This window comes from Streptomyces sp. NPDC004539, assembly GCF_040610055.1.
Lineage (GTDB): Bacteria > Actinomycetota > Actinomycetes > Streptomycetales > Streptomycetaceae > Streptomyces.
On record NZ_JBEXLS010000002.1, the window covers coordinates 236765 to 293876 of the forward strand.

General features: G+C 71.3%; 46 protein-coding genes and 2 pseudogenes (1 of these 48 only partly in view). 28 read left to right on the forward strand and 20 right to left on the reverse strand.

What is annotated here, in order from left to right:
* Nucleotides 1-483: 483 nt before the first annotated feature.
* Nucleotides 484-963 (reverse strand): annotated as a pseudogene (locus tag ABZX85_RS04785) (MarR family transcriptional regulator); the annotation flags it as partial.
* A gap of 117 nt (nucleotides 964-1080) precedes the next feature.
* On the opposite strand from ABZX85_RS04785, the gene ABZX85_RS04790 reads away from it, so the two are divergent.
* Nucleotides 1081-1596: a YceI family protein gene (locus ABZX85_RS04790; RefSeq protein WP_355862532.1), complete on the forward strand. Its 516-nt coding sequence runs from the start codon at nucleotides 1081-1083 to the stop codon at nucleotides 1594-1596.
* A 20-nt stretch (nucleotides 1597-1616) separates the two neighbouring features.
* On the opposite strand, the gene ABZX85_RS04795 is transcribed toward ABZX85_RS04790, so the two are convergent.
* A complete protein-coding gene (locus ABZX85_RS04795) occupies nucleotides 1617-3329 on the reverse strand; it encodes a hypothetical protein (RefSeq protein ID WP_355862533.1) in 1713 nt (570 codons plus the stop codon).
* 236 nt (nucleotides 3330-3565) lie between these two features.
* Here ABZX85_RS04795 and ABZX85_RS04800 point away from each other — a divergent pair, with 236 nt between their 5' ends.
* From ABZX85_RS04800 to ABZX85_RS04815, 4 genes are all read left to right on the forward strand, one after another.
* Nucleotides 3566-3946 (forward strand): cell division protein SepF, encoded by a 381-nt coding sequence (locus ABZX85_RS04800; protein ID WP_355862534.1) that lies wholly within the window; start codon nucleotides 3566-3568, stop codon nucleotides 3944-3946.
* A gap of 265 nt (nucleotides 3947-4211) precedes the next feature.
* Nucleotides 4212-5459 (forward strand): ATP-binding protein, encoded by a 1248-nt coding sequence (locus tag ABZX85_RS04805; protein ID WP_355862535.1) that lies wholly within the window; start codon nucleotides 4212-4214, stop codon nucleotides 5457-5459.
* Nucleotides 5456-5812, forward strand: a complete 357-nt coding sequence (locus ABZX85_RS04810; protein WP_355862536.1) for a nucleotide pyrophosphohydrolase — start codon at nucleotides 5456-5458, stop codon at nucleotides 5810-5812. Before ABZX85_RS04805 ends, ABZX85_RS04810 begins: the two co-directional genes overlap by 4 nt.
* 188 nt (nucleotides 5813-6000) lie before the next feature.
* Nucleotides 6001-6462: a DUF6099 family protein gene (locus ABZX85_RS04815; protein ID WP_355862537.1), complete on the forward strand. Its 462-nt coding sequence runs from the start codon at nucleotides 6001-6003 to the stop codon at nucleotides 6460-6462.
* 163 nt (nucleotides 6463-6625) lie between these two features.
* On the opposite strand, the gene ABZX85_RS04820 is transcribed toward ABZX85_RS04815, so the two are convergent.
* Complete coding sequence (locus ABZX85_RS04820; RefSeq protein WP_355862538.1) at nucleotides 6626-6787, reverse strand: hypothetical protein; 162 nt, start codon at nucleotides 6785-6787, stop codon at nucleotides 6626-6628.
* Between the two features lie 248 nt (nucleotides 6788-7035).
* On the opposite strand from ABZX85_RS04820, the gene ABZX85_RS04825 reads away from it, so the two are divergent.
* From ABZX85_RS04825 to argF, 6 genes are all read left to right on the forward strand, one after another.
* Complete coding sequence (locus ABZX85_RS04825) at nucleotides 7036-7959, forward strand: LLM class F420-dependent oxidoreductase (protein WP_355862539.1); 924 nt, start codon at nucleotides 7036-7038, stop codon at nucleotides 7957-7959.
* A gap of 101 nt (nucleotides 7960-8060) precedes the next feature.
* Nucleotides 8061-8975 (forward strand): DUF4232 domain-containing protein, encoded by a 915-nt coding sequence (locus ABZX85_RS04830; RefSeq protein ID WP_355862540.1) that lies wholly within the window; start codon nucleotides 8061-8063, stop codon nucleotides 8973-8975.
* 85 nt (nucleotides 8976-9060) lie between these two features.
* Nucleotides 9061-10551, forward strand: coding sequence for a 3' terminal RNA ribose 2'-O-methyltransferase Hen1 (locus ABZX85_RS04835; protein WP_355862541.1), 1491 nt, complete (start codon nucleotides 9061-9063; stop codon nucleotides 10549-10551).
* Nucleotides 10548-13100, forward strand: a complete 2553-nt coding sequence (locus ABZX85_RS04840) for a polynucleotide kinase-phosphatase (protein ID WP_355862542.1) — start codon at nucleotides 10548-10550, stop codon at nucleotides 13098-13100. The genes ABZX85_RS04835 and ABZX85_RS04840 overlap by 4 nt, the downstream gene beginning before the upstream one ends.
* Nucleotides 13101-13190: 90 nt before the next feature.
* Complete coding sequence (locus tag ABZX85_RS04845) at nucleotides 13191-14414, forward strand: arginine deiminase (protein WP_355862543.1); 1224 nt, start codon at nucleotides 13191-13193, stop codon at nucleotides 14412-14414.
* An 83-nt stretch (nucleotides 14415-14497) separates the two neighbouring features.
* Nucleotides 14498-15505 (forward strand): ornithine carbamoyltransferase, encoded by a 1008-nt coding sequence (gene argF / locus ABZX85_RS04850; RefSeq protein ID WP_355862544.1) that lies wholly within the window; start codon nucleotides 14498-14500, stop codon nucleotides 15503-15505.
* A gap of 63 nt (nucleotides 15506-15568) precedes the next feature.
* Here argF and ABZX85_RS04855 read toward each other — a convergent pair whose 3' ends face one another.
* Nucleotides 15569-16006 carry an ATP-binding protein gene (locus ABZX85_RS04855; RefSeq protein ID WP_355863088.1) on the reverse strand — a complete coding sequence of 146 codons (438 nt, stop codon included), beginning with the start codon at nucleotides 16004-16006 and terminating at the stop codon, nucleotides 15569-15571.
* A gap of 235 nt (nucleotides 16007-16241) precedes the next feature.
* Here ABZX85_RS04855 and ABZX85_RS04860 point away from each other — a divergent pair, with 235 nt between their 5' ends.
* Together ABZX85_RS04860 and ABZX85_RS04865 are read left to right on the forward strand one after the other, a co-directional pair.
* Complete coding sequence (locus ABZX85_RS04860; RefSeq protein ID WP_355862545.1) at nucleotides 16242-17069, forward strand: enoyl-CoA hydratase family protein; 828 nt, start codon at nucleotides 16242-16244, stop codon at nucleotides 17067-17069.
* Nucleotides 17054-19339: a bifunctional salicylyl-CoA 5-hydroxylase/oxidoreductase gene (locus tag ABZX85_RS04865; protein WP_355862546.1), complete on the forward strand. Its 2286-nt coding sequence runs from the start codon at nucleotides 17054-17056 to the stop codon at nucleotides 19337-19339. Before ABZX85_RS04860 ends, ABZX85_RS04865 begins: the two co-directional genes overlap by 16 nt.
* Nucleotides 19340-19415: 76 nt before the next feature.
* On the opposite strand, the pseudogene ABZX85_RS04870 reads toward ABZX85_RS04865, so the two are convergent.
* The 4 genes and pseudogenes from ABZX85_RS04870 to ABZX85_RS04885 form a co-directional block, all read right to left on the reverse strand.
* Nucleotides 19416-19889 (reverse strand): annotated as a pseudogene (locus ABZX85_RS04870) (adenylyl-sulfate kinase); the annotation flags it as partial.
* Complete coding sequence (locus ABZX85_RS04875; protein WP_355862547.1) at nucleotides 19886-20743, reverse strand: sulfotransferase; 858 nt, start codon at nucleotides 20741-20743, stop codon at nucleotides 19886-19888. The pseudogene ABZX85_RS04870 and the gene ABZX85_RS04875, both read right to left, overlap by 4 nt.
* 93 nt (nucleotides 20744-20836) lie before the next feature.
* Complete coding sequence (locus ABZX85_RS04880; protein WP_355862548.1) at nucleotides 20837-21664, reverse strand: PaaX family transcriptional regulator C-terminal domain-containing protein; 828 nt, start codon at nucleotides 21662-21664, stop codon at nucleotides 20837-20839.
* Complete coding sequence (locus ABZX85_RS04885; RefSeq protein ID WP_355862549.1) at nucleotides 21661-23328, reverse strand: AMP-binding protein; 1668 nt, start codon at nucleotides 23326-23328, stop codon at nucleotides 21661-21663. The genes ABZX85_RS04880 and ABZX85_RS04885 overlap by 4 nt, the downstream gene beginning before the upstream one ends.
* Nucleotides 23329-23405: 77 nt before the next feature.
* Here ABZX85_RS04885 and ABZX85_RS04890 point away from each other — a divergent pair, with 77 nt between their 5' ends.
* Nucleotides 23406-24722 (forward strand): acyl-CoA dehydrogenase family protein, encoded by a 1317-nt coding sequence (locus ABZX85_RS04890; protein ID WP_355862550.1) that lies wholly within the window; start codon nucleotides 23406-23408, stop codon nucleotides 24720-24722.
* Nucleotides 24723-24747: 25 nt separating this feature from the next.
* The gene (locus ABZX85_RS04895) at nucleotides 24748-25146 is read left to right on the forward strand and encodes a RidA family protein (protein ID WP_355862551.1); all 399 of its coding nucleotides are present in this window, start codon (nucleotides 24748-24750) and stop codon (nucleotides 25144-25146) included.
* A 44-nt stretch (nucleotides 25147-25190) separates the two neighbouring features.
* Here the strand turns inward: ABZX85_RS04895 and ABZX85_RS04900 are convergent, their stop codons facing one another.
* Nucleotides 25191-25364 carry a DUF5999 family protein gene (locus tag ABZX85_RS04900; RefSeq protein ID WP_355862552.1) on the reverse strand — a complete coding sequence of 58 codons (174 nt, stop codon included), beginning with the start codon at nucleotides 25362-25364 and terminating at the stop codon, nucleotides 25191-25193.
* A 343-nt stretch (nucleotides 25365-25707) separates the two neighbouring features.
* Here ABZX85_RS04900 and ABZX85_RS04905 point away from each other — a divergent pair, with 343 nt between their 5' ends.
* A complete protein-coding gene (locus ABZX85_RS04905; RefSeq protein WP_355862553.1) occupies nucleotides 25708-26139 on the forward strand; it encodes a DUF6299 family protein in 432 nt (143 codons plus the stop codon).
* A 62-nt stretch (nucleotides 26140-26201) separates the two neighbouring features.
* Here ABZX85_RS04905 and ABZX85_RS04910 read toward each other — a convergent pair whose 3' ends face one another.
* Nucleotides 26202-26636: a MarR family transcriptional regulator gene (locus ABZX85_RS04910; protein WP_355862554.1), complete on the reverse strand. Its 435-nt coding sequence runs from the start codon at nucleotides 26634-26636 to the stop codon at nucleotides 26202-26204.
* A gap of 57 nt (nucleotides 26637-26693) precedes the next feature.
* On the opposite strand from ABZX85_RS04910, the gene ABZX85_RS04915 reads away from it, so the two are divergent.
* Complete coding sequence (locus tag ABZX85_RS04915) at nucleotides 26694-27233, forward strand: DUF6790 family protein (RefSeq protein ID WP_355862555.1); 540 nt, start codon at nucleotides 26694-26696, stop codon at nucleotides 27231-27233.
* Here the strand turns inward: ABZX85_RS04915 and ABZX85_RS04920 are convergent.
* Both ABZX85_RS04920 and ABZX85_RS04925 read right to left on the reverse strand, forming a co-directional pair.
* Nucleotides 27230-28759 (reverse strand): UDP-N-acetylglucosamine 1-carboxyvinyltransferase, encoded by a 1530-nt coding sequence (locus ABZX85_RS04920; protein ID WP_355862556.1) that lies wholly within the window; start codon nucleotides 28757-28759, stop codon nucleotides 27230-27232. The two genes, ABZX85_RS04915 and ABZX85_RS04920, sit on opposite strands and share 4 nt — an antisense overlap.
* Nucleotides 28760-28822: 63 nt before the next feature.
* Nucleotides 28823-29707: a virginiamycin B lyase gene (locus ABZX85_RS04925; protein WP_355862557.1), complete on the reverse strand. Its 885-nt coding sequence runs from the start codon at nucleotides 29705-29707 to the stop codon at nucleotides 28823-28825.
* 128 nt (nucleotides 29708-29835) lie between these two features.
* Here ABZX85_RS04925 and ABZX85_RS04930 point away from each other — a divergent pair, with 128 nt between their 5' ends.
* Complete coding sequence (locus ABZX85_RS04930) at nucleotides 29836-30666, forward strand: NAD(P)H-binding protein (protein ID WP_355862558.1); 831 nt, start codon at nucleotides 29836-29838, stop codon at nucleotides 30664-30666.
* Here ABZX85_RS04930 and ABZX85_RS04935 read toward each other — a convergent pair.
* The 3 genes from ABZX85_RS04935 to ABZX85_RS04945 form a co-directional block, all read right to left on the reverse strand.
* A complete protein-coding gene (locus ABZX85_RS04935) occupies nucleotides 30648-31565 on the reverse strand; it encodes a hypothetical protein (protein WP_355862559.1) in 918 nt (305 codons plus the stop codon). The genes ABZX85_RS04930 and ABZX85_RS04935 overlap by 19 nt on opposite strands.
* A 104-nt stretch (nucleotides 31566-31669) precedes the next feature.
* Nucleotides 31670-32518 (reverse strand): alpha/beta hydrolase-fold protein, encoded by an 849-nt coding sequence (locus ABZX85_RS04940; protein ID WP_355862560.1) that lies wholly within the window; start codon nucleotides 32516-32518, stop codon nucleotides 31670-31672.
* A gap of 75 nt (nucleotides 32519-32593) precedes the next feature.
* The gene (locus tag ABZX85_RS04945; protein ID WP_355862561.1) at nucleotides 32594-33943 is read right to left on the reverse strand and encodes a hypothetical protein; all 1350 of its coding nucleotides are present in this window, start codon (nucleotides 33941-33943) and stop codon (nucleotides 32594-32596) included.
* A 240-nt stretch (nucleotides 33944-34183) separates the two neighbouring features.
* Between ABZX85_RS04945 and acnA the strand changes: the two genes are divergently transcribed.
* The 3 genes from acnA to ABZX85_RS04960 all read left to right on the forward strand — a co-directional run bounded on the left by acnA (nucleotide 34184) and on the right by ABZX85_RS04960 (nucleotide 39909).
* Nucleotides 34184-36898: an aconitate hydratase AcnA gene (acnA, locus tag ABZX85_RS04950; protein ID WP_355862562.1), complete on the forward strand. Its 2715-nt coding sequence runs from the start codon at nucleotides 34184-34186 to the stop codon at nucleotides 36896-36898.
* Nucleotides 36899-37314: 416 nt separating this feature from the next.
* The gene (locus ABZX85_RS04955; RefSeq protein ID WP_355863090.1) at nucleotides 37315-38658 is read left to right on the forward strand and encodes a HAMP domain-containing sensor histidine kinase; all 1344 of its coding nucleotides are present in this window, start codon (nucleotides 37315-37317) and stop codon (nucleotides 38656-38658) included.
* Nucleotides 38659-38844: 186 nt separating this feature from the next.
* The gene (locus tag ABZX85_RS04960; RefSeq protein ID WP_355862563.1) at nucleotides 38845-39909 is read left to right on the forward strand and encodes a lytic polysaccharide monooxygenase; all 1065 of its coding nucleotides are present in this window, start codon (nucleotides 38845-38847) and stop codon (nucleotides 39907-39909) included.
* 300 nt (nucleotides 39910-40209) lie between these two features.
* On the opposite strand, the gene ABZX85_RS04965 is transcribed toward ABZX85_RS04960, so the two are convergent.
* From ABZX85_RS04965 to ABZX85_RS04975, 3 genes are all read right to left on the reverse strand, one after another.
* Nucleotides 40210-40917 carry a DUF1775 domain-containing protein gene (locus tag ABZX85_RS04965; RefSeq protein ID WP_355862564.1) on the reverse strand — a complete coding sequence of 236 codons (708 nt, stop codon included), beginning with the start codon at nucleotides 40915-40917 and terminating at the stop codon, nucleotides 40210-40212.
* A 57-nt stretch (nucleotides 40918-40974) separates the two neighbouring features.
* Entirely contained in the window at nucleotides 40975-41505 is a 531-nt protein-coding gene (locus ABZX85_RS04970) for a hypothetical protein (protein ID WP_355862565.1), read from the reverse strand.
* 177 nt (nucleotides 41506-41682) lie between these two features.
* Entirely contained in the window at nucleotides 41683-42681 is a 999-nt protein-coding gene (locus tag ABZX85_RS04975) for an acetylxylan esterase (RefSeq protein ID WP_355862566.1), read from the reverse strand.
* Between the two features lie 228 nt (nucleotides 42682-42909).
* On the opposite strand from ABZX85_RS04975, the gene ABZX85_RS04980 reads away from it, so the two are divergent.
* The 6 genes from ABZX85_RS04980 to ABZX85_RS05005 are packed head-to-tail and all read left to right on the forward strand — an operon-like array spanning nucleotide 42910 to nucleotide 50792.
* Nucleotides 42910-43902, forward strand: coding sequence for an ABC transporter permease subunit (locus tag ABZX85_RS04980; RefSeq protein WP_355862567.1), 993 nt, complete (start codon nucleotides 42910-42912; stop codon nucleotides 43900-43902).
* Entirely contained in the window at nucleotides 43899-44798 is a 900-nt protein-coding gene (locus ABZX85_RS04985) for a carbohydrate ABC transporter permease (protein WP_355862568.1), read from the forward strand. The genes ABZX85_RS04980 and ABZX85_RS04985 overlap by 4 nt, the downstream gene beginning before the upstream one ends.
* 49 nt (nucleotides 44799-44847) lie before the next feature.
* Nucleotides 44848-46518, forward strand: a complete 1671-nt coding sequence (locus ABZX85_RS04990; protein ID WP_355862569.1) for an extracellular solute-binding protein — start codon at nucleotides 44848-44850, stop codon at nucleotides 46516-46518.
* Nucleotides 46515-48026 (forward strand): xylan 1,4-beta-xylosidase, encoded by a 1512-nt coding sequence (locus tag ABZX85_RS04995; RefSeq protein ID WP_355862570.1) that lies wholly within the window; start codon nucleotides 46515-46517, stop codon nucleotides 48024-48026. Before ABZX85_RS04990 ends, ABZX85_RS04995 begins: the two co-directional genes overlap by 4 nt.
* Nucleotides 48016-48753: a hypothetical protein gene (locus ABZX85_RS05000; RefSeq protein ID WP_355862571.1), complete on the forward strand. Its 738-nt coding sequence runs from the start codon at nucleotides 48016-48018 to the stop codon at nucleotides 48751-48753. The genes ABZX85_RS04995 and ABZX85_RS05000 overlap by 11 nt, the downstream gene beginning before the upstream one ends.
* The gene (locus tag ABZX85_RS05005; protein ID WP_355862572.1) at nucleotides 48750-50792 is read left to right on the forward strand and encodes a beta-galactosidase; all 2043 of its coding nucleotides are present in this window, start codon (nucleotides 48750-48752) and stop codon (nucleotides 50790-50792) included. Before ABZX85_RS05000 ends, ABZX85_RS05005 begins: the two co-directional genes overlap by 4 nt.
* Here ABZX85_RS05005 and ABZX85_RS05010 read toward each other — a convergent pair.
* A complete protein-coding gene (locus ABZX85_RS05010) occupies nucleotides 50782-52740 on the reverse strand; it encodes an alpha-glucuronidase (RefSeq protein WP_355862573.1) in 1959 nt (652 codons plus the stop codon). The two genes, ABZX85_RS05005 and ABZX85_RS05010, sit on opposite strands and share 11 nt — an antisense overlap.
* Before the next feature lie 20 nt (nucleotides 52741-52760).
* Nucleotides 52761-56495, reverse strand: coding sequence for a GH92 family glycosyl hydrolase (locus tag ABZX85_RS05015; RefSeq protein ID WP_355863092.1), 3735 nt, complete (start codon nucleotides 56493-56495; stop codon nucleotides 52761-52763).
* A 415-nt stretch (nucleotides 56496-56910) separates the two neighbouring features.
* Here ABZX85_RS05015 and ngcE point away from each other — a divergent pair, with 415 nt between their 5' ends.
* On the forward strand, nucleotides 56911-57112 hold the start of the coding sequence (ngcE, locus tag ABZX85_RS05020; RefSeq protein WP_355862574.1) for an N-acetylglucosamine/diacetylchitobiose ABC transporter substrate-binding protein. It continues 1247 nt past the right edge of the window; the window shows 202 of its 1449 coding nt (coding positions 1-202); its start codon is at nucleotides 56911-56913; the stop codon falls past the right edge of the window.

Below are 57112 nucleotides of genomic sequence, written 5' to 3' on the forward strand. Positions count from 1 at the left end.
ACGCCCCCCAGGGCCTCTTCCGCCGTGCCCGAGCCCCTGCTCGCTGCAACCCTGCGCCTCGACCCGGCTCGCTGCTCCGGGTATCTGCACTCCGCCCCCCAGGGCCTCTTCCGCCGTGCCCGAGCCCCTGCTCGCTGCAACCCTGCGCCTCGACCCGGCTCGCTGCTCCGGGTATCTGCACTCCGCCCTCCACGGCCTCTTCCGCCGTGCCCGAGCCCCTGCTCGCTGCAACCCCGTACCTCGCCCCCTCCGCCGCCCGAGCCCCTTCGGCCTCCGTGTCCTGCCCGCCCCCTAAGCCCTGCTCACCGCCCCCGCGGCCTTGCCCGTCGGCTCCTCCGCCCCGCTCGGGGCGTCCGCGTCCGTGGTGTGTGTCCTCTCGGCGCCGCCCGGTGCTTCAGCGGTGTTGTTCTCGGCCCCCCGGACCCCGTCCGCTGCGCCCGCGCTCTCGCCGCCCCCGTTCGAGCCCTCCGCCCCCTCGCCCCCCGCCAGGTTCGGCAGCAGGCTGCACAGGGCGTTGACCTCGGCCGGGCCCATGACCTCGGCCAGGGCGGCGCGGACGGTTTCCGCGAGGCTGCGGGACGTTTCGTGGAGGAGGGTGCGGGCCTTGTCCGTGAGCAGGACGGTGATGCCTCGCTTGTCGCCGCAGACGGAGCCCCGGGTGACGAGACCGGAGTGCTGGAGGCAGGCGATCTGGTAGGTGAGGCGGGTCTTGGGGCGGCCGAGGAGTTCGGCGATACGGGTCATACGGAGGCCGTCCGGCTGGTCCGCGAGCAGGCACAGGACCAGGAACTCGTCGTGCGAGACGTCCAGCCGCTCCTTCACCAGCGTGTGCAGCCGCTGCTCCACCGCCCCGGTCGCCGCCAGCAGCAGCATCCAGCCCCGCAGCTCACGCGGGAGCGTCCCGTCCCCGCCCGACGCGGGGCATTGGGGCTGGTGGGCGGGGGGTGCGTCGCGGTCGGCCATGACTTCGAGTGTATCGGCGGGCCGCATTTTCCCCGAGGGGGTTGTTCAGATTTGGATTACTGGGTAGCGTGGCCTCGTCCAAATTTGGATGACTTGGCCTACCTGGAGTTGTGAACCATGACCGTCGCCGTCGAAACAGGGCTCTGGCAGCTCGACCGGACCGCTTCCACCGTCGCCCTGAAGCACAAGACGATGTGGGGTCTGGTCACCGTGAAGGGCGTCTTCTCCGGCGTCGCCGGCAGCGGCGAGGTCGGCGAGGGCGGCACCGCCACCGGCGTCCTCTCCGTGGACGCCTCCTCCATCGACACGAAGAACGCCAAGCGGGACGTCCACCTCCGCTCGGCCGACTTCTTCGACACCGACAACCACCCGGAGATCACCTACGCGGTCCGCACGGCGGAACTCCGCGGCGCCGACTCCGTACACGTCACCGGCCAGCTCACCGTCCGCGGCATCAGCCGCCCGCACTCCTTCACCGCGGGCCTGGCCGACGCGAGCGCCGACGCGGCCACCCTGAACGCCGAATTCACCATCGACCGCAAGGACTTCGGCCTCGACTGGAACCAGCTGGGCATGATGAAGGACATCACGACGATCACGGCCGTCCTGCGCTTCGTCCGCTCCAAGGGCTGACCCCACGGCCTGACGGCCCGTCAACTCCGGCGCGGCAGCGGCAACTTCGCCTGGATGTCCTGACTGGACAGCGTCTGCGGATCACCCGTGAACGCCCGCAGCCGAATCCGCGGCTCCGCACTCCTCGGGGGAAGCGTGAACTCCCCCCGAGGAGGCCGCAGTTCGTACCGCCCCGCCCCGCCCCCGGCCAGCCGCGCGGGCCCGGCCAGCACCGTCCAGTACTCCGGCATCCCCTGCCCCGTCGAGACGGTGAAGTGCGGTACGAGGGCGGCGCGTCCGGTGTTGCGGACGTCCACCGTCAGCCGGCTCAGCGTCCGCGCGGAGGCGAGCCGCACCGACGCGACCGACATCCGCAGCGGAGGCGCCCCGGTCGCCGCCAGGGCCGTACTCACGAGCGCGGGGAGCAGGAGCAGGGCGGCGAGCGGGCGGCGGGCCGGGACCCTCGGCTGCCAGGCGCGCGCGAACTCCGGGAGGGGCGCGGTCAGCGCGGAGAGCAGCCACAGCGGCGTCATCATCAGGTAGTAGCCGTCCTGCGAGCGCGTCGCGACGAAGAACGCGAGCCACGGCAGGACCGTCGCGGCGGGGCCGAGCCGCCGCACGAACAGGACGTACAGCGCGAGCAGACCCGCCGCCAGCAGTACGCTCGCGTGCGAGTACCAGTCCAGCCGGTCACTGCCGTCCGTCAGGTAGAGCGAGATCCCGACGAGACCCTGCCCGTGCACCACCGCCCCCTGCGTCAGCGGCAGCGCGATACCCGCCGCCCAGGTACGGGGCTCGTGGACGACGAAGTAGACGTTGATCACCAGCCAGGTCCCGACGACGACGCCGAGCAGCCGCAGCACCACCCGCCCCGCCTCCCGCGCCCCCAGCTCCCCGCGCCGCACCGCGTACACCCCCGCCAGCAGGAACGGCGTGACGAACCAGGGGAGTTGCTGCGCCGCGCAGGCCGCGCCCAGACAGACCGCGCGGGCGACACCGGGGGCACCGAGCCGTCCGCCCCGGCCGATCCGGGGCCAGCCGAGGACCACCGGCATCAGCAGGGCCAGGGCGAGGATCGCCGGGTAGCCCTGCCGCCCGTACATCGGCAGGAACCCGAAACCGAGGCACAGCATCGTCAGCGCCGGGCGCCAGGGGAGAGGCAGCAGCCGCCGGACCACGACCGTCGAGACGACCAGCGCTGTCGTCGCCATCGCCGTCGCGGGGGCGCCGCCGTGGTGGAGCCACAGGAACGGGACGGTCAGGAGCGGGGCGAGCGGGGGATAGCCGTACGTGTAGTCGTAGCCGCCGTGGACCGTCTGCGTCAGGGCGATGCCCGGCTTGAAGAGCTGTGGCCAGGGCTGCCCGTAGACCGCGTGGCCCGCGAGGAGTTCACGGGCGGCCTTCGTGGTGAGGACGGCCTCGTCGCCGCCCTGATGGGAGACCAGCCAGCCGGCCGTGACCAGGATCACCGCGGTGATCAGGACGGCCAGGTCGACGCGGGCGAGGAGGCGCCGGGTGCGGGCGGTCAGGGCCGTCACGCCGGACAGCAGGATCGCGGCGTAGCAGACCGAGATCGCGGCGGCGAGGGGCGGGTGGTGCGAGGCGGCCTGCGCCCAGACGTCCCGGGTGCCGATGAAGAGGCTCGCGGTGGAGAGGAGGGTGAGGACGCGGTGCCACTGCGCGGGGGGCTCGCCGGGGCCGGGGCTTTCGGGTTCCGGGCTTTCGGGCTCTGGGGTTTCCGGGCCGGTGGACACCGCCGACTGTGTCCACCGGCCCGATGTCACCGGCGGTGTCTCTGCCAAGTGCACGGAACGGGACGTTATGCGCCGGCGTTGAACCGGGGGGTGCCGGCGGTGAAGAGTCCGGTGTGAGCGGGGTGAGAACGGTGTCCGTGCGGTCGCCGTACGTGTCGCTGTTGGGCCGAACGGGTGACATGGCGTAAGAATTGGCTGGTGCAGGATGGAACGCGAGTCATTTCGGGGGGTGTCCGGTGAGCCGATACGACGTCACCGATGAGCAGTGGGAAGGGCTCGCCCAGGTCGTGCCGCTGAGAGGCCGCGACGCGTGGCCCTCCGCGGTCGGCCACCGCGCCCTGCCCGAACCGGACACCGAGGCCCGGCGCCGCTTCGTCGTCCTGCGCGTCAACGTCTTCGCCGACGCCCGCGAGGTCGCCGAGACCTTGATGGCCGGCATCCCCGTCCTCCTCGACCTCACCGGCGCGGAGACGGAGGTCGCCAAACGCGTCCTCGACTTCTCCACCGGCGTCGTCTTCGGCCTGGCCAGCGGCATGCACCGCGTCGACCGCAACGTCTTCCTGCTGACGCCGCCGGGGACCGAGGTCAGCGGGATCATGGAGGGGGCGGGGGTCTAGGGGGGGCGAGGCCGCTCGGCGTTCTGCTCTCGACCGCCGTGTCCGTACCCGTCTTCCCGGTGGTCCGCTTCGACGTGGTGGCGTCGGCTTCCGCCGAGGTGCTCGCCTCGTCGGCGTACGTCCCCGGCCGGACAAGCCGACAGTCGCACCATCGGCGGTTTCGGTCAGACGCGTTGACCGGATTCCGGCGGGACGGTCGCTCGATCGGGGGAACGTCGCTCCGGCGGAACGGTTCGCCCGGCCGCCGTGCTTCTACGGTCCCGACATGACCGTGTCCCGCCCTCCCCGCGATCCGCAGTCGCGGCAGACGGCCGCCCAGCCCCCGCGCGCACCGCGCGTCCCGCCGCCCCGTGGGCGTGGCGCGGCGGAAACCGTGGAGCCCGTCGAGGCATCCGGTGTCCGCCCCCAGCGGCCCTGTCTCACCGAGTTGCGGCTGTCGGCGTTCGCGGGACACCGGCGCGGGATGTACGAACTGGGGCCGGTGACGTTGTTCAGCGGGCGCAGCGGGAGCGGGAAGAGCAGCGCGCTGCGGGCGTACGGGGCGCTGTCGAGGCTCGGCGGCGGGGGCGTGGTGCGGGAGGTGTTCGACGACGTGGGGGCGTGCGTGCCGGTGTGGGCGCGGGCGGACGGGGAGGGGAGGCGGGGGTTTCGGATCGGGTGCACGGCGGACGGCCCCGAGGGGCCGGTCTCCCTCGACGTCGCCGTACAGGCGGAGCCTCGGATGCGGATCGTGGGGGAGCGGCTGAGCGCGGGCGGCGCGGTGCTGCTGGAGACGGCGCTGCGGGACCCGAGCCGGCCGTACGTCGACGCCGCCTGGTACACCGGCGGCTCGCCGACCGTCGTGCGCGCGCCCTTCCCCGACGACCAACTCGGCACCGCCATACTCCCGTTACGCGTCTCGGGCCGTACCGACGGGCAGCGGCGCGTGCTGGGCGCCGCCGAGCAGATGGTCGTCGCGCTGCGCTCCGTGTTCTTCTGCGACCCCCGCCCCGACGCGATGCGCGAACCCGTCCTGCCCGGCTCCGGCCGCCTGCGCACCGGCTGCGACAACGTCGCCGACGTCGTCTTCCGCACCCGCGCCGAGTGCGCCGTCCGCCATGCCGCGCTGGTCGCCGCCGTGGCCGCCGGGTGCGCGGGCCCCGTCGTCGACCTGCGCGCCGAGGCGCTGACGGACGGCCGCCTGCACGCCGTGCTCGACCGGGGCGGCGGTACGACGGCGCTGCTGCGCCTCGGTGACGGCGAACTGCGCCACCTCGCCCTCGCGCTCGTCCTGCTCACCGGGCCCGGCGTCCTCACGGTCGACGCGCCACGTGAAGTCCCCAGCGCCCTGGGCGCGTTGACGGTGCTCGCCGACAACTTCGACTCCCACCTCGACCCGCACCAGCGCCGCGCCCTCCTCGAACTCGCCGTCCTGATGGCCGATCGCGGGCACATCCGCCTCATCGGCACCTCCCCAGACGCCCGTTGGGCGGTCGGGGCGCCCGGTGTCACGGTGGTACACCTTGACCCGTGACAGGACAGACCACCCCGCCCGATCTGCCGGAACTCCAGCGCAGGCTGGCCGAGTTCGCCGCCGCGCGCGACTGGCAGCCGTTCCACACGCCCAAGAACCTCGTCGCCGCGCTCAGCGTGGAGGCGTCCGAACTCGTGGAGATCTTCCAGTGGCTGACCCCTGAGGAGTCGGCCCGGGTGATGTCCGATCCGGACGCCGCCCACCGGGTACGGGACGAGGTCGCCGACGTGCTCGCCTATCTGCTCCAACTCTGCGAGGTCCTCGGTGTCGACCCGCTCGCCGCGCTGGCGGCGAAGATCGAGCGCAACGAGCGGCGGTTCCCGGTGGAGGGGCGCGGGCCGGAAGCGGAATGAGGAACAGGTGGGAATGATCACGTCCGGTATCGCTCTGAGTAATCGTTCAATCGTCCGAAACCGATTTGTTGTCCACAGATTTCCGCCTTCCTCTGGCTTTTCGTCTCACGGTCCCTCACTCTGGGTAGTGGACAAGGGAGTTGAGACGGGCGCGTGAGGAACGGGCCCGGGACGGACGGGGGTGGCGCATGGACGCGGTGCGGCTCATCCTGGCGAGCCGGTGGGCTCTGGCGCAGGGCGGTGACGGCGCCGAGCTGCTCGCGGAGGTGTGGCAGGCGCAGGCGCTCGCGCAGGCGATCGGCAGCCGCCTCGCGGTCTCCGGCCCCCCGGAGTTACGCGGCGAGGCCCTCGGGCTGACGGAGCTGGCGGGCCGGGGCTGCGGGGTCCTCGACGCGCCGGATCTCGCGCCGGAGTCCCTGCGCGCCGCCCAGCTCACCGACCTCGACGACGCCCGCCAGGCCCTCCTGTGCCTCGGCGGCCTCCTCGGCGAGGTCGGCATCGCCCTCGTCGGCCTCGCCTCCACCGCGCCGGACCAGACGACGTACTGGCAGTGCATGGAGGCCATCGACGCCGCCGACGAGTCCAGAGACCGGGTCCTGGAGATGCTGCGCAAGCTGGCGGCCAGGGAGGAGGCGTTGCCGGAGAGGTGAGGGGGGCTCTTGAGCGAAGCCGGCCGGCCTTGCTCACGCCGGTCGCCGATCCCAGCCCGTCCGGCGATCGAGGACGAGGCCCGTTCAGGGCCGGACGGGGGGCTGGGGGCGGGACCCCCAGGGGACGCCGGCGTGTGGCCGGCCTCGGTCGGTTCGGCCGGGCTCAGCCGGCCTCGTGTTCCTCGCCCGCCCCCCGCGAAGAACTCCCGGTCGACTGAAGATCCGCGTCCAGGGCGGACAGATCCGCGTTCAGTGACGCCATCAGCTCCTCCATCTGCTGGAGCAACCCCTTCGGCTGCCCGGCGGAGCCCATTTCCTCGGTCATGACGGCCTCCTCGGCCCCCGGCCTCACAGGGGAGGCCACTCGGGTGACGTCCCGGCGTCGACCTGCCGGGCACGGGTGCCGGGCGGTCCGGCTCCGACGTCCCAACGATCATCGAGGGGGCCGGTCACTGCCCCGCGCGGCTCCCCGCGCCCGGCACCGGCGTTTTTCACCCGACAGGGGACGCGCGGGCCCCGGGGGAGAGGTGAGGTTGACGGTCGTACGGATGTACGGGATGCGAGCATGGCCTCATGGATCTCCGTATCTTCACCGAGCCCCAGCAGGGCGCGAGCTACGACACCCTCCTCACCGTCGCGAAGGCGACCGAAGACCTCGGCTTCGACGCGTTCTTCCGCTCCGATCACTATCTGAAGATGGGTGACGGCGACGGCCTCCCCGGCCCCACCGACGCCTGGCTGACCCTCGCCGGCCTCGCCCGTGAGACGAAGCGCATCCGCCTCGGCACCCTGATGACCGCCGCCACCTTCCGCCTCCCCGGCGTCCTCGCCATCCAGGTCGCGCAGGTCGACCAGATGTCCGGCGGCCGGGTCGAACTCGGCCTCGGCGCGGGCTGGTTCGAGGCGGAGCACCAGGCGTACGGCATCCCCTTCCCGGCGGAGAAGTTCGGCCGCCTGGAGGAGCAGCTGGAGATCGTCACCGGCCTGTGGAGCACCCCGGCCGGCGAGACGTACGACTTCAAGGGCGCCCACTACACGCTGACCGACTCGCCCGCCCTCCCCAAGCCCGCCCAGGCCAAGATCCCGGTCCTGATCGGCGGCGGCGGCCCCAAGCGCACCCCGCGTCTGACGGCCCGCTACGCCGACGAGTTCAACATGCCGTTCGCCTCCGTCGAGGACACGGAGAAGCAGTTCGGCCGGGTCCGCGCGGCCGTCGAGGAGGCGGGCCGCCCGGCGGACGCGCTCACCTACTCCAACGCCCTCGTCGTCTGCGTCGGCAAGGACGACGCGGAGGTGGCCCGCCGCGCCGCCGCGATCGGCCGTGAGGTGGACGAGCTGAAGGAGAACGGCCTCGCGGGTTCCCCGGCGGAGGTCGTCGAGAAGATCGGCCGGTACGCGGAGATCGGCGCCACCCGCTTCTACCTCCAGATCCTCGACCTCGCGGACCTCGACCACCTGGAGCTGATCTCCGGCCAGGTGCAGTCGCAGCTCGCGTGACCCGGCAGCACCTCTGACCCGGCGGTACCTGTGACAGCTCTGTGACCGGAGCTGTGGCCTCCGCCACAGCCCGTGATCACGCCGCCTGATGGGGTGGCCCGATGCGCAGACACCTCCTCCTGGCCCCGGCGGTCGCCGCCCTCCTCACCGTCACCGCGTGCGGCACCGAGGGGACGGCGGACGCCGGGGCCGGAGGCGGCAGCACCCCCGCGCCGTCCGCCTCCCCGGTCACCGACCCCGGCATCGACGGCGCCCGCGTCACCTCCGTGACCCTCCCGGCCGCCCCGTCCCCCCGTGCCGACGACGACTACGTGGTCAGGCCGGACAGCCTGGCCCGGCTCACCGCCGCCTACGAGATCGTCAACAAGGACACCGAGGCGATGACGTACACCGTCACGATCTCCTTCCGGTCCTCCTCGGGCGGCGCGATGAGCAACCAGAAGGTGCCCGCGCGCTCGGTCCCGCCGGGGAAGACGGTCACCGGGAACCTGGAACTCCTCGCCGGGCCCGGCTCCGGCGGGGCGACCACGGCGAAGGTCGTCAAGGTCGACAAGATCCCCACCGCCGAGGCCCCCTCGGAAGGCGGCGCCTGTCCGCCGTCCGGTGTCCGCGTGTACGCCGACGAGGGTGACGCGGCGATGGGCCTCAGGGTCGTCGGCATCCATCTGGTGAACTGCGGCACCACCCCCTACTCCCTGGACGGATTCCCGGAGTTGACCCTCCTGGACGAGGAGCGCGAACCCGTCGACGGCGTCCAGATCCTCAAGGGGACGAGCGGGATCTCCAGCGCCGTCGGCGGCGGCGACACCCCCGAACCGCTCACCCTGAAGCCGGGCGCGAAGGCACGGGCCACGCTCGCCTGGCGCAACACCACCGAGTTCGGCACGGCGGTGAACGTCCCGTACGTCCGCGTCCGCGCCAAGTCCGGCGCCGCCCCCGTGACGATCTCCCCCGGCCTCGACCTCGGCACCACCGGGAAACTCGGCGTCAGCCCCTGGCGCACGGCCGCGGAATGACCGGAGCCGGATATCCAAAGGCGCCGGTCACAGCTGGTGTGCGAGAGTTGCGCGATTACCCGTACCGACCCGGCCGGAGAGGCCCATGTTCCTGACCATCACCACCACCGGCACCCCCGAACGCCCTGCGACCGACCTCGGCTACCTGCTGCACAAGCATCCCGACAAATCGCAGACGTTCTCCACCTCCTACGGCACGGCGCACGTCCTCTACCCCGAGGCCGGCCCCGATCGCTGCACGGCGGCGCTCCTGCTGGAGGTGGACGCGGTGGCACTGGTCCGGCGCGGCAAGGGCAAGGGCCGGGGCGGCGCCCCGGACGCGGCACTCGCGCAGTACGTCAACGACCGCCCGTACGCGGCCAGTTCACTCCTCGCGGTGGCCATCGGCGCCGTGTTCTCCAGCGCGATGAAGGGCACCTGCCAGGCCCGCCCCGAACTCCCGGGCGAGAAGCGCCCGTTGCGCGTCGAGGTACCGGCACTGCCCGCGCGCGGCGGCCCCGGACTCGTCCGTGAACTGTTCGAGCCGCTCGGCTGGACCGTCACCGCCGAACCCGTCGCACTGGACCCGGAGTTCCCCGAGTGGGGCGACTCGCGGTACGTCCGGCTCGTCCTGGAGTCCGAGGGGTCGACGCTCTCGGAGGCGCTGCGTCACCTGTACGTCCTGCTGCCGGTCCTCGACGACGCGAAGCACTACTGGGTCACCCCCGAAGAGGTCGACAAGCTGCTGCGTGCCGGTGAGGGCTGGCTGGCCGAGCACCCCGAGCAGAAACTCATCACCAGCCGCTATCTGTCCCGCCGTTGGTCGCTGACCCGGCAGGCCCTGGAGCGCCTCGAACTGGTGCGGCTCGCCGAGACGGACGACAGCGAGGTCGAGGAGATCGACAACGCGGTCGAGTCGGAGGCCGAGACGGAGGAGAAGCCGACCCCGCTCGTCGTCCAGCGCCGTGAGGCGATCCTCGCCGCCCTGCGCGGTGCCGGGGCCGCCCGGGTCCTCGACCTCGGCTGCGGCCAGGGCGAGTTGGTGAAGGAGCTGCTCAAGGACGTCCGGTTCACGGAGATCGTCGGCCTCGACGTGTCGGTGCGCGCGCTGACCATCGCCGCCCGCCGCCTCAAGCTGGACCGCATGGGCGAACGCCAGTCCTCCCGGGTCACGTTGCGCCAGGGCTCGCTGGCCTACACCGACAAACAGCTCAAGGGGTACGACGCGGCCGTGCTCAGCGAGGTGATCGAACACCTCGACCTGCCGCGCCTGCCCGCCCTGGAGTACGCGGTGTTCGGCGCGGCCCGCCCCCGCACGGTCGTCGTGACCACCCCGAACGTCGAGTACAACGTCCGCTGGGAGTCCCTCCCCGCCGGACATGTCCGGCACGGCGACCACCGCTTCGAGTGGACCCGCGAGGAGTTCCGCGCCTGGGCCCACAAGGTCGCCGGACTCCACGGCTACGACGTCGAGTTCACCCCCGTCGGACCCGACGACCCCGAGGTCGGACCGCCGACCCAGATGGCGACGTTCACCCAGAGCACCCAGAGCACCCAGAGCACCGAGAAGACCGAGAAGGAGGCGACGGCGGCATGACCGAGCAGCAGCACAGCAAGGGGCGCGAACTCCCCGTCACCGACCTCTCCCTCGTCGTCCTCGTCGGCGCCTCCGGCTCCGGCAAGTCCACCTTCGCGGCACGGCACTTCAAGCCCACCGAGGTCATCTCCTCCGACTTCTGCCGGGGCCTGGTCTCGGACGACGAGAACGACCAGAGCGCCAGCCGGGACGCCTTCGACGTCCTGCACTACATCGCCGGCAAGCGGCTCGCGGCCGGCCGCCGCACGGTCGTCGACGCGACCAGCGTGCAGACCGAGTCCCGCCGTCAACTCGTCCAGCTGGCACGGAAGTACGACGTCCTGCCGATCGCGATCGTCCTCGACGTCCCGGAGGAGGTGTGCGCCGAGCGCAACGCGGCCCGCACCGACCGGGCCGACATGCCGCGCCGGGTCATCAAGCGGCACGTCGGTGAACTCCGGCGCTCCCTCAGGGGGTTGGAGCGCGAGGGCTTCCGCAAGGTGCACGTCCTGCGCGGACCGGCGGAGATCGACGCCGCGACCGTACGCACCGAGAAGCGGTTCAACGACCTCACGCATCTCACCGGGCCGTTCGACATCGTCGGGGACATCCACGGGTGCGGGAGCGAACTGGAGTCGCTGCTCGGGAAGTTGGGGTACGTCGACGGGGTGCACCCCGAGGGGCGTACCGCCGTGTTCGTCGGGGACCTCGTCGACCGGGGGCCGGACAGCCCGGGGGTGCTGCGGCGCGTCATGTCGATGGTGAAGTCCGGGAACGCGCTGTGCGTGCCGGGCAACCACGAGAACAAGTACGGGCGCTACCTGAAGGGCCGCAACGTCCAGCACACGCACGGACTCGCCGAGACCATCGAGCAGATGGACGGCGAGAGCGAGGAATTCGTCGCGGAGGTACGGCAGTTCATCGACGGGCTGGTCAGCCACTACGTCCTGGACGGCGGGAAGCTGGTCGTCTGTCACGCCGGGCTGCCCGAGCACTACCACGGCCGGACGTCCGGGCGGGTCCGCTCGCACGCGCTGTACGGCGACACCACCGGGGAGACCGACGAGTTCGGGCTGCCGGTGCGGTACCCGTGGGCCGAGGAGTACCGGGGGAGCGCGGCCGTCGTCTACGGGCACACGCCGGTGCCGGAGGCGACCTGGCTCAACAACACCATCTGCCTCGACACCGGCGCGGTGTTCGGCGGCAAGCTGACCGCGCTGCGCTGGCCGGAGCGGCAACTGGTCGACGTACCCGCCGAGAAGGTCTGGTACGAGCCGACGAGGCCGCTGCGCTCGGAGGCGCCGGGCGGGCACGACGGGCGCCCGCTGGACCTGGCCGACGTGCACGGGCGGCGGATCGTGACGACCCGGTACGACGGGGCGCTGCGGGTCTCCGTGCGGGAGGAGAACGCCGCCGCCGCGCTGGAGGTCATGAGCCGGTTCGCGATCGACCCCCGGCTGCTGCCGTACCTGCCGCCGACCATGGCGCCCACGGCGACCTCGCGGGCGGAGGGGTATCTGGAGCACCCGGTGGAGGCGTTCGCGCAGTACGCGGCGGACGGGGTCGGGCGGGTCGTGTGCGAGGAGAAGCACATGGGCTCGCGGGCGGTCGTCCTGGTGTGCCGGGACGCGGAGACGGCACGCAGGAAATTCGGGGTGGACGGTCCTACGGGCTCCCTCTACACCCGTACCGGGCGGCCGTTCTTCGACGACCAGGAGGTCACCGAGGCGATCCTCGGGCGGGTGCGGGCGGCTGCCGACGCGGCCGGCCTCTGGGAGTCCCTCGGCACCGAATGGCTGCTGCTGGACGCCGAGTTGATGCCGTGGTCGCTGAAGGCGACCGGGTTGCTGCGGTCCCAGTACGCCGCTGTCGGCGCCGCTTCCGGGGCGGTGTTCCCGGAGGTGCTCGCCGCGCTCCAGGGCGCTGCCGAACGAGGCGTGGACGTGGGCGAGTTGCTGACCCGCCAGCGTGAACGGGCCGACGACGCCGCCGCGTTCACCGACGCGTACCGGCGCTACTGCTGGCCCACCGAGGGCCTCGACGGCATCCGCCTGGCGCCGTTCCAGTTCCTCGCGGTCCAGGGCCGCAGCCTCGCCGCGCTCCCGCACGACGAGCAACTCGCCCTGCTGGACCGGCTGGTGGAGCACGACGGCACGGGCCTCCTCCAGACCACCCGGCGCCTGTACGTCGACACCACCGACCCCGTCTCGGTCCGGGCGGGCGTCGACTGGTGGCTGGAACTGACCGCGCAAGGCGGCGAGGGCATGGTGGTCAAGCCCCTCGGCGCGGTGGTCCGCGACGGCGAGGGCCGCCTCGTCCAGCCCGGCGTCAAGGTCCGGGGCCGTGAGTACCTCCGGATCATCTACGGCCCGGAGTACACCCGCCCCGACCAGCTCGCCCGGCTGCGGGGCCGCTTCCTGAACCACAAGCGTTCCCTGGCGATCCGCGAGTACGTCCTCGGCCTGGAGGCCCTGGACCGCCTGGCCGACGGCGAGCCCCTGTGGCGCGTCCACGAGCCGGTGTTCGGGGTGCTGGCCCTGGAGTCGGAGCCGGTGGACCCGAGGCTGTGAGGTGAAGGGGGGTCTTCCTGACGTGGTCCGCGGGCAGAAAGACCCCCCGGAAACCGGGTGAACCGGGTCCCCGAAGGTCAGGATGGAGACATGGCATTCCACGTGGACTCCGAAGCCGGGCGGCTGCGCCGCGTCATTCTGCACCGGCCCGACCTGGAGCTGAAAAGGCTCACCCCCACCAACAAGGACGCCCTGCTCTTCGACGACCTGCTCTGGGTCCGGCGGGCGCGTGCCGAGCACGACGGGTTCGCGGACGTGCTGCGGGACCGGGGGGTGGCCGTCCACCTCTTCGGCGACCTCCTCACCGAGACGCTCTCGGTGCCGGCCGCGCGGACCCTCGTACTGGACCGGGTCTTCGACGAGAAGGAGTACGGTCCCCTCGCGACCGACCATCTCAGGGCCGCCTTCGAGACGCTTCCGTCCGCCGAGCTGGCCGAGCTGCTGGTCGGCGGGATGACGAAGCGGGAGTTCCTCCAGGCGCACCCCGAGCCGACCTCCGTACGCTTCCACGTGATGGAGCTGGACGACTTCCTGCTGGGCCCGCTGCCCAACCACCTCTTCACCCGCGACACCTCCGCCTGGATCTACGACGGCGTCTCCATCAACGCGATGCGCTGGCCGGCCCGGCAGCGCGAGACCGTGCACTTCGAGGCGATCTACCGGCACCACCCGCTGTTCCGGGACGAGCGGTTCCACGTCTGGTCGGAGGGACAGGCGGACTATCCGTCGACCATCGAGGGCGGGGACGTCCTCGTCATCGGCAACGGCGCCGTCCTGATCGGGATGAGCGAGCGGACCACCCCGCAGGCCGTGGAGATGCTCGCGCACAAGCTGTTCGCGGCGGGCTCGGCGGAGACGATCGTGGCGCTCGACATGCCGAAGGGCCGTGCGTTCATGCACCTCGACACGGTCATGACGATGGTCGACGGCGACACGTTCACCCAGTACGCGGGCCTCGGCATGCTCCGCTCGTACACCATCGAACCCGGCGTCGGCGAGAAGGAGCTGAAGGTCACCGACCATCCGCCGGAGCACATGCACCGCGCGATCGCGGCGGCCCTCGGCCTGAACGAGATCCGGGTGCTGACCGCGACGCAGGACGTGCACGCGGCGGAGCGCGAGCAGTGGGACGACGGCTGCAACGTGCTGTGCGTGGAGCCGGGCGTCGTCGTCGCGTACGAGCGGAACGCGACGACCAACACGCACCTGCGCAAACAGGGCGTCGAGGTGATCGAGATCCCGGGGAGCGAGCTGGGGCGGGGGCGGGGCGGGCCCCGGTGCATGAGCTGTCCGGTGGAGCGGGCGGCCGTATGATCGGACCGGTTTCTGTATAGAAATGCTGAGCGTCGTATAGACTTCCATGGATCAGTCTGTTCACGCACCTCTGGAGCGCCCCCATGGCGACAGTCCCGACCGCCCTCGCCGGCCGCCACTTCCTCAAGGAGGTGGACTTCACCGCCGAGGAGTTCCGCGGTCTGCTCCAGCTCGCCGCCGAGCTGAAGGCCGCCAAGCGGGCCGGGGCGGAGGAGCGGCTCCTGGGCGGCAGGAACCTCGCCCTGATCTTCGAGAAGACCTCGACGCGCACCCGCTGCGCCTTCGAGGTCGCCGCCGCCGACCAGGGCGCCTCGACGACGTACCTCGACCCGTCGGGCTCGCAGATCGGGCACAAGGAGTCCGTGAAGGACACCGCGCGCGTGCTCGGCCGGATGTACGACGGGATCGAGTACCGGGGTGACAGCCAGGCCAAGGTCGAGGAGCTGGCCGCGTACGCCGGTGTGCCCGTCTACAACGGGCTCACGGACGACTGGCACCCCACCCAGATGCTCGCCGACGTCCTCACCATGACCGAGCACAGCGCCAAGGACCTGACCGGCATCGCCTTCGCCTACCTCGGTGACGCCCGCTTCAACATGGGCAACTCCTACCTGGTCACCGGCGCGCTGCTCGGCATGGACGTACGGATCGTCGCGCCGGAGCGGTACTGGCCCGCGCAGGGCGTCGTCGACCGGGCCCGGGAGCTGGCCGCCGGCAGCGGGGCGCGGATCACGCTCACCGAGAGCGTCGAGGAGGGCGTCGCGGGCGCCGACTTCGTCGCCACCGACGTCTGGGTCTCGATGGGGGAGCCCAAGGAGGTCTGGGCGGAGCGGATCACCGCGCTCACGCCGTACGCCGTGACCATGGACGTCCTGCGCGCCACCGGCAACCCCGACGTCCGCTTCCTGCACTGCCTGCCGGCCTTCCACGACCTCGGCACCAAGGTCGGCCAGGAGATCCACGAGACCTACGGCCTCACCTCCCTTGAGGTCACCGACGAGGTCTTCGAATCCCCCCACTCGGTCGTCTTCGACGAGGCGGAGAACCGCATGCACACGATCAAGGCGGTCCTGGTGGCGACACTGGCGTAAGCCTGCCGGCTGGGCCGACGGGCGGATTGGTCGGCTGGGAGTGGGTCGGTGCGCGGCTCCGGGCTACCCCCTCGGGACCACCGTCAGGCGGAACCACACCGCCTTGCCCTTCTCCGTGGGGCGGTGGCCGCAGGAGGAGGAGAGGGAGCGGATCAGGAGGAGGCCGCGGCCGTGTTCCTGCCAGGGGTCGGGGTCGCCGCCCGTGGGGCGGGTCAGTTCGCCGGGGGCGGCCGGGTCCTGGTCGTGCACCTCGACCTGGCAGCCGCTCGGCAGCAGGTGGACGACCAGCTCTATCGGCTCGCTGCCGAGCGTGTGCTCGACCGCGTTCGCCACCAGCTCGGCCGTCAGCAGCTCCGCCGTGTCGCAGTCCGCGCCGTGCTCGACCTCCGCCAGCGCCGTACGGACCAGCGCGCGCGCCACGGGCACGGCGGCGGCGGTGTGCGGCAGCGCGATGCGCCAGGATGCTGAGGCCGGTCGTTCGTGCAAGGCGAGTCCGTTCATGGCGCAGGTTCCCGTGATCGACATCAGGCTGTCCTGCTTTCAACTTTGTGGAATGGTACGACCGCCTCCGGCTCCGGCGCACCAGGGGCGGCTCGCGCGGTTTCACCGGGGGCTTACCCGGGTGAACGGCCCCACCCGTCACACCTATCCCGTTGTTACCGCGTTATTGACGAGCGGTGACACTGCTATATCGCCCTCGTGACGACAGTCACGTACGAGTGATAACTTCGACGGTGTGAGTCCCTTCACCGGAACCGCCGCGCGCACACCCCGTTGGGAACACCTCCGCGTCGACGTCACCGACGCCGTCGCCTCCGTCACGCTCGCCCGGCCGGCGAAGCTGAACGCCCTCACCTTCGGCGCCTACGCCGACCTGCGGGACCTCCTCGCCGAGCTGTCCCGGGAACGGTCCGTGCGGGCGCTCGTGCTGCGCGGGGAGGGGAGGGGCTTCTGCTCCGGCGGCGACGTCGACGAGATCATCGGCGCGACGCTGGACATGGACACCGCCCAGCTCCTCGACTTCAACCGGATGACCGGGCAGGTGGTCCGCGCGGTGCGCGAGGCACCGTTCCCAGTGATCGCCGCCCTCCACGGCGTGGCCGCCGGCGCCGGCGCCGTCCTCGCCCTCGCCGCCGACTTCCGCATCGCCGACCCGACCGCACGCTTCGCGTTCCTCTTCACCAGGGTCGGCCTCTCCGGCGGCGACATGGGCGCCGCCTACCTCCTCCCGCGCGTCGTCGGCCTCGGCCACGCCACCCGCCTGCTCATGCTGGGCGAACCGGTGCCCGCCCCGGAGGCCGAACGCATCGGCCTGCTCAGCCGGTTGACGGAAGAGGACGGCGCCGACGAAGCCGCCCTCGCCCTCGCCCACCGCCTCGCCGCGGGCCCCGCCCTCGCGTACGCCCAGACCAAGGCCCTGCTCACCGCCGAACTGGACATGCCGCTCGCGGCGGCCGTCGAACTCGACGCCTCCACCCAGGCGTTGCTCATGCACGGCGCCGACTACCGCGAGTTCCACGCCGCGTTCACCGGCAAACGCCCGCCGAAATGGCAAGGGCGATGACCGGCGGCCGGACAGCGGTGATCGGCGGCGGCCCCGGCGGCCTCTACACCGCGGCCCTCCTCAAACGCCTCGACCCGGCCCGGGAGATCACCCTCTGGGAACGCAACGCCCCCGACGACACGTTCGGCTTCGGCGTCGTCCTCTCCGACGAGACGCTCGGCGGCATCGAACACGCCGACCCGGCCGTGTACGCCGCCCTGGAGCGGGAGTTCGTCCGCTGGGACGCCATCGAGATCACGCACCGCGGACAGCGCCACGTCTCCCGGGGCCACGGCTTCGCGGCGCTCGGCAGAAGACGCCTCCTGGACATCCTGCACACCCGCTGCCAGGACCTCGGCGTCGACCTCCGCTTCCGCACCGAGGCCCCCTACCCGGCCTGGCTCGCCGAGACGTACGACCTGGTCGTCGCCGCCGACGGCGTGCACAGCCCGACCCGGGAGACCTTCGCCGCCGCGTTCGGCCCCCGCCTCACCCCGCACCGGTGCCGATACATCTGGCTCGCGGCCGACCTCGCGCTCGACGCGTTCCGCTTCGACGTCGCCGAGACCGACGAAGGGGTGGTGCAACTGCACGCGTACCCCTACCTGCGGCCCTCGGGACAGACCCCGGGCGCCTCCACCGTCATCGTCGAGATGCGCGAAGAGGTCTGGCAGACAGGGGAGTTCACCCTCGAACGCTGCGCCGAACTCTTCAAGGACACCCTGCGCGGCCACCCCCTGCGGTCCAACAACTCGACCTGGACGACCTTCCGCACGGTCGTCAACGACCGCTGGTCCAGTGGGAACGTCGTCCTCCTCGGCGACGCCGCGCACACCGCCCACTTCTCCATCGGCTCCGGCACCAAACTCGCCGTCGAGGACGCCCTCGCCCTCGCCGCCTGCCTCGACGAACAGCCGGACCAGGAAAGCGCGTTGGCCGCGTACGAGGCCGAGCGGCGGCCGGTCGTCGAGTCGACCCAGCGGGCCGCCCGCGCCAGCCTGGAGTGGTTCGAGAACCTCGGGCTGTACACCGGACAGCCGCCGCGCCGGTTCGCCTTCAACCTCCTCACCCGCAGCCGCCGCGTCACCCACGACAACCTCCGGCTGCGCGACCCCGGCTTCACGGCCTCCGTGGAAGGGGAGTTCGGCTGCCCGCCCGGCACGCCGCCGATGTTCACGCCGCTGCGGCTGCGCGGGCTGACCCTGCGCAACCGGGTCGTCGTCTCCCCGATGGACATGTACTCCGCGACCGACGGCGTCCCCGGCGACTTCCACCTCGTCCACCTCGGCGCCCGCGCGCTCGGCGGGGCGGGACTCGTGATGACCGAGATGGTGTGCGTCAGCCCCGAGGGCCGGATCACCCCCGGCTGCACAGGACTCTACGACGACCGGCAGGCAGCCGCCTGGCGCCGGATCACCGACTTCGTCCACACCCGCGCCCCCGGCACGGCGATCGGCGTCCAGCTCGGACACTCCGGCCGCAAGGGCTCGACCCGGCTCATGTGGGAGGGCATCGACGAACCCCTCCCCACCGGCAACTGGCCCCTCGCCGCCGCCTCCCCCCTCCCGTACCGCCCCGGCAGCCAGCTCCCCCGCGAACTCACCCACTCCCAACTCGCGGAGATACGCGCCCAGTTCACCGCCGCCACCCACCGGGCCGCCCGCGCCGGGTTCGACCTCCTCGAACTCCACTGCGCCCACGGCTACCTCCTCTCCGGCTTCCTCTCCCCCCTCACCAACCACCGCACCGACGCCTACGGCGGCCCCCTCGCCCACCGCCTCCGCTTCCCCCTCGAAGTCCTCGACGCGGTCCGCGCGGCCTGGCCCGCCCACCTCCCCCTGACCGTCCGCATCTCCGCCACCGACTGGGCGCCCGGCGGCACGACCTCCGACGACGCCGTCGAGATCGCCCGCGCCCTCACCGCGCACGGCGCCGACGCGATCGACGTCTCCACCGGCCAGGTCGTCCCCGACGAACACCCCGACCTCGGCCGCTCCTACCAGACCCCGTACGCCGACCGCATCCGCAACGAACTCGGCGTCCCCGTCATCGCCGTCGGCGCGATCTCCTCCTGGGACGACGTCAACTCCCTGATCCTCGCGGGCCGCACCGACCTCTGCGCCCTCGGCCGCCCCCACCTCCACGACCCCCACTGGACGTTGCACGCCGCCGCCGAACAGGGCTACGAGGGGCCGGGCGTGGTGTGGGTCCCGCAGTACCGGGCGGGCAGCAGACCGCCGAGAACGGGACGGACGGACGCGCCGAAACCCCGGCTGGAACTCAGGAGTTGAGGCCGGGGGCGATGGAGGCGGGAGGCGTGGGAGGCACAAGAGGTCCACGAGGGGCGCGAGTCACCCTCGGGCACACCAACTCCCGCTCCAGCAGCGCCGCGTACACCGCGTCCGCGGACTCCCACGGCAACTGCTCCCGGGTCCGCACGATCAACTCCGGTGCCACCGGCACCTCGTAGACACCGCCGGCCGGCTCGCCGGGCGTCGCGACGTGCACCTCCAGAAAGGCCGTCCCGCTCATCTCGTGCCGCGTCCGCACCACCGCCCGGCACTCCCGGCACGGGGAGACGGCCGTCACCAGCGCCAACACGCCGTTGCGGGCGAGGACTTCGGCGGTCAACCCGAGGCACCGCACCTCCGAACGCTGGACCTCGGAACGCCGCACCCCACCCCTCCGCACCCCCACACCCCGCCCCCCTACCTCGCCGTCCAGCACCGCCGTACGATGCCCGCTCGCCCCCAGCCGCTCCGCGAGCAGGCCGGCCAGCGTCGACTTCCCGGACCCGGGCAGCCCCGTGAGCCAGACGGTGGCGCCCCGGTGCCGGGTCACGAGGTGTAGCCCCAGGAGTCGCAGTAGGGGAGCAGCGCGGGGTGGACCTCGCCGGAGCCGGGGAGGGCCCGGCCCGGCTGGACCGTGCCGGTGCGGATGTTGGCCCGCCAGTCCCCGAGCCCCCGCTTCAGCTCGGGGTCGCCCTTCCTGCCGTAGTCGACCATGCCGGGCTCGTAGTCGAGGCCCAGGAACCGGCAGAGCCGGCGCAGCTCCCGGCCCGGGTCCGCGGTGATGTCCTCGTACCGCACGGTGCACGCGTCGTCCAGGGTCTCCCGCGCCCGGTCCACCGCCTCGACATGCCGCAACACGTCCGTGACGGCCTTCTCGTACGGCCGTTTCGCGGGGTCGCTCTCGTGCCAGGACCGGGCGATCGACTCGGGGTGGCGCAGCAGGACGAGGAAGCGGGCGTCCGGCCAGGAGTCCCGGATGCGCTCGTGGCAGAACACGTTCCCCGGGGTCTTCTCGACGATGAAGTCCTTGCCGGAGCGCACGAGTTCACGGTGCAGCACCCGGTCCCACAACAGGTGCTCCAGATCCCCGCGTTCGAGCCCGAGGTTCTGCATCGCGTACTCCGAGACACTGCTGCCGTACCCCACCTCCAGCCGGGAGATGTGCAGTTCGTGCGGCGCGCGCAGCCGCGAGTGCGTGTCCAGCATCATCCGCAGCAGCGTCGACCCCGAGCGGATCGAGGAGATCACGAACACCGGGCGCCGCAGCAGCCGGTCCTCCGCGGCCGGCTCGTGGTAGACGGGAGCGGCCGGCGGGGGCGGTGGGGCGGACGGCCGGGGCGCCTTGCGGACCTGGAGTCCGGTGGTGGCGGCCAGCGCCCGGTTCAGGCTGCGCTTGAGGCTCATGGGCCGCAGGCTAGGTAAGGAGTCTGAGAGAAACGGTCAAGAACCCTGAGGATTCCCTGAGCGCCGCCCGGCGTACGGGACTTCACATGAAGTTCACGCCGCACCCGGCCCGGCCAGCACGAACCGCCCGCCCGCGTCCCGCAGCCGCGCGTGCAGCTCCCGGAAGACCTCCGCCGACCGCACCCCCGGCCAGTCCGCCGGCAACAGCCGCGCGGGCAGCCCCGGATCGGCGTACGGCAGCCGCCGCCAGGTGTCCAGCGCGAGCAGATAGTCCCGGTACGCCTCCTGCGGCGGAGTCTCCGCCCGTTCCCGCCACGCGCGCAGCACCGGCCCGTGCGCGTCGAGGAACGCCTCGTGCTCCTTGGCGATCGCCGCCAGGTCCCACCACCGCGACACCGCCTCGACCGTCGCCGTGAACCCCAGATGCTCGCCCCGGAACAGGTCGACGTACGGCCCGAGTCCGAGCCGCTCCAGCGTGCGGTGGGCCTCGTCGTGCAGCCGGGCGGGCGCGATCCACACCCCGGGCGCGGCGGTCCCGAAGCCGAGCCCGGCCAGCCGGGACCGCAGGACGTGCCGCTTCTGCCGCTCCGACTCCGGCACCGAGAACACCGCGAGCACCCACCCCTCGTCGCCCGGGGGCTCGGAGGTGTAGATCCTGCGGTCGCCGTCCTCCATCAACTGCCGGGCCTGCGCCGACAGTTCGTACCCCGCCGCGCCGCGCTCGGTGCGCGCGGGCAGCAGCAGCCCACGGCGTTTGAGCCGGGAGACCGAGGACCGCACGGAGGGCGCGTCGACCCCCACCGCGGCGAGCAGCCGGATCAGCTCCGCGACGGGCACCGGGCCCGGCGCGAAGCGGCCGTAGGCGCCGTAGAGCGTGACGATCAGGGACCGTGGTGCATGCTGGTCGGACACGTTGATCATCTTAGGTCGTCGGCATCAGTGCTGGTCACCTCCGGTGTCCCGTTCTTTTCCGGCACGGGTGACGGCCCGGGGGACGGTGCGGGTGACGCGGCGGCGCGCAACCGGAACCGCTGGAGTTTCCCGGTCGCCGTACGCGGCAGCGCGGCCGGGAAGTGGATCTCCCTGGGGCACTTGTACGGCGCCAGCTCATCCTTCACGAACGCGCGCAGCGCCGCCACGTCCCGCCGGGCCCCCTCGCGCAGCACCGCGTACGCCACGACGACCTGCCCGCGCTCCTCGTCCGGCCGCCCCACCACCGCCGCCTCCAGCACGTCCGGATGGCGCAGCAGCGCCTCCTCCACCTCCGGGCCCGCGATGTTGTACCCGGCGGAGACGATCATGTCGTCGGCGCGCGCGACGTACCTGAAGTACCCGTCGTCCTCCCGGACATAGGTGTCCCCGGTGATGTTCCAGCCGCCCCGCACGTACTCCGACTGCCGGGGGTCGCCGAGATACCGGCAGCCGACCGGACCGCGTACGGCGAGCAGCCCCGGCTCCCCGTCGGCGACCGGCTTCCCCTCGCCGTCCTGGACCCGCGCCTCCCAGCCCGGCACGGCGACTCCCGTGGTTCCGGGGCGGATCAGCCCGTCGGCCGCGGAGATGAAGATGTGCAGCAGCTCGGTCGCGCCGATGCCGTTGATGATCCGCAGCCCCGTCCGCGCGTGCCAGGCCCGCCAGATCGCCTCCGGCAGGTTCTCCCCGGCCGACACGCAGCGCCGCAGCGACGACACGGCGTCGACGCCGGGGTCCGCGAGCATCGCGCGGTAGGCGGTCGGCGCGGTGAACAGCACCGACACCCGGTGCTCCGGCACCGCCGCCAACAGGGCCGCCGGGCCCGCCTGTTCGAGGAGGAGGGCGCTCGCGCCGGCCCGCAGCGGGAAGACGACGAGCCCGCCGAGCCCGAACGTGAACCCGAGCGGCGGGCTCCCCGCGAACACGTCGTCCGGCGTCGGCCGCAGGACGTGCCGGGCGAAGGTGTCCGCGATCGCCAGCACGTCCCGGTGGAAGTGCGCGCACCCCTTCGGCCGGCCGGTGGTCCCCGAGGTGAACGCGATCAGCGCGACGTCGTCGGCCGCCGTGTCGACCGCCGGGTAAGGCCCTTGCGGCGCGGGCCTGTTGAGGAGGTCGTCCGGTCCGTCCCCGCCGTACGCGGTGATCTTCAGGCCCGGCACCGCCGCCTTCACCAGGTCGTCCAGCGAGCGCGCGTCGCACAGCGCGTGGCTCACCCGGGCGATCTCGCACACCGTCGCCAGCTCGTGGGCGCGCTGCTGGGCGAGGACGGTGACGGCGATCCCGCCCGCCTTCAGCACCGCCAGCCAACAGGCCGCCAGCCAGGGGGTGGTGGGGCCGCGCAGCAGGACGCGGTTGCCGGGGACGACGCCCAGCTCGCCGGTGAGGAGATGGGCGATCCGGTCGACGCGGGCCCGGAGTTCGGCGTACGACCAGGTCGTGGCCGGGGTGCGGAACGCGGGGCGGTCGGGCGGCTGGCCGGTGAGCAGTTCCGTGGCGCAGTTCAGACGGGGCGGATAGGCCAACTCCGGCAGATCGAAACGGAGTTCTGGCCAGGCGCCGGGCGGCGGGAGATGGTCGCGCGCGAAGGTGTCGACGTGGGCCGAGAGCTGCAAGGTGGCTCGCCCCCTTGTCGGTTCGGGGTCGTGCGTCGAGCGTAACGTGTTGGTGACGGCGGTCAAGGGAGCGCGATATGGTCGTTGTCGAGGGGGTGTGCGCCATGGCGCGTTCCGCGTTGCGAACACTGGCCGCCGAACGGTTGCGTCCGCTCGCCGAGAAGGGCGAACCGGGCAGGGTCAACCGTCCTCTGGTCGCCGAACTCGGTCAACAGGGCCTGCTGGACCGGCTCTTCACCTCGGGCGCGGTCGAACTCTGCGAGCTGCGCGAGGCGTTGGCCTACACCTGCACCGAGGCCGAGACCGCCCTCGCCCTCCAGGGCCTCGGCGCGTATCCCGTCCACGGGTACGGGAGCCCGGCCCAGCGGGAGCGGTGGCTCCCCGGGGTGCGCGCGGGCCGCACGATCACCGCGTTCGCACTGAGCGAGCCGGGGGCGGGGTCGGACGCGGCGGCACTGGAGCTGGCCGCCGAGCCGGAGGGGGGTGGAGCGGGTGATGTGGAGGGTGGTGGTGCGGGTGAGGGGGCCGGTGTCGGCGGCCGTCGCGGCGATGCTGGTGGAGGTGGCATCGGTGTCGGCGTCGGCATCGGCATCGGCGTCGGCGGAGAAGCCGGTGCGCGTGCCGTAGCCGGTGGTGAGCGGGGCGGCTGGCGGCTCGTGGGGGAGAAGTGCTGGATCTCCAACGCCCCCGAGGCCGACCTCTACACCGTCTTCGCCCGCACCGGCAGCCCCGGCGCCCGCGGCATCACCGCGTTCCTCGTCCCCGCCGACCGCCCCGGACTCGGCGGCCGGCCCCTCGACATGCTCTCCCCGCACCCCATCGGCACGCTCACCTTCGACGGCGTCCCCGTCGGTCCGGACGACGTCCTCGGCGAGGTCGGCCGGGGCTTCCGCGTCGCGATGGGCACCCTCGACCGGTTCCGCCCCAGCGTCGGCGCGTTCGCCGTCGGCATGGCCCAGGCCGCCCTGGACGCCACCCTCGACTGGACCTCCCGCCGCGACGCCTTCGGCGGCAAACTCCGCGACCTCCAGGCCGTCGCCCACCAGGTCGCCGAGATGGCCCTGCGCGTCGAGGCGGCCCGCCTCATGGTCCACGCGGCGGCCACCGCGTACGACGCCGGCGGGCCCGGCGTCCCCGGGCGCGTGGCGATGGCCAAGCTGTTCGCGACGGAGGCCGCGCAGTACGTCGTCGACCGGGCCGTCCAACTGCACGGGGCGCGGGCGCTGGAGCGGGGGCATCCGCTGGAGCACCTGTACCGGGAGGTGCGGGCACCGCGGATCTACGAGGGGGCCAGCGAGGTGCAACGGGGCATCATCGCGCGGGAGTTGTACGCGGAACGGGACAGGGAGCGCGGGGCGCAGGGGGACGGCGCCGGGGAGGGCCGTACGGGATGAGCGCCGAACGAGAGGGACGTACCGGATGAGTACCGAACGCCTCAACCCCGCCGGCCTCGCACCCCCCTCCGGCTTCTCCCACGCCGTCGTCGCCACCGGCAGCCGCCTCGTCTTCCTCGCCGGGCAGACCGCGCTCGACGCGGACGGGAAGGTCGTGGGGGAGTCGCTGGCCGAGCAGTTCGAGAGGGCACTCGGCAATCTGCTGGCCGCGCTGGCGGCGGCCGGCGGCCGTCCGGCCGACCTCGCACGGGTCACGGCGTACGTCACCGACGTCCCCGCCTACCGCGCCGCCGCACCCGAACTGGGCCGGATCTGGCGGGACTTGGCGGGCCGGGACTACCCGGCGATGGCGGTCGTCGGGATCGTACGGCTGTGGGACGAGTCGGCGCTGGTGGAACTGGACGGGTTCGCGGTACTGGACTGAACCTGCCTGGACTGAACTCTGTCTGGGCTGGACCCGCAGTCCGCTCAGGCCGCGACCAAGCGGCCGGCCGGTGTGATCACCCGGCCGTCGGGGAGCAGTTCGCCGCAGTCGTCGAAGACGATCGTGCCGTCGCACAGCAGGGTCCAGCCCTGTTCCGGGTGGGCGGCGACGACGTGCGCGGGGCCCTCGGCGGTCTCGGGAACGGAGTGGGAACACATGGCGCACCTCCATGACGGGGGAAGCGGCCCGAGCGGACCGTCCCGCATACACAGACCATGCTCCCGTCACGAACTCACCGGAACGCCTTCCCCGCAAGCGTGACAACACCAGGACAACTCCGGGACGGTTCACCGAAGCTCGCGACCGGACGGTGGACACCCGGTGACACGGCGTACCCGGCCCGGCCCAGCCCAGCCCGGCCCCGTACCCCGTGCCGCCGTACGGTCGTATCCGCATCGGCCGATGGCATGGACTCGCCCCCCGACCGGCGGCACACGCCACGAACCGGGGCGCGCGCCCCGGTATCGCTGGTGGGGAACACCCCGAACCAGGAGGCACCCCATGTCCTTGACGTTCTCCCGCTCCGCACTCGGCGTGGCCGCCGGCGCCGCGCTGCTCCTGCTGCCCGCCCCGCTTGCGCAGGCCGACCCCTACGAGACCGTGACCGTCGACCCGGTGGCCCGGCTCGCCGCCGACGGCACCGTCACCCTCTCCGGCACCTACCGCTGCCTCGGCGGCGCGGGCCCCGTCTTCGTCAGTACCTCCGTCGCCCAGGGCGCCGGAGACCTCCGGCACGGCATCGGCGGCACCACCGCGGTCTGCGACGGCGCCGACCACACCTGGACCAACACCGGCAGACCGTCCCCGTCCTCCCTCACCCCCGGCGGGGCGAGAGTCGAGGCGACCCTGATGGAACTCGCCCCGGAGGGGGGCCTGCCGCTGCCGAGGTTCCACGCCCGCGAGACGGGCGAGGTGCTCCTGACGGAGGGCTGACCGGCCCGGCCGACTGCGGTGGCGCCAGAACCCCCCCGTGGGCGCCACCGCGGGCCGCCGGATCAGGGACGCGGCTCCCGCGCCGCTTCGAGGATCTCCGCCAGCCGGAGCGTGTCGGCGAGGTACCGGTCGTACGGGAACCCCTCCGTCAGCAGGCCCTGCCGCAGGAGTTCCGCGAGCGGCTTCCCGTTCGCGTGGTACGCCGCGCGCCCCGCGTCCGTCAGCTCCACCAGCCGGCGCCGCGCGTGTTCGGGGTCGCGCGTGACCCGGACCAGCCCGTCCTGCTCCAGTGGCCGCAGCGCCCGGCTGATCGCGGGGTCGGAGACGCCCAGCGCCTGGGCGAGCCGGTGCTGGGTGGCCGGTTCGATGTCCTCCAGCGCGCCGAGCAGCCGGATGCGGCTGTAGGAGAGTTCGCCGTCCTGGCCGGTGTGCCGGCGCGCGGCGTCCCCGAGCAGGGAGACCACCCGGTGCAGCAGGTCTGAGAGTCCGTCGTCCATCGGGCCAGCGTATCTCAATGTTGCGTAGTTAATATTAACCATGCAGCACTCAAGGGCATGGACACCCTCTCGTACGTCGCACAGTCCGCGTTCCCCATGACCTGGCTGCTCGTCGCGGTCGTCGGAGCGCTGATCCGCACCCGCCGCAGCACCTCCCGCGCGCAGGCACTGGAGACCTGGCAGCGCTGGTGGGCCGCCGTCGCACTCGGCTGCGGAAGCCTCTGGATGACGATCTCGTTCCTCGCGATCCCGGACACGATGGCCACGGCCATCGGCTTCGCCCGCACCCCCTTCGAGTTCGAGATCGCCTTCGCGAACCTCGGCCTCGCCGTCATGGGCCTGCGCGCCGCCTCCCCCGCCGCCTCCCCCCGCGAACGCCTCACCATCGGCCTCGCCGCCGGCATGTTCCTCTGGGGCGCGATCGCCGGCCACCTCTACCAGTGGTTCGCCCACGGCGACCACGCCCCCGGCAACACCGGCGGCGTCCTCGCCTACGACCTGCTCATCCCGGCGGTCGTGATCATCCTGGCCCGCCGCTCGGGACGGCTGACCGCCGCCACGAACCCCGTGACGGCGGCGGTCCCTCTCGGCGCCTAGATGTCCCGGAAGATCTCGATCTGCGCCCCGATCGAGTTGAGGCGCTCCGCGAGGTCCTCGTACCCCCGGTTGATGACGTACACGTTCCGCAGGACGGACGTCCCGTCGGCGGCCATCATCGCGAGGAGGACGACGACGGCGGGGCGCAGGGCGGGCGGGCACATCATCTCGGCGGCGCGCCAGCGGGTGGGGCCTTCGACCAGCACCCGGTGGGGGTCGAGGAGTTGGAGGCGACCGCCGAGGCGGTTGAGGTCCGTCAGGTAGATCGCGCGGTTGTCGTAGACCCAGTCGTGGATGAGGGTCTGGCCCTGGGCGACGGCCGCGATGGCGGCGAAGAAGGGGACGTTGTCGATGTTGAGGCCGGGGAACGGCATGGGGTGGATCTTGTCGATCGGCGCCTCCAGCTTGGAGGGCCGGACCGTCAGGTCGACGAGGCGGGTACGGCCGTTGTCGGCGACGTACTCGGGCGTACGGTCGTGGTCGAGCCCCATCTCCTCCAGGACCGCCAGCTCGATCTCCAGGAACTCGATCGGCACCCGGCGCACGGTCAGTTCGGACTCGGTGACGACGGCGGCGGCCAGCAGGCTCATCGCCTCTACCGGGTCCTCGGAGGGCGAGTAGTCGACGTCGACATCGATGTCCCGCACGCCGTGCACGGTCAGGGTCGTCGTACCGATGCCCTCGACCTTGACGCCGAGGGCCTCCAGGAAGAAGCAGAGGTCCTGGACCATGTAGTTGGACGACGCGTTGCGGATGACGGTGACCCCGCCGTGCCGGGCGGCGGCCAGCAGCGCGTTCTCGGTGACCGTGTCCCCGCGCTCGGTCAGCACGATCGGCCGGTCCGGGCGGACCGTCGGGTCGACGACCGCGTGGTACTGCCCCTCGGTCGCCGCGATGTCCAGGCCGAACCGGCGCAGGGCGATCATGTGCGGCTCGATCGTGCGGGTTCCGAGGTCGCAGCCGCCCGCGTACGGCAGCTTGAAGCGGTGCACCTCGTGCAGCAGCGGGCCGAGGAACATGATGATCGAGCGGGTGCGGACGGCGGCCTCCGCGTCGATCGCCGCGAGGTCCAGTTCGGCCGGGGGGACGAGTTCGAGGTCGACGCCGTCGTTGATCCAGCGGGTGCGGACGCCGATCGACTGGAGGACCTCCAGGAGGCGGTACACCTCCTCGATCCGGGCGACGCGGCGCAGGACCGTACGGCCCCGGTTGAGGAGCGAGGCGCACAGCAGCGCCACGCACGCGTTCTTGCTCGTCTTGACGTCGATCGCGCCGGAGAGCCGGCGTCCGCCGACGACCCTCAGGTGCATCGGGCCCGCGTATCCGAGCGACACGATCTCGCTGTCGAGCGCCTCACCGATCCGGGCGATCATCTCAAGGCTGATGTTCTGGTTGCCCCGCTCGATACGGTTGACAGCGCTCTGACTTGTGCCGAGCGCTTCCGCCAGTTGGCTCTGTGTCCAGCCACGGTGCTGACGGGCGTCACGGATGAGCTTGCCGATGCGTACGAGGTAATCGTCTGCCATGGGGCTGAGGTTATCTCAGATATGAGATGGCGCCCGCTGGGAGGGCCGTTCGGGTGAACGGGGTCACCCGGCGAGCCGAGCGATCGTGCCGGTCTCCAGAGCCGTCCAGAGCGTGCCGTCGGGGCCGAGGGCGATGCCGTGGGGTTCGGAACCGGGGGTGGGGAGGGGGAACGTGGTGATCTCGCCGGCCGGGGTGATCCGGCCGACGCGGTTCGCCGCCCATTCCGTGAACCAGCAGGCGCCGTCGGGGCCGAGGGTGATGGCGTGGGGGCGGGCGGTCCGGTCGGGGAGGGGGTACTCGGTGACCGCCCCGGCGGGGGTGATGCGGCCGATCTGCCCCGCGCCGATCTCCACGAACCACAGCGCCCCGTCCCCGCCGGCCGTGATGCCGACCGGCGCCGCGTCGGGCGTCGGCAGGGGATGGACGGTCACCTCACCGTCGTACGTGACGGCGCCGATCGCGTTCGCCCGGTTCATGGTGAACCAGAGGCGGTCGTCCGGGCCGGTGGTGATGGCGGAGGGGAAGGCGTCGGGGAGCGGGAGGGGGTGTTCGGTCGTACGGCCGTCGGGGGCGATGCGGGCGATCCGGCCGGCGTTCGCCTCCGTGCACCACAGGGCGCCGTCCGCGCCGGTGACGATGCCGAAGGGGCCCGCGTCCGGGGTGGGGAGGGCGTGGGAGGTGACCTCGCCGTCCGTCGTGACGCGGCCGACGCGGTGTCCCCGGAACTCGGTGAACCACAGGGCGCCGTCCGGGCCCGGCGTGATGACCGTCGGGCCGGTGCCGGGGGTGTCGAGGGGGTACTCGGTGACCTCGCCGTCCGTCGTGATCCGGCCGACGCGCCCGCTGTGGACCATCGTGAACCACAGGGCCCCGTCCGGTCCGAGGGTGATGCCGTAGGGGCCCGACTCGGGGGTGGGGACCGGGAATTCGGTGATGTGGAGGGGCATGGACGGTGATGGTAGGCGCCCGTCACGGGCCCGCGCCCCGGATTATCCGCCCACGTCAACCACCCTTGACCTCAAGCCCGGTTGAGTTCCTAGCGTGCGGATCACCGACGGACCAGGGAGATACGACGATGATCCTCGTGACCGGCGCGACCGGCAACATCGGACGGGCGCTGCTGGCGGAGCTGCGGGGCAGACCCGTGCGGGCGCTCACCCGGGACGCCTCTCGCGCCGGGCTCCCGGAAGCGGTGGAGGGCGACCTCACGCGGCCCGCGAGCCTCGACTCCGCGCTGGACGGGGTGCGTTCGCTGTTCCTCCTGCAAGGGACCGGCGCCGAGGAGGAGGTCATCTCGCGCGCACGCCGGGCCGGCGTCGACAGCGTCGTCCTCGTCTCCTCCCTCACCGTCGAGACCCACCCGCACCTGCCCGCCGCGCGGCGCAACCTCGCCGTCGAACAGGCCCTGCGGGACAGCGGGTTGGGGTGGACGGTGCTGCGGCCGACGCAGTTCGCGTCCAACACGCTCTGGTGGGCGCCGGCGATCCGGGAGCGGGGGGAGGTGCGGGCGGCGTACGTCGATGTCGGACTGCCGGCGATCCATCCGGCGGACATCGCGGCGGTCGCCCGTCACGTGCTGACCTCTCCCGCCGCCCACCACGGCCGGACGTACGCCCTCACCGGACCCGCCGTCGTCACCGTCCGCGAGCAGGTCGCCTCTCTCGCCGAGGCGTTGGGCCGCGACCTGACCCTCACCGAACTCACCCGCGAGCAGGCCCGCGCCGACATGACGTCCTTCATGGACCCCGGGACGGCGGACGCGATCCTCGATCTGACGGGGGGTGACGTGAACGAGGGGCTGCTCAGGGTGCGGGGCACGGTCACGGAGGTCACCGGGCGCGCCGGGCGGACGTTCCGGGAATGGGCGGTGGGGAACGCGGGGGCTTTTCAATTCCTCGGTTCGTAGGTCGGGCGGTTCCATTCGTCCCAGACGATGTTCTCGGCGCCGGTGTCGCGGAGTGTCACGCCCTCCGAAATGTAATGCGTGCCATAAGCGTGACGGGGGGCCGCCGCGGTCACCTGGAAGGTGTCGCTGATCGCTTTTCCGCCGGAGTCCCAGACCGCCGGGATTTTCACGTGGTACGTCTTTCCGCCGGACGAGATGACGAGATGGGCCCGGAATGCGCAGGAGCGGGTCTTCACGAAGAAGCGGATCACGAATTCCCGTTGGTCTCCCTGGTCCAGGGCGATCTGTCCCCTCATGGGCGCGCCCGGGAGTTCGTCCCTTCCGAGATCCCGGGTGACCGGGCGGGTGGCCTCGATGTTCAGGGCCATGTCCTTGGGGACCGCTTCCGCGCCGCCGTCGCCGGTGCCCGGTGGCTGGAGGAGGGTTCCGGTCAAGGGGGCGGCGCAATGCAGGTCGGAGATTCCTACGCCCTGGACGAGGGTCGTCTTCTCGTGTTCGGCCAGGACGTTGACGGCCACTCCGGTCGAATTCAGGGGGGTCCAATGGGCGTTGAGCCAGCCCTCTGAGGGTTTCGCGGGGTCGAACGAATTCACGTCGAACGGGGTTCGGTCGTATCGACGCTCGTGGTCCGTTTCGCCGACCCACCATCCGGGGCCGTCGTACGACACTCCGGCCGAGACCTTCACCGGTTCTCCCGCCGCGACGGCGTTCTTCTCGTCCGCCTCCTTCCGGTTCCTGTCGTTCTCCTGGAGCACCGGGATCAGGGCCACGAGGCTGACGACGAGTGCGGGGACGCCCAGCCAGAGGGTGATCCGAGTCGATGTCCGGTGGCTCGCGCGGGCGACCTCGTTCGCCTCCCGCGCGTGGCGGTCGGGGTCGGCGGGGGGCTGCGTGGACATGGGCGTCGGTCCTTCGCGATCGGCGGGGCTCGCCCGTACAGGGTCGTCGGCGGGGGAGCCCGGCCGGGGGCGTTCGCGAGGGGACGACCCGATCGGATGACGGGTCAGAGGCTGGCGTCCCGCCACAGCCAGCGCAGGGCGTCGGGGAGGAGGACGCCGGCGTGGTTGGGGGTGTGGCCGCCGTCGCCCAGGACGAGGCGGACGTCGTAGCCGGCCTCGGCGAGCGCGGCGGTGACACGGAGGTTGTGGGCCAGCCAGTTCGCGTGGGGGCTGTTCCAGCCCAGGTCCCGGTGGCCCGCCTGGAGGAAGACGCGGAGGGGTTTGCGCGGGGTGCCGGGGATGAGGTCGGGGTACGGGTCGCCGCCGGGGATCTGCGGGAAGCTGGAGAGGAAGCCGACGACCCGGCGGAACCTGTCCGGGCGCTGCCAGGCCACCGTGAACGCGCAGTTGCCGCCGCTGCTGCCGCCGCAGATCCCCCAGCGTTCGGGGTCGTCGCTGATCAGGTGGCGGGCCGTGACCTGGGGGACGATCTCGGTGAGCAGGAAGGTGGCGTAGCGGTCGTCGAAGGCGTCGTACTCGGTGTTGCGGTTCTTGGGGTGCTCGCCGTCCGGGAAGACGCCGGGGTCCACGAAGACGCCGATGGTGGCGGGGAGGTCGCCGTGGTGGACGAGGTTGTCCAGGACGGTCGCGCCGCGGATCTCGCCGGCGGGGTCGAGGTACCACCAGCCGTCCTGGAAGACCAGCAGGGAGGCCGGGCGCGCGGGGTCGTGGCCGGCCGGGACGTGGACCCAGAACTTCCGGGTGGTGCCCGGGTAGACCGTGCTGCCGGTCCACTCGAACTCGGTGGTCGTGCCGGTGGGGACGTCCGGGTGGGGGGTGGAGTCGGGGCCGTGGGTGTAGCGGATGTCTGTCTGGTCGACCGGGAGGGGGTGGAAGGGGATCTCGGTCGTCATGGGGAGGACTCCAGGGGGCTGTTCGGCCGGTGCAAGCGGTTTGTCGCCCCCGTCGACGTCCCGCGGGCGGCGGTGTCAGAACGGGGGGTCGGCGGAGAAGGGGTCGGCCGAGAAGGGGACGAGCGGCTCGGGCTTCGGGGCCTGAAGGATTCCCACGGCCTCCTCGACACGGCCGAGGTCGATGAGGTGCCCGGCGAGGAGGGAATCGTTGTAGGGCAGGTGGGGCCGGAGGACGGCGACGGCCTCCTCCGTGCGGCCGGCCTCCGCCAGCAGGTCGGAGACGCTCCAGGCCGCGTACCAGGTGTCGCCCTCGGGATGCGCCCGCGCCAACTCGATCGCCTCGTCGAGCCGGCCCGGAGAGGCCATGAGCGGAAGCCTCATCCTGAAGAAGTCCCACTCCTCCTCGCCGCCGCGCCGGGCCTTGAGGGCGTCGAGTTCGGCCAGACCGTCGTGGGCGCGGCCGTGGTCGGCGTACAGGGCGCACAGGGTGTCGACGATCCAGTCGTCCCCACCGCCGGGCGATTGCACGAGGGCACGCAGCGCCTCGATCGCCTCAGCGCCCCGCCCGTGCCGGGACAGGAGCTCCGACAGGAGCACGGTGCCGTGACAGTGGCGGGCGGGATGCCGGTACACCTCGATCGCGCCGTCCACGTCACCGCGCTCCTCCAGCGCCTCCGCGAGACTCTGCGCGGCGTGCCCGAGAACGTCGGCCTCCGCGTACGCGCGCAGTTCCTCGATCCGGTCGTGCCGTACCAGCAGGTCGGCCAACTGGTCACGGCCGTTGACGGAAGTGGAGCGGCGGGTGCGCAGGAGGTCGATCGCGTCCTGGACGCGGCCCTGGCGCTCCCGGATCGTGGCCAGCAGCCCGATGGCGTTGAACGGTACGGTCTCCCGGTCGGCACAGCCGGGATCACCGCAGACGGGGACCGCCTCGACCCGGCCCTCCAGCAACGCCGCCGCTTCCTCGTCCAGGCCCGCGACTCCGGCGACGTCGACCAGGCGATCGGCGAGGAACCAGTCGTCGATCCCGGGGCTCAGCAGCGAGAACGCCTCGCCGCCACGGCCGTGACGGGCCAGCAGACCGGCGAAGAAGTCCAGCGCCTGCCTGTCTCCCGCCGACGCGTACGGCCGGACCCGCTCGATCGCCTCCGCCGCCCGTCCCCAGTCCTCCAGCAACTCGGCCTCGGCACGGCCGGCCTGCCACCAGCCCGTCGCGACATACGGAGCGAGCACCTCCAGCGCCTCGCCCCGCCGGCCCTGTTCGCCGAGCAGCCGCGCCCATTCCCGCGCGCAGAACCACTCCCCACGCCCGGCCCGGAACTCCACCTCCGCCGCATGGCCGAGTTCCAGGAGCCGTGCGACCAGGGGCGGCGGTATGCAGCCGGACAGCGTCCGGGCCCGGCGGTCAAGATCGGCAGCGTCCACGGCAGCGCACTTTAGCCCCTGCCTCCGTACGCTTCGGTGAGAGCCAGGACACCGCCCCCGGGCATGACCAACCAGCCCCCATGTACTAGAGTTATCTCGACATCGAGATATCTGCCGAAGGCGTACCGGAGCCGCCCCCTCTAGTAAGGGTTACCTAACTTAGCCCTACCTTAGCGGATCGGCCAAGTAGGCGTGGCGGCAGGATGCGGTGGTACGCGCACATCAATGAAGGAGACTGTCGTGTCGGCGAACAGCTTCGACGCCCGCGCCACGCTCAGCGTGGGCGACGAGTCGTACGAGATCTTCCGGCTGGACAAGGTGGAAGGCTCGGCTCGCCTTCCGTACAGCCTGAAGGTCCTGCTGGAGAACCTGCTCCGCACGGAGGACGGCGCGAACATCACCGCCGACCACATCCGCGCCCTCGGCACCTGGGACTCGCAGGCCCAGCCCAGCCAGGAGATCCAGTTCACGCCGGCCCGCGTGATCATGCAGGACTTCACCGGCGTCCCCTGCGTCGTCGACCTCGCCACCATGCGTGAGGCCGTCGCGGCGCTCGGCGGCGACCCGGCGAAGATCAACCCCCTCTCCCCGGCCGAGATGGTCATCGACCACTCCGTCATCGCCGACAAGTTCGGCACCAACGACGCCTTCAAGCAGAACGTCGACCTGGAGTACGGCCGCAACAAGGAGCGCTACCAGTTCCTGCGCTGGGGCCAGACCGCCTTCGACGACTTCAAGGTCGTCCCCCCGGGCACCGGCATCGTCCACCAGGTCAACATCGAGCACCTCGCCCGCACGGTCATGGTCCGTAACGGCCAGGCGTACCCCGACACCCTCGTCGGCACCGACTCGCACACCACGATGGTCAACGGCCTCGGTGTGCTCGGCTGGGGCGTCGGCGGCATCGAGGCCGAGGCCGCGATGCTCGGCCAGCCCGTCTCGATGCTCATCCCGCGCGTCGTCGGCTTCAAGCTCACCGGCGAGCTGCCCACCGGCACCACCGCCACCGACCTCGTGCTGACTATTACCGAGATGCTCCGCAAGCACGGCGTCGTCGGCAAGTTCGTCGAGTTCTACGGCGAGGGCGTCGCCGCCACGAGCCTCGCCAACCGCGCCACCATCGGCAACATGTCGCCGGAGTTCGGCTCGACCGCCGCGATCTTCCCGATCGACGACGAGACCATCAAGTACCTGAAGCTGACGGGCCGCGACGCCCAGCAGCTCGCGCTCGTCGAGGCGTACGCCAAGGAGCAGGGCCTCTGGCTCGACCCGAAGGCCGAGCCCGACTTCTCCGAGAAGCTGGAGCTGGACCTCTCGACGGTCGTCCCCTCGATCGCCGGCCCGAAGCGCCCGCAGGACCGCATCGTCCTCGCGAACGCCGCCCAGCAGTTCGCCTCCGACGTCCTCAACTACGTCGACACCGCGGACGAGGCGGGCAAGGAGTCCTTCCCGGCCTCCGACTCCCCGGCCGCCGCGGGCGGCGTACCGTCCAACCCGGTCACGGTCACCGCCCCCGACGGCTCGACGTACGAGATCGACCACGGCGCCGTCACCGTCGCCGCGATCACCTCCTGCACCAACACCTCGAACCCGTACGTCATGGTCGCCGCCGCGCTCGTCGCGAAGAAGGCCGTGGAGAAGGGCCTGACCCGCAAGCCGTGGGTCAAGACCACGCTCGCGCCGGGCTCCAAGGTCGTCACCGACTACTTCGACAAGGCGGGGCTCACCCCCTACCTCGACAAGGTCGGCTTCAACCTGGTCGGTTACGGCTGCACCACCTGCATCGGCAACTCCGGCCCGCTGCCGGAGGAGGTCTCCAAGGCCGTCAACGACCATGACCTCGCGGTGACTTCGGTCCTCTCCGGCAACCGGAACTTCGAGGGCCGCATCAACCCCGACGTCAAGATGAACTACCTCGCCTCCCCGCCGCTGGTCGTCGCGTACGCCCTCGCCGGCTCGATGAAGGTGGACATCACCAAGGACGCGCTGGGCGTCGACACCGAGGGCAAGCCGGTCTTCCTCGCCGACATCTGGCCCTCCGAGGCCGAGGTCAACGACGTCGTCGCGAACGCGATCGGCGAGGACATGTTCTCCAAGTCCTACTCCGACGTCTTCGCCGGCGACCTCCAGTGGCAGTCGCTGCCGATCCCGACCGGCAACACCTTCGAGTGGGACGCGGAGTCGACGTACGTCCGCAAGCCCCCGTACTTCGAGGGCATGACGATGGAGACCACGCCGGTCACCGACATCGCCGGCGCCCGCGTCCTCGCCAAGCTCGGCGACTCGGTCACCACCGACCACATCTCGCCGGCCGGCGCCATCAAGGCCGACACCCCCGCCGGCAAGTACCTCACCGAGCACAACGTCGAGCGCCGTGACTTCAACTCCTACGGCTCCCGCCGAGGCAACCACGAGGTCATGATCCGCGGCACGTTCGCCAACATCCGCCTGCGCAACCAGATCGCGCCGGGCACGGAAGGCGGCTACACCCGCGACTTCACGCAGGCTGACGGCCCCGTGTCGTTCATCTACGACGCCTCGCAGAACTACCAGGCCGCCGGCACCCCGCTGGTCATCCTGGGCGGCAAGGAGTACGGCTCCGGCTCGTCCCGCGACTGGGCCGCCAAGGGCACCGCGCTCCTCGGCGTCAAGGCCGTCATCACCGAGTCGTACGAGCGCATCCACCGCTCGAACCTCATCGGCATGGGCGTCCTCCCGCTCCAGTTCCCGGCCGGCCAGAACGCCGACTCCCTCGGCCTCACCGGCGAGGAGACCTTCTCCATCACCGGCGTCACCGAGCTGAACGAGGGCACGACCCCGAGCACCGTCAAGGTCACCACTGACACCGGCGTCGAGTTCGACGCGGTCGTCCGGATCGACACCCCCGGCGAGGCGGACTACTACCGCAACGGCGGCATCATGCAGTACGTCCTGCGCAACCTGATCCGCAACTAAGGGTCACCGCAAGGCAGTCGAGGGCCGTATCCCCGTATGTCGGGGGTGCGGCCCTTCGCCGTTTCCGCCCCGTTACATCGGCCCACCTCAGCTTGAACACAGGGTTCCCCCAGCCGACCGGGACAAGATCGGGACAGCGCGGGAACCCGCCGCGTGTCGGCCAACGGTAGGGGACGGGAGGGGAGATGAGCCTTCGGCTGCGCAGCCGACGGGGAGCCGGTGTCGTGCACACCGGCCGGGGCACGCCCGCGCTCCACGACGACATCGTCCCCGAGACACCGCCGGCTCCGGAGAGCCGCCCCCGGTCCGCCGTCCGCGTCCGCCGCTTCCCCCGCGTCCGGCCCCACCGCCCCGGCTCCCTGCGCGCACGCCTGTTCCTCTTCATCGGCGTGACGCTGGCGGTCGTCTGCACGGCGATGGCGCTGACGACGGTCCTCGCCCAACGCGCCTACCTGCTGGGCGACTTGGACGACCGGGTCGGCGCGGCGGCCGAACACGGACTGGCCGGCGCGGCCGAACACCCGCGGCTCACCGGGGACTTGTCCTTCCTGGACGGCGGCGGGCACCCGGCCGGTCTGCTCACCGCCCGGACCGACGGCGACGGCGCCGTCCTGGCCGCCCGGATCGTCGGCCAGGGCACCCCGCCGTACGACCTGACGGCCGCCCAGCGCGCGGCGCTCGCCGGGATCGCCCCGGACGGCGGCACGCACACCCGCACGGTCCCCGGCCTCGGCGCCTACCGCCTCACCGCGCTGGACGACGACGGCGTCCGCGTCCTCGCCGGCCTGCCGCTGGACGGCGTCCGCGACACCATGCACGACCTCCTCCTCATCGAGGCGACGATCGCGGCGACCGGCCTCCTCACGGCGGCCTGCGGCTGCGCGCTGGTGATCCGGCGGCAGTTGCGCCCCCTGCGCAGACTCGCCGCGACGGCCGCCGAGGTCTCCCGGACGCCCCTCGCCCGCCTCCCCGAACGCGACACCGACCCCGGCACCGAGGCCGGCCGGGTCGGCGCCGCCCTCAACCGGATGATCGACCACGCCGAGTCCGCCGCCACGGCCCGCCGCCACAGCGAGGAACGCATGCGCCGCTTCCTCTCCGACGCCAGCCACGAACTGCGCACCCCGCTCGCCTCCATCTCCGGCTACGCCGAGCTGATGAGCCGCGGCGCCGCCGTCCTCCCCGCCGACCTGGCCTGGAGCCGGGTCACCGCGGAGTCCGCCCGGATGACGGGCCTCGTGGAGAACCTCCTCCTGCTGGCCCGCCTCGACGAGGGCCGCCCGCTGGAACGGGCCGAGACCGACCCGGTCGCCGTCGTCACCGAGGAGTTCCGCAAGGCGCGCGCGGCGGCGGAGGAACACGACTGGCGCCTCGAACTCCGGCTGACGGAACCCCTATTGATCCTCGGCGACGAGGTCCGTCTGCACCAGGCGGTCAGCCACCTCCTCGCCAACGCCCACCTCCACACGCCCCCGGGGACCCGGGTCACGGTGAGCGTCGAATCGATCGACGGCACCTGCGCGATCCGCGTCCACGACACGGGCGAGGGCATCCCGCCGGCCCTCCTTTCGACGGTCTTCGACCGCTTCACCCGGGGGGACGCGTCCCGTGCGCGGGAGCGGGGGAGTGCCGGGGGGTCGGGGCTGGGGCTGGCGGTGGCGTCGGCGATCGTGGAGGCGCACGGGGGCACGCTCACGGCCCGGAGCGGGCCCGGAGGGACGGAGTTCACGATGAGCGTGCCGGCCCTGCTGCCCGTCTGAATCGAACCGCTGTCGTCGAACCCCGTTTACAACCGTGGCATACGGCGCTACCTTCCCGCACAGGTGGGGTGGGAGCGCTCCCACCCGTGGACCGGAACCCACTCCCGGGACCGCCCCACCCCATACCCGCACAGCCGTACAGGAAAGGACGGCTCCATAGCCATGTCCCCCACCCCCAGAGCTGGCATGATCACGACAAAGTTATCGGGGTTACTCCGTACCCGAGCCCTCCTCCTCGTCCTCGTCTCCGTGCTCGCCGTCATCCCGGCGGTGGGCCTGATCGTCTCGACCGGCGGCAAGGCGGAAGCCCACGGCACCCCCATGAAGCCGGGCAGCCGCACCTTCCTGTGCTGGCAGGACGGCCTCACCGACACGGGTGAGATCAAACCGGTCAACCCGGCCTGTAGGAACGCCCAACAGGTCAGCGGCACCACGCCGTTCTACAACTGGTTCTCGGTCCTGCGCTCGGACGGCGCCGGCCGCACCCGCGGCTTCGTCCCGGACGGCCAGCTGTGCAGCGGCGGCAACACCAACTTCACCGGCTTCAACGCCGCCCGCAACGACTGGCCGCTCACCCATCTGACGGCCGGCCGCACCATGGACTTCTCGTACAACGCGTGGGCCGCGCACCCGGGTTGGTTCTACGTGTACGTCACGAAGGACGGCTTCGACCCCACGAAGACCCTCACCTGGGACGACATGGAGTCCACGCCGTTCCTGAGCGTCGACCACCCGCCGCTGCACGGCTCCCCGGGCACGGTCGAGGCCAACTACTCCTGGACCGGGCAGCTTCCGGCGGGCAAGTCGGGCCGCCACATCATCTACATGGTCTGGCAGCGCTCGGACAGCGCGGAGACCTTCTACTCCTGCTCGGACGTCGTCTTCGACGGCGGCAACGGCGAGGTGACCGGTATCCACGAGCCGGGCAACCCGAACGAGCCCGTCCCGGGCACCTGCACCGCCACCCGCCGCACGACCGGCAGTTGGACCGGCGGCTACCAGTCCGAGGTGACCGTCACCAACTCCGGCAACGTCCCGATGCTCGGCTGGATGGTCAACTGGACGCTGGCCGCGGGCCAGAAGGTGGACAGCCTCTGGAACGGCGCCGCCACCTACACCGGCCAGGACGTGATGGTCCACAACGCCGGCTGGAACGGCTCACTGAGTCCGGGCCAGAGTACGACCTTCGGGTACGTGGTCACCGGGGCGAACGGCGACAGTACGACGAGTCTGCCCTGTCGCGTCGGCTGATCGACTGCCCTGCACCGTAAGAGAGACGGGCCGCTCCGGGCGGACCCGGTGGCATCGAGCCGTGTGCCACCGGGTCCGCGAGCCGGACGGCCCCAGGGGGGGAGGGGGCCGTCCGGGGAGATCCCCCGGCGCTCGGACGACGACACGGGCGAGGGGGAGTTCGGGCGACGACGTCATCGCGGGGATAACGTTGTCGGGGATGCTGTGTGTGTACTGTACAGCCTCAACGGCCGCTGAAGTCAAATGAGTTGACGTGCCCGAGGGGTCGTCCGGCGGCCTGCCGGACGACCGCTCACGGCGTCACTCGGACGCCTGGCTCCGACGCCGGACGACGAGGTAGCCGACGCCCGCCGCGACGACCACACCGGCGCCGATCGCGGCCCACGTCCCGCCGGACATACCGCTGTCGTCGTCCTTCTCCGACTCCGACGCGACCGGCGAGGCGGAGGGGGTCGGAGCGGCCGGGCTCACGGGGGCGCTGCTCGCGGGGGCGGTCGGCGTGGGGGTCGGCTGCACGGGTGCCGCCGCCTTCAGCTTCAGTACCGGTGCCGGGTTCCCGCTGTGCGAGTGGTCCTCCTCCTCCGTCTTGCCGGGCTCCTCCAGCTCGATCCAGCGGTCGATCTTGCCGTCGCCGTACGTCTGGAGCGTCTTGAACACCAGCTCCTTCGCGTCCGGCAACTGCTTGACGACGACGGACACCTCGACGTCGTCCCCGACGGGTACGGCCGTCCCCTTCACGGCGAAGCCGTCCGAAGTCGCCGCCAGCGCCCAGCCCTTGGGGCCGCTCGCATAGGTGACGTCACCCGGCGCGATGCCCGCCGGGAGCACGACCCGCACCTCCTTGATACCGGCCGTCGACGACTCCGACTCGGCCGAGACGGTCACCTTCACGTTCTGCGCGAGGGCCTGCGGGTTGTCGGCGCTGACTTCCACGTGCGCGGCGGCCGACTGGGCACCGAGCACGACGAGCGCGCCGGCGGCGAGCACGGTGAGGGTCTTCTTGAACATGGCTGTTCTCCAGGCAGAGTTGCAGCACGGACCGACACGACAGCGGTCCGCAGAGGGTCAGTTGACGTGATCCGACCGGTCTGCCGGAGGCCCCCTCCGCACGACGACGTCCGCGAGGAGGAGGGCGCCGGTGTGGTGGGGGAGGGGGGCTGTGCGGGGTGCGGAAGCCCGCGTATCGCTGGAGACGGGGGTGAATCCCGTCCATGCGCGGAGAGCGGCGGTCCGGTCTCGCACGCCCTGCGCGAGCCGCCAGAACACCCGGTCCGCACGTTGGAGCAGAGCGGCGACGAGGAGGGCGGCGAGGGCGTGGGCGGCGGTCATGGGCCAGGAGGTGTGGGGGGCCATGGTTTCGGAGGCGTGATGCACATGGCCGTTGCCGTGTCCTGCGGAGAGCCATTGATGCAGGCTGCCTTGAGCGAGGACACAGGCGAGGGCGACGGAGGGGAGCGACCGGGGTCGCCGTACTCCGAGGAGCCCGAGCAGAAACAGCGCGAGCGCACCCACCAGCACCCGCTGCCAGTGCGGGGGTTCTGCGGCGACGAGGTGGTGAGCGGCGGCACCGAGAGCAGCCCCGACAGCAGCGAACACACCAGCCCGCACTATGGGGATCGGCGCGCCAGCGCCATCCTTCAGGGGCGCGGGGAACTGCGCGAGCAACCACGACGAAGCCGCACCCGCCCCGCAATCCCAGCGCAATCCACTCATGGCCCACCCATCATGAAGCACCCAGGCTCCAGACGGATACGCATCACCTCACCAAGCTGCTCAATCCACCCCCTCGAACACCCCCGCCAACCACTCCAACTGCAACGCCACATGCACCGCGTCCCCACCCTCATGCCCGTTGTACGCGTACGTATGAATCTCCCGCCGAGGCTGCGAACCCCCCACCTCCCCATACCGGTTGAACGCCGCGAACGCCCCACTCGGCGGACACACCCGATCCCGCAACCCCGTCCCGAAATGCGCATGAGCCCGAGCCCGCCGCGCGAACGACACCCCCTCGACATAGGACAGCGTCCGATAGGCGGCCTCCTCAACTCCCCGGTGCACAGAGAGATACGCGGCGATCTCCCCGTAGGGCCCCGCGTCGGTGAGATCCAGCGCCCGCCGAATCCCGCACAGCAACGGCGCCGTCACCAACACGGCGGCAAGATCGGGAACCAGCCCCGCGACGGCCAACGCTAGCCCCCCGCCCTGACTGTTGCCGACGACGGCGACCCGCCCCCCGTCCACCCCCGGCAGCCCCCGCACCGCCTCCACCGCCCGCACCGCGTCGACGATGAGCCGCCGGTAGTGGTACTGGTACGGATCGAGCAGCCCCCGTACGACGACCCCCGGCCCCCCTGGCACGGCGGGCCCGAGATCGAGCGTCCCGCCCCCGCCGCTGCCGTAACTGTCCCCCTGCGCCCGGTTGTCCATGAGCAGATGCGCGTACCCGGCGTTCACCCAGGTGAGCCGCTCGTGGGAGAGCCCGCGTCCCCGTCCGTACCCGGCGTACTCGACGACCGTCGGCAGCGCCTCGCGCACCCCGGCGGGCCGGCTGTACCAGGCCCGCACGGGATGCCCCCCGAACCCGGGGAACGTCACGTCCCAGGTCTCCGTCAGCTTCAGCCCGTTGCGCACCGGCTCGCTCCGCACCCGCAGCGGTGTCTCAGAAGCCGCTTTCAGCGCCTCGTGCCAGTACGCGTCGAAGTCGTCCGGCTCGTCGAGCGGCGGCCGGAAGGACTCCAGCTCAATCAGCGGCAGATCGAACGCGCTCACGGCGACACCTCGCAGGATTCGGTCACGAAAGGGAAACTTGCGGAGCTGGGAAGGGTCGGACCCCCCTGTTCTACCCGCCTGTGGACGCTTCCAACGCACCACTGCTTCCTGAGGAATCTCCTGCATGACCCATTGACAGCGGTTTCTGGGTGCCCATAAGTTGCCGCGAAGTTACCGGTAAGAGCTCGAAAGTTTCGGTTCCGCGTCCCCGCTCCGGGAGGCCCGAGCATGAGCACCCCCACCACGTCGGCGCCCCCGCCGGGCACCCAGGACCCGCCACCCCCCAAGACCCCGGGTGGCCCGAAGCGCCTGTCCGCGCGCCGCAGTTGGCGCCGGGCGCTGCGCCGCGACTGGCAGTTGTACTCGCTGGTGATCCTGCCGCTGCTGTTCTTCCTGGTCTTCCGCTATCTGCCGATGATCGGGAACGTCATCGCGTTCCGCCGGTTCGAGCCGGGCGGTTCGATCCTGGGCGAGCAGTGGGTGGGCCTGCGCTATGTGCGCATGTTCCTCACCGACCCCACCTTCTGGCAGGTCTTCCGCAACACGCTGTGGCTCGGTCTGCTGACCCTCGTCTTCTGCTTCCCGATCCCGATCGTGCTGGCGCTGCTCCTGAACGAGGTGCGCCGCACGGCCCTGAAACGCTTTGTGCAATCGGTTTCCTACCTGCCGCACTTCCTGTCGATCGTGATCGTCGCCGGCATCACGATGCAGATGCTCGCGACGGACGGCCCGGTCAACCACCTCCTAGGCTGGCTCGGCCACGACCCGATCCGCTTCATCCAGGAACCCGAGTGGTTCCGGACGGTGTACGTCGGCTCGGAGATCTGGCAGACGGCGGGCTGGGGCACGATCCTCTACCTCGCCGCGCTGACCACGATCGACAACGATCTGTACGAGGCCGCCCGCATCGACGGCGCGAACCGCTGGCAGCAGATCTGGCACGTCACGCTGCCCGGTATCCGGCCCACGATGATCACGCTGCTGATCCTCAACATCGGCACGTTCATGGCGGTCGGCTTCGAGAAGATCCTGCTGCTGTACAACCCGCTGACCTATCCGACCGCCGACGTCGTCTCGACCTACCTGTACCGGGCCGGCGTCGAGTCGAACAGCTTCAGCTACGCGTCGGCGATCGGCCTGTTCGAGGCGGTCATCGGGCTCGTCCTCATCACCTCCGCGAACCAGCTCTCGCGCCGCACAGTGGGGACCAGCCTGTGGTGAGCAAGGTCAGGGCACGCACCTCGGTCGATCAGCCGACGCGCGGCTACCGCGTCTTCCAGGGCGTCAACGGCGTGATCCTCACCGTCGTCGTCGTGCTGACGCTGTACCCGTTCCTCAACATCGTCGCCCGCTCCTTCAGCGGCGAGCGCGAGATCCGCTCCGGTGAAGTCACCCTGTGGCCCAAGGGGTTCGACCTCACGACCTACCGGATCGTCATCAACGACGAGACGTTCTGGCGGAGTTACGGAAACACCGTGCTCTACACGGTCGTCGCCACCGTCGTGGCCATGGTTCTGACGACCTGTTACGCCTACGTCCTGTCCAAGAAGAACCTCAAGGGGCGCGGATTCCTCGTCGGCGTCGCCGTGTTCACGATGTTCTTCTCCGGCGGCCTGATCCCGAACTACGTCCTCGTCACCAGCCTCGGCCTGAAGAACTCGGTGTGGGCGATCGCCCTGCCCAACGCGATCAGCGTGTTCAACCTGCTGGTGATGAAGGCGTTCTTTGAGTCCCTGCCGAGCGAACTGGAGGAGGCCGCCCAGATCGACGGGCTCAGTACGTACGGCATCCTGCTGCGCGTCGTGCTGCCGCTGTCGAAGGCCGTCGTCGCGACGATGATCCTGTTCTACTCGGTGTCGTTCTGGAACTCCTGGTTCCAGGCGTTCCTCTATATGGACCGGACCGACCTCATGCCGGTCACCGTCTATCTGCGCAACATCATCGCGGGCGCCACCGGAGCCTCCAACGCCGGCGCCACCACGGAACAGGGCACGCAGGTCGCCGCCTCCATCCAGGCCGTGACGATCGTGCTCACCTCGCTGCCGATCCTGTGCGTGTACCCGTTCGTCCAGCGCTACTTCGTCTCGGGCGTGATGCTCGGCGCGGTCAAGGGCTGACCGCTTCCCCCACCTCCGGCCGACCGCCCCACCTCCCAAGGAGTCTCCGGTGAACAAGAACTCCCGCCCCAACACAGGCCAGTTGTCACGCCGTCAGATCCTGTCCGCCGCCGGGTTCATCGGCCTCGCCACCCTCACGGGCTGCGGCAGCGGTGACGACGGCGGCGACTCCAAGGACCTCACGAAGAAGCAGAACGGCGCGATGAAGGACTTCCGCGCCGGCCAGCAGTTCAAGGCGACCAAACCGCTGTCCTTCGACGTCCTGCACAACGACAACCCGGCCTATCCGATGAAGGGCGACTGGCTGTTCTGGAAGGAGGTCACCCGGCGGACGGGCGTCACCCTCAAGCCGATCTCCGTGCCGCTCAGCGACTACGAGAAGAAGCGCAGCCTCCTCATCGGCTCCGGCGACGCGCCCTTCCTGATCCCCAAGACCTACCACCCGGCCGAGGCCGCGTTCGTCTCCTCCGGGGCGATCCTCCCCGTCAGCGAGTACATCCACCTGATGCCCAACTTCCAGGACAAGGTGAAGAGATGGAAGCTGGAACCGGAGATCGACTCGCTGCGCCAGTCCGACGGCAACTACTACCTGCTGCCCGGTCTGCACGAGAAGCTGAAGTCCGGCTACTCCCTCGCCTTCCGCACCGACGTCCTGGCCAAGCACGGCATCGCCGTGCCGACCACCTGGGACGAGGTCTACACCGTCCTCAAGGCGCTCAAGTCCGAGTACCCCGGCAGCTACCCCCTCACCGAGCGCTGGAACGTCAACACCCCTTTCCCGCCCGGGGCGTTCTTCAACTACCTCGGCCAGGCGTACGGCGTCCCGGCCGGCTGGAGCTACAGCAACGTCAGCTGGGACGACAAGGCGAAGAAGTTCGTCTTCACCGGCGCCCGTGACGAGTTCCGCCAGATGGTCGAGTACGTCGCCAAGCTGGTCTCCGAGAAACTCCTGGACCCGGAGGGCTTCACCCAGACCGACGACGACGCGCTCCAAAAGCTCCTCGGCCAGAAGTCCTTCGCGATCAGCGCCAACCCCCAGGTCCTGGTCCAGGAGTACCGCTACAACCTGAACAAGCAGGTCAAGGGCGCCACCATCGAGATGATCCCGGTCCCGATCGGCCCGGCGGGCGCGGTCCTGCCGGCCGGGGGCCGACTGGAGAACGGCGTCATGATCTCCGGCAAGGCCCTCAAGAGCGACGACTTCGTCGCCATGATGCAGTTCGTCGACTGGCTCTGGTACTCCGACGAGGGCCAGCGGTTCTGCAAGTGGGGCGTCCAGGGCACGACGTACACCTACAGCGGCGGCCAGTACAAACTGGAGCCCGGCATCTCCCTGATGGGCTCGATCCCGGACGCCCCCAAGGACCTCCAGAAGGACTTCGGTTTCTACAACGGCGTCTTCACCTACGGCGGAAGCTGGGCGCTCGTCTCCTCCTCGTTCAGCCCCGACGAGAAGAAGTTCCAGGACGCCATGGCCCAGCGCACCCAGCTCCCGGCCGAACCCGCCCACCCCCTCGAATCCTTCGAGCAGGAACAGGCCACCCTCTGGGACACCCCCCTCAAGGACCATGTCGGCCAGAACACCCTCCAGTTCGCCCTCGGCAAGCGCCCCCTGTCCGAATGGGACTCCTACGTCTCGGAGTTGAAGTCCAAGAACATGGACCAACTGGTCGCCCTGCACAACAAGGCGTACGAGCGGTACCGGAAGGACCACGGATGATCCGCGTCCCCGCCGAGCCCCTCGGCCCGTTCTCCGCCGCCTGGCGGCAGTGCGTAGGCACCGGACGGGCCGAACTCGCCCTGCGCCGCGACTACTTCGAGTCCCTGAAGCTGGTCCAGCGCGAGATCGGCTTCCGGCACATCCGGGGGCACGGACTGTTCTGCGACAGCATGGGCGTCGTCCGCCCCTACGAACAGCAGGGCACCCGGCGCCTGCACCACAACTTCACGTACGTCGACCAGGTCATCGACTCCTACCTGGAGCTGGGCATCCGCCCCTTCCTCGAACTCGGCTTCATGCCCGAGGAGTTGGCCTCCGGCTCCCAGACGATCTTCTGGTGGAAGGGCAACGTCACCCCGCCCCGCTCCCACACCGAGTGGGCCGCCCTGGTCCGCGCCACCCTCACCCACCTCGTCGACCGCCACGGCCTCGACGAGGTCCGCACCTGGCCCGTCGAGGTCTGGAACGAACCCAACCTCGACTCCTTCTGGGAGAACGCCGACGAAAAGGCGTACCACCAGCTGTACGAGGTGACCGCGCACGCCGTGAAGGAAGTCGACGCCTCGCTCCAGGTCGGCGGCCCCGCGATCTCACCCGGCGCCGACGAATGGCTGCCCCGCTTCACGGACTTCACCGACCGGAACGACGTCCCCCTCGACTTCGTCTCCCGGCACGCGTACACCTCCGGCCCCGCCCAGCGCGTCCCCTTCACCTCCTACCAGACCCTCGCCCCGGCGCGCGGCCTCCTCGACCAGTTCGCCACCCCACGCCGCCAGCTCGAAGGCACGCGGTACGCCGAACTCCCCGTCCACATCACGGAGTTCAACTCCTCCTACTGCCCGGACAACCCGATCCACGACACGGCCTTCAACGCGGCCTACCTGGCACCGGTGTTGGCGGAGGGCGGTGAGCTGGCCGACTCCTTCTCGTACTGGACGTTCAGCGACATGTTCGAGGAGGCGGGCGTCCCGACGGCCCTGTTCCACGGCGGCTTCGGCCTGTTGACGCATCGCCAGATCAAGAAGCCGACGTTCCACCTGTTCGCGTTCATGTCCCGGATGGGGGAGGAGCTGCTGTCGAGGGGCGACCACCACCTGGTCACACGGCACCGGGACGGTCGGGTAACTGCCCTCGCCTGGGCGCCGGTTGACCCGACCGGGGAGACCCTGGGCCCGACCCACCACGAACTCCACCTCTCGATCCCGCTGTCGGGAGCAGCGGCGTTCGTCCGCCGCTCGACGGTGGACGAGGACCACGGCAACGCGTACACGGCATGGCGGGAGATGGGCAGCCCGCGTTCGCCGAGGCAGCGTGAACTGGACATGCTGCACGAGGCGGCAGAGCCGAGTCGCACGCACTTCCGCGTGAGGCTGGAAGACGGCCGAGCGAACCTGAAGCTGTCGCTGGGGCGCAACGAGATCACGCTCGTAGAGCTGACCCCATTGGTGGACGAGACCTCCGAATGGTGGGACGAGCGCCGCTTGTTGGGGAGGACAGATGAGCGCTGACGCGCAATTGCGGCTGCGTAGCGCCGCTCAGGGGCGCGGGGAACTGCGCGACCAGCCCCCCACAACCCGCACCCGGGAATTCGGCAGTGGACCCCTCTCAAAAGCCGCCGTCCTCATCCACACCCTCCTCACCACAGAAGCCCTCCTCCTCATCACCGCAGCCCCCGGCCTCATCCCCCTCTTCCTCATCGGCCCCACCCCCCTCACCGCCCTCTTCCTCCTCCCCCTGGGCCCCGCCACCTCCGCCGCCCTCTACGCCCTCCACCACCGCGGCACCGACCTCACCGACCTCCACCCGGCCCGCCTCTACCTCCAGGGCCTGCGCCTCAACACCCTCCCCGCCCTGAAACTCTGGACCCCCCTCCTGATCTGGCTGACGGTGACGGCCTTCACTCTCACCCACTTCCGGTCCACGGGCCTCCCCACCTGGTGGGCCCTGATCATCGCGGCAACCGCTCTCACCACGTTGCTGTGGGGCGCCCACGCCCTGATCCTCACCTCCCTGTTCACGTTCCGCGCGAGGGACACGGCCCGCCTCTCCGCGTACTTCCTCCTGCGTCACGGCAGGGTCACCCTGGGAGCCCTCTCCCTCCTGATCCTGACCGGTGCGATGACCGCCCTGCTCACGGAGGCGCTCCCGGCGCTCCTGTCGGCCCCCTTGCTCCTCTCCCTGCTGCACACCGCCCGCCCGGTGATCGCCGAGACGAAGGAGGACTTCACCGCATGACCGACAAGATCCGGTACGGCGGCGACTACAACCCCGAGCAGTGGCCGAAGGAGGTGTGGACGGCGGACCACCGCCTGTTCGGGCAGGCCGGCATCGACACGCTCACCGTGGGCGTGTTCATCTGGTCCCTGACCCAACCGGCCGAGGACACCTACGACTTCACGGTCCTGGACGACATCCTGGACCGCGCGGCGGCGGAGGGCAGAAGCGTCTGCCTGGCGACCGGAACCGCCGCCCTCCCGCCGTGGCTGGCGAAGCGGTACCCGGAGGTGAACCGCACGGACTTCGAGGGCCGCCGCCACCGCTACGGCCAGCGCCACAACTTCTGCCCCAGCTCCCCGGCGTACCGGCGACTGTCGACGGCGATGGCCGCGCGCCTCGCCGAACGCTACGCCGACCACCCGGCGTTGCTGGCCTGGCACATCAACAACGAGTACGGCGGCGCCTGTTACTGCGACCTGTGCGCCGAGGCGTTCCGGGAGTGGCTGAAGACCCGGCACAGCACCCTCGACGCCCTCAACGACGCCTGGTGGACGACCTTTTGGTCCCACCGCTACACCGACTGGGCCGAGATCGAACCCCCGAGCGCGCTCACGGAACACTGGCGGGGCCCCGACCACACCGCGTTCCAGGGCATCACCCTGGACTACCAGCGGTTCATGACGGACGCCCTCCTCGGCTGCTTCACGGCGGAGAAGGCGGCGATCCGGGAGCACGACCCGGAGACCCCGGTGACGACGAACATGATGGGCGCCTACCGTCCGCTGGACTACCACCGCTGGGCCCCGCACCTCGACTTCGCGTCGTGGGACAACTACCCGCCGCTGGACGCCCCGCCGACCCGCCCGGCCCTCGCGCACGACCTGATGCGCGGCCTGAAGGACGGCGCCCCCTTCTGGCTGATGGAGCAGACCCCGTCCACGACCGCGTGCCGGGACGTCAACCCGCTGCACCGCCCCGGCGAACTCCGCCTCGCCACCTGGCAGGCCGTCGCGCACGGCGCCGACGCGGCCCTGTACTTCCAGATGCGCGCCTCACGCGGCGCCTGCGAGAAGTACCACGGCGCGGTCATCGGCCACGCCGGCCGCGACGACACCCGTACCTTCCGCGAAGTCGCCGACCTGGGCCGGGAGTTGGCCGACCTGGGGGATCTCACGCTGGGCGCCCGCACCCCCGCCCGTACCGCGCTCCTCTTCGACTGGGACAGCTGGTGGGCCCTGGAGCTCTCCGACGGCCCCTCCCGGCTCGTCCGGTACCTGGACGTCGTCCACGCCTACTACCGCGCGGCCCGCGAGGCGGGCGCGGACGTGGACGTCGTCCCCGTCACCGCCGACCTCACCCCGTACGACGTCGTCCTCGCCCCCGCCCTCCACCTCATCAAGGGCGACCTGGCGGCCCGTCTCGAAGCGGTCGCCGAGAGCGGTGGGACCGTGCTCGCGACGTTCCTGTCGGCGCGCTCCGACGAACACGACCGGGCCTTCCTCACCGACCTGCCCGGCCCGCTGGCCTCCCTCCTGGGTATCAGGATCGACGAGTGGGACTCCCGTCCCCCGGAGGTCGTACAACCCGTAGTACTTCCGGACGGCCCCGAGTCTCAGGCCCGGCTGGTCTTCGAGATCGTCCAGCTCAGGGGCGCCGAACCCGTAGCCCCCTACGGGTCGGACTTCTACGCCGGCACCCCCGCCGTCACCCGCAACCGCTTCGGCGGACACGGTGGCGAGGGCTGGTACGTCGCCACCGCCCTCGACCAGCCGGGCGTGGACCACGTCGTCCGCCTCGTCCTGGCCCGCCACCACCTCGTCGGCCCCTACGCCGACCACCCCGAGGTCGAGACCGCGACCCGCGTCACCGAGGACGGCACCCTCCTCCTCTTCCTCCTCAACCACACTACAGAGACAGCCGAGTTGACCGCCCACACCACCACGACCGACCTCCTCACCGGCAAACGGGTGGAGGCCGGCACCCCCCTCGTCCTCGACCCCCTCGGCGTCGCGGTACTCAAACCGGACGATCCTCAGCAGGCGCCCCTCAGTAGATGACCCGCCCCCGCTCGTCCGGCACCCCCGACTTACGGAAGAAGTACGAGTTCACCTGATCCCGCCACTCCCGCGCGCTCCGCACCTGCTCCTCGAACCGCTCCACCCCCCGCGCGAACCGTTCCGGCTCCACCACCCCCTTGAGGCCCGCCCACACCCGGCGGGCCTCCTCCGCCTCCTCGACCCCCTCGAAGTGCGTGTCGTAGATGTGCTGGATCACGGTCTTCCCGCTCTTCAGCACCTGCCCGTACGGCACATGGTGGAAGAACAGCAGGAGTTCGTCCGGGCAGCTCTCCACCGACTCGTACACCGACGCCCACGGCTCCCCGTACTGCCCCGCGAACCCGGTCCCGGTCGCCACGCTCCGGTCGACCCCCACCCCGTCCCGGTCGGCGAAGTGGTACGTCCCCCACGGGCTGTACTCGTACCCGTCGACACTCGGCCCGTAGTGATGCCCCGGCTGCACCATGAACCCCACCCCGAGCGGCGCCGTGTACTTCTCGTACATCGCCCAGGACCCGGCGAGAAGGCCCCGCAGCCCGCCCAACTCCCCTTCCCCGAAGGTGAGTCGAAGCCACTCGTCGAGCACATCGAGGGGTTCCGCCCCCGGCTCCCACGCCAGCCGCCCGAACGTGTACAGGTTCGCCTGCGCCAGCGGATGCCCGGTCCAGAACGGATCGTCCCCCACGTTCGAGACCGCGACCAGCTCATCGGCCGACTCGCCGACGGACGGCCCCTGTTCACCCCCCGGCCGGAACCGCAGCACCTCGCTCCACATCGGCCCCAGCCAACAGGCGTGCCGCTGCTGCCCGGTGTACTCCTGCGTGGCCTGCACCTCCACCGCGACCCGGGTCCGGGGCAGCGCCCCCAGCACCGGCGACACCGGCTCCCGCACCTGGAAGTCCATCGGCCCGTGCTTTACCTGGAGCACCGCGTTCGCCGCGAACTCCCCGTCCAGCGGCGCGAAATGGTCGTACGCGGCCCGCGCCCGGTCCGTCGAGCGGTCCCGCCAGTCCTGCCGGTGGTCGTAGACGAACGCCCGCCAGTGCACCGTCCCGCCGAACGGGGCGAGCGCGGCGGCCAGCATGTTCGCGCCGTCCGCGTGCGAACGCCCGTAGGCGAACGGCCCCGGCTGTCCCTCGGAGTCGGCCTTCACCACGAACCCGCCGAAGTCCGGGACCGCCGCGTACACCTCCCCCACCGCCCCGGCCCACCACTCCCGCACTCCCGCGTCCAACGGGTCCGACGTCTCCAGCCCGCCCAGCACGATCGGCGCCGCGAACGTCACCGACAGGTGTGTGCGAATCCCGTAGCCCCTCAACGCGTCGGCCAGGAAGGCGACTTCGCCGATCCGCTCGGTCAGCAGCCGGGCCTCCGCCGCGTGCACGTTGACGTTGTTCACGGCGACGGCGTTCACCCCGCAGGCCGCGAGCAGCCGGGCGTACGCTCGCACCCGCCCCAGGTCCCGCCGGGCCGCACCGTCCGCCCAGAACAGCGACCCGCCCGCGTACCCCCGCTCCACCTGCCCCATCACCGGATGCACGGCCACGTTGTCCCAGTGGTCCACCATCCTCGACGGCAGTGCGGGGGAGTGGAGTTCACCGCGCACCGGCCCCCGGAAGGCGTCCTCACCGAGCCGCACGACATGGAAGAACCCGTACAGCAGCCCCGCTCCGGCCGACGCGGTGACTGAGGCCCGCTCGCCGTCGAAGGCGAACACGAAGCCCTCGTCGCCGAGTTCACGGAGCTCGCCCGCCGTCACCTCCAGCAGCAGTTCGCACGGCCCCTCCGAAACCACCTCCCCACCGAACCGCCCACAAGCCTCCCGCACTTCGGCCCGCACGGTCTCCACCAGCTCCCCGGACCCGCGCACGGACACCCGCCGGCCGCCCAGCGCACGGAACGCCTCCACGGGCAACCACGCGGGATCGAGACTCTCAAGCGACGGCATGCGTCCCCCAACTCGGCGGCTCAGGCGAGCAGTTCGACTTCCGACAGCACCGCCTCGCCGTCGAGCAGCAGACGGTACCTCCCGTACGTACCCGCGGACCCCACAGTGAACGCCCGTGTCTGCCTGCCCCACGCGAACGACTCCCCGGACCGCCGGTCCAGCGTCGTCCAGGCGACCCCGTCGTCCGACCCCTGGAGCGTCCACCCGTGCGGTGCCCGCGCCGGATCGGCTCCCGAAGTCAGCGTGTACCGGACCCCCTTCACCGCCCCGGACACCGGCAGCTCCACCGACTCCGAGGCGGCCGAGGTGGCGGACGTGTCGTCGAACAGCGCACCGCCTCGCCGCAGCACATCCGAGCGCGGCCGGGCCACCGCGTCCCCCTGAGTGATCGACACCGGCCCCGACCCCGCACCCCACGAGGCCGGCCGGGGTCCCATGTCGAACTCCAGCACCCCGCCCCGGGAGACGAGCGAGTGCGGCAGCGAAGTCGACGTCAGCGCCCGCCCGTCGAACCGCACCCCCTGCACGTACACGTTCCGCGCGCTGTTCCGGGGCGCCTTCACCACCAGCACCTTCCCGCTGTCCATCCGGACCGTCGCCTTCGTGAACAGCGGTGACCCGATGGCGTATTCGCCGCTCCCCATCACCAGCGGGTAGAACCCGAGCGCCGAGAACAGCCACCAGGCCGACTGCTCCCCGTTGTCCTCGTCCCCGTGATAGCCCTGCCCGATCGAACTGCCGGTGTAGAGCCGCGAGAGCACCTCCCGCACGGCCGCCTGCGTCTTCCACGGCTGCCCGGCCGCCAGATACATGTACAGGGCGTGGTGCGCGACCTGGTTGGAGTGCCCGTACATGCCCATCCGGACGTCCCGCGCCTCGGTCATCTCGTGGATGACACCCCCGTACGACCCGGCGAAGTCGACGGAGGCGGTCTCCGGGGTCGAGAGGTAGGCGTCCAGCTTCTTGCCCAACTCCCCTCGTCCGCCGTACAGGTTGGCGAGTCCGCGGCTGTCCTGCGGGGCGCTCGCGAAGTACCCCCAGCCGTTCGTCTCCGTGTAGTCGTACCCCCAGACGCGCGGGTCGTACTCGGCGGACGGCACCCGCCAGGCGCCTCGCGCGTCCCGCCCCTGGAAGAACCCGGCGTCGGCGTCGAAGAGCCGGACGTACCCGCGGGCCCGGTCGAGGAAGTAGTCGGACTCCTCGCGGTAGCGCCGCTCGCCGGTCCGCCGGTACAGCTCCTGGCCCATGCGGGCGATGCCGTAGTCGTTGACGTACCCCTCCAGCGCCCAGGACAGGCCCTCGTGGGTGTCGGTGGCCGTGTAGCCGAGGAACGGGGAGGTCGCCATGCCCTTGCGGCCCACGCCCGGCGTCGGCGGCACCACGGTCGCGTTCTTCAGCGCCGCCTCGTAGGCCGCCCGCGCGTCGAAGCCGACGCCTTTCACGTACGCGTCCGCGAACGCGACGTCCGAGGAGGTGCCGGTCATCAGGTCGGCGTAGCCGGGGGAGGACCAGCGGGAGATCCAGCCGCCGTCCCGGTACTGCTGCACGAACCCGTCGACCAGGGAACCGGCTTGACGGGGCGTCAGGAACGAGTAGGCGGGCCACGCCGTCCGGTACGTGTCCCAGAAACCGTTGTTGACGTACACCTTTCCGTCCACGACCTTCGCGCCCGTGTGCGTCGGCGTGTCAGGGCCCGCCGGCGGCGAGAACGGCGAGGCGTACCGGTGGGCCGAACCCACCTTCTCGAAGCCGGAGTTGGGGTACAGGTACAGCCGGTAGAGGCTGGAGTACAGCGTCGTCAGCTGGTCCGGCGTCGCGCCTTCGACGCGGACCCGGCCGAGCAGCGCGTCCCACTGCCGTCGCGCGTCGTCGCGGACCCGCTCGAAGGAGGTGCCCGCCGGGATCTCCTGGCGGAGGTTGTCCCGCGCCTGGTCCAGGCCGATCAGCGAGGTCGCGAGCCGCAGCGTGACGGCCGGGGCGTCGAAGCGCGCGTACCCCGTCACACCGTCGACGGCGCCGTCCTTCACGGGCTCGGAGAACTCCCCGTACACGAACAGCCGTGAAGCGCCCGTCGACAGACCGGACTTGACGTCGCTGTAGCCGGTGACGACACCCCGTTCGGCGTCCAGCGTCAGCCCCGCGTCCTTGGTGACGTTGTCGAAGACGAGGCTGCCGCCGGACCCGGCGGGGAACGTGAACCGCATGGCCGCCGCGTGGTCCGTCGGCGCCATTTCGGCCGTCAGCCCGTTCTCGAACCGCACCCGGTACACGTACGGCCGCGCGGTCTCGTCCGCGTGCCGGAACGCCAGCGCCCGCGCGGACCGCCCGGTCTCCGGAACCCCGTCCCCGGCGGCCGGCATGACCTGGAACGTCTGCCGGTCACCCATCCAGGGACTGGGCTCGTGGCTCGCGGCGAACGCCTGGATCTCCGGCAGATTGCGGGAGTTGTTGCCCCGCGCGTACTCGTACAGCCAGCTCCGCGAGCCCGCGTTCGTCACCGGCGTCCAGAAGTTGAAGCCGTGCGGCACGGCCGTCGCCGGGAAGGTGTTGCCGCGTGAGAACGCCCCGCTGGAGTGGGTGCCCCGGGTCGTCAGCGCGTAGTCCGAGAGGTGCGCCTTCGGCGGCTCGGGCGTGCCGGGCCCGATCGTCAGGTCGTCCAGCCAGCCCCGGAACCGCGCCGGACCGCCGTCCGCGTCGTATCCGAGCAGAATCCGGTCGACGGTCTTCCCCGCCGCGACCGCCCCGATCTCGGCGCTCACGTCGTTCCACTGGTTGGCGTACAGGACCTTCGCCGCGCCCTGACCGCGCGGCGACAGCCCGAACCCGTACCGGTCGACGGCCCCGAGGCCGCTGAGGAACGTGCCGTCCGTGAACGCCAGGTCGACCGCGACGTTCGTCGCCGCGTAGTCCAGGTCGCCGTCCGCCATCGACGGGAAGATCCGGTAGCCGAGCCGGGTGTCCCGCCGGACCGGCAGATCCACGTCGAAGATCTTGTTGTACGACCGTCCCGCGCCCGCCGAGGTCTGGCGTCCGGCGTAGCGCAGCGCGCGCAGCCCGGTGAATCCGACGCGTGCCTTCGCCGTCGGCGAGGCGGTCGGCCCCCGGTCGACGCCGGTCAGCATGGCGGGCGGCACCGGGCCCGCCGCGCCGCCCGTCCCGAAGCGGACGTCGGCGAGCTGGAGCAGTCCGGCGCCCCGGTTCGCGGTGATCTCCAGCCGGAAGTGGCTGAAAGTCGACGCCGTGAGCGGGTACGCCTTCGTGGCGAACCGTTTCGGGAACGTCTCCCCGGTGCGCGCGTCCAGCTGCGTCCACGTCGTGCCGTCGGGCGAGCCGAGGAGCCGCCAGTCGGCGGGGTCGCGCTCGGGGGCGTCGTTCGCGGAGGTGAGCGCGTAGGAGGTGAGGGCGACCGGGCGGGGGAAGGCGAACTCGGCCCAGCCCGTCGGCGTGAACGTCAGCCATTTGGTGGCCGGTTCGCCGTCCACGAGGTTGTCCGCGACCTCGCCGCCGTCCGCGTTCTCCGCGTTCGCGCGGACCTCGGTCACCTCCCCGGTGACGTCACCGGGGAGCCCGCCGGCGTCGTAGCCGCCGTCCACACCCGAGGAGCCGCGTGCCTCGTCGACCGTGTCCGTCCAGTCGGGCGCGGGTTCGCCGGGCTCGAAGGAGGTCGCGAAGGAGGTCGTGGAGGCGGTGCGGGGAACCGTTTCCGCACGCGGCACCGCCACCACCGAGCCCGGTGAACCGAGCGCCAGCGCCATCGCACACAGGGCCACGATCGGGTGAAACCGCTTGCGCCGCCGAAGCCGTACCCACCGCTGCCGCATGGGTGAAGCACCCTCCCGTACCGCTCGGACGAACCGGACCGGACAACGTTTTCCCCCTGCTGGTGCGGGAATCAGTAGGTGGTCAAGTGGCCTGTGATGTCAAGGACGTTCACTGGGGAAAGCGCTTGTGGTGTCGGGAATTGAGCGGTCGGGGCTGAAGCGGGCCGTCCGGATTTCCGTGAGGTATCAACTCGGAAAAGACCCTCGGCCAACCTTGCATTCGATCTTGCTCCGTCGCCGGGAAATGGACTATACCTGTCGGCGTTTCCTGCACGACCCTGCTCGACCCGACGCGGCGCCGGCGCATGTCCGGTGCCGCCCTGAGTCCTGGAGAAGGCGAGGGCTTGACATGGGCTCCACATCCGCAGAAAGCCGGGGACCGGCAGGCGTCGGCCGCCGCACGATGATCAGGACGACCGCGGCGCTCGGACTCTCCGTACCGGCGCTGTCGTTCCTCACCTCCTGCGCCAGCAGCGGCGGCGACAGCGGTGACAAGGCGAAGACCGGGACGAAGACGGCCACGAACCCGCTCGGCGTGAACGACACGGCGA

Bases quoted from the DNA above. Each gene is read 5' to 3' on its own strand.
- ABZX85_RS04790 (WP_355862532.1), top strand. From the start codon at position 1,081: ATGACCGTCGCCGTCGAAACAGGGCTCTGGCAGCTCGACCGGACCGCT.
- ABZX85_RS04805 (WP_355862535.1), top strand. From the start codon at position 4,212: ATGACCGTGTCCCGCCCTCCCCGCGATCCGCAGTCGCGGCAGACGGCC.
- ABZX85_RS04815 (WP_355862537.1), top strand. From the start codon at position 6,001: ATGGACGCGGTGCGGCTCATCCTGGCGAGCCGGTGGGCTCTGGCGCAG.
- ABZX85_RS04820 (WP_355862538.1), bottom strand. From the start codon at position 6,787: ATGACCGAGGAAATGGGCTCCGCCGGGCAGCCGAAGGGGTTGCTCCAG.
- ABZX85_RS04825 (WP_355862539.1), top strand. From the start codon at position 7,036: ATGGATCTCCGTATCTTCACCGAGCCCCAGCAGGGCGCGAGCTACGAC.
- ABZX85_RS04830 (WP_355862540.1), top strand. From the start codon at position 8,061: ATGCGCAGACACCTCCTCCTGGCCCCGGCGGTCGCCGCCCTCCTCACC.
- ABZX85_RS04835 (WP_355862541.1), top strand. From the start codon at position 9,061: ATGTTCCTGACCATCACCACCACCGGCACCCCCGAACGCCCTGCGACC.
- ABZX85_RS04840 (WP_355862542.1), top strand. From the start codon at position 10,548: ATGACCGAGCAGCAGCACAGCAAGGGGCGCGAACTCCCCGTCACCGAC.
- ABZX85_RS04845 (WP_355862543.1), top strand. From the start codon at position 13,191: ATGGCATTCCACGTGGACTCCGAAGCCGGGCGGCTGCGCCGCGTCATT.
- argF (WP_355862544.1), top strand. From the start codon at position 14,498: ATGGCGACAGTCCCGACCGCCCTCGCCGGCCGCCACTTCCTCAAGGAG.
- ABZX85_RS04855 (WP_355863088.1), bottom strand. From the start codon at position 16,006: ATGAACGGACTCGCCTTGCACGAACGACCGGCCTCAGCATCCTGGCGC.
- ABZX85_RS04865 (WP_355862546.1), top strand. From the start codon at position 17,054: ATGGCAAGGGCGATGACCGGCGGCCGGACAGCGGTGATCGGCGGCGGC.
- ABZX85_RS04875 (WP_355862547.1), bottom strand. From the start codon at position 20,743: ATGAGCCTCAAGCGCAGCCTGAACCGGGCGCTGGCCGCCACCACCGGA.
- ABZX85_RS04880 (WP_355862548.1), bottom strand. From the start codon at position 21,664: ATGATCAACGTGTCCGACCAGCATGCACCACGGTCCCTGATCGTCACG.
- ABZX85_RS04890 (WP_355862550.1), top strand. From the start codon at position 23,406: ATGGTCGTTGTCGAGGGGGTGTGCGCCATGGCGCGTTCCGCGTTGCGA.
- ABZX85_RS04895 (WP_355862551.1), top strand. From the start codon at position 24,748: ATGAGTACCGAACGCCTCAACCCCGCCGGCCTCGCACCCCCCTCCGGC.
- ABZX85_RS04900 (WP_355862552.1), bottom strand. From the start codon at position 25,364: ATGTGTTCCCACTCCGTTCCCGAGACCGCCGAGGGCCCCGCGCACGTC.
- ABZX85_RS04905 (WP_355862553.1), top strand. From the start codon at position 25,708: ATGTCCTTGACGTTCTCCCGCTCCGCACTCGGCGTGGCCGCCGGCGCC.
- ABZX85_RS04910 (WP_355862554.1), bottom strand. From the start codon at position 26,636: ATGGACGACGGACTCTCAGACCTGCTGCACCGGGTGGTCTCCCTGCTC.
- ABZX85_RS04915 (WP_355862555.1), top strand. From the start codon at position 26,694: ATGGACACCCTCTCGTACGTCGCACAGTCCGCGTTCCCCATGACCTGG.
- ABZX85_RS04920 (WP_355862556.1), bottom strand. From the start codon at position 28,759: ATGGCAGACGATTACCTCGTACGCATCGGCAAGCTCATCCGTGACGCC.
- ABZX85_RS04925 (WP_355862557.1), bottom strand. From the start codon at position 29,707: ATGCCCCTCCACATCACCGAATTCCCGGTCCCCACCCCCGAGTCGGGC.
- ABZX85_RS04930 (WP_355862558.1), top strand. From the start codon at position 29,836: ATGATCCTCGTGACCGGCGCGACCGGCAACATCGGACGGGCGCTGCTG.
- ABZX85_RS04935 (WP_355862559.1), bottom strand. From the start codon at position 31,565: ATGTCCACGCAGCCCCCCGCCGACCCCGACCGCCACGCGCGGGAGGCG.
- ABZX85_RS04940 (WP_355862560.1), bottom strand. From the start codon at position 32,518: ATGACGACCGAGATCCCCTTCCACCCCCTCCCGGTCGACCAGACAGAC.
- ABZX85_RS04955 (WP_355863090.1), top strand. From the start codon at position 37,315: ATGGCGCTGACGACGGTCCTCGCCCAACGCGCCTACCTGCTGGGCGAC.
- ABZX85_RS04960 (WP_355862563.1), top strand. From the start codon at position 38,845: ATGATCACGACAAAGTTATCGGGGTTACTCCGTACCCGAGCCCTCCTC.
- ABZX85_RS04965 (WP_355862564.1), bottom strand. From the start codon at position 40,917: ATGTTCAAGAAGACCCTCACCGTGCTCGCCGCCGGCGCGCTCGTCGTG.
- ABZX85_RS04980 (WP_355862567.1), top strand. From the start codon at position 42,910: ATGAGCACCCCCACCACGTCGGCGCCCCCGCCGGGCACCCAGGACCCG.
- ABZX85_RS04995 (WP_355862570.1), top strand. From the start codon at position 46,515: ATGATCCGCGTCCCCGCCGAGCCCCTCGGCCCGTTCTCCGCCGCCTGG.
- ABZX85_RS05000 (WP_355862571.1), top strand. From the start codon at position 48,016: ATGAGCGCTGACGCGCAATTGCGGCTGCGTAGCGCCGCTCAGGGGCGC.
- ABZX85_RS05005 (WP_355862572.1), top strand. From the start codon at position 48,750: ATGACCGACAAGATCCGGTACGGCGGCGACTACAACCCCGAGCAGTGG.
- ABZX85_RS05010 (WP_355862573.1), bottom strand. From the start codon at position 52,740: ATGCCGTCGCTTGAGAGTCTCGATCCCGCGTGGTTGCCCGTGGAGGCG.
- ABZX85_RS05015 (WP_355863092.1), bottom strand. From the start codon at position 56,495: ATGGCGCTGGCGCTCGGTTCACCGGGCTCGGTGGTGGCGGTGCCGCGT.